This is a genomic window from Kitasatospora sp. NPDC096077 (assembly GCF_040303245.1).
Classification (GTDB): domain Bacteria; phylum Actinomycetota; class Actinomycetes; order Streptomycetales; family Streptomycetaceae; genus Kitasatospora.
The window spans coordinates 6,235-54,302 of record NZ_JBEOSV010000059.1 but is presented as its reverse complement, the minus strand read 5'-3'; the positions used below and the strand labels follow the sequence as shown (position 1 = coordinate 54,302).

Sequence of the window (48,068 nt, the reverse complement as noted above, 5' to 3'; positions counted from 1 at the left end):
CGACGAAGGGCCCTGACCGGTTCAACCGGTCGGGGCCCTTCGTCGTCTCCGGGCCGGCCCCATCGCGCCGCGGGCGGTCGCGAGGGCGCCGAGGGTCAGACCGCCGCCCGGCCCGCGGCAGGGCGGAGCCGGCGGCGGGCGGCCCACGCCACCGCCGCGAGGGCGAAGCCGTAGACGGAGACCAGCCCGTGGCCGTTGTCCTGGGCGAGCCACATCGCGAGGCCGAGCACCGGGACGCCGGCCGCCAGGGCGATCTCCTTGGGGAGGCGGGTGCGGGTGAGGAGGGCGAGGGCGAGGGTGGCGCCGAGGAAGTAGGTGGCGCCGGAGCTGCCGGCGAAGTTGCGGGGGTCGGTGCTGGGGCCGTCGCCGAACCCGAGCAGGTCGTCGATCCGGCCGGGCAGCACGATGCCGGCGAGGAAGAAGCCGAGCGTGAGCGGGCCGCCCCAGTACCACTGGGCGAGCGCGGCGACGGCGGCGAGGGTGACGAGGTTCCACAGGCCGCCGAAGAGGCCGCCGTTCTGCATGAACACCGAGGTGAACTCGCGCCACCAGCCCGACTTGGCCGGGTCCGCGTCCAGCGCGTCCATGGCACCCGACCACGCCAGCTGGAGCAGCACGCCGCCGACCGCGACGGCGGTCAGGGCGATCGCCGCCCACGGCAGCGGCCGCCCCCGCAGGGTGTCGCGACCGACGACGCCCAGTCCGCAGTTGACCATCATGACCATCAGCGCGGCTGTGGTCAGGTTGAAAACGATCGCCCCCATGACTGGACGCCTCCCCCGGACTCCGGCGTTTTCCAACACCGTTCGAAACTTGATGGGGCAAAGCTAGCACAGTTTTCGAACGGCGTTGGAAAACGCTGTACGGTGGACCGCATGAAGCTCACCAAGGACCGCATCGTCGACGCGGGCATGGCCGTCTTCGCCGAGGTCGGCTACCAGAACCTGTCCATGCGCCAGGTCGCCGACCGGCTCGACGCCCACGCGGGCAGCCTCTACTACCACGTACGCGGCAAGGACGAACTGCTCGCCCTGATGGCCGACCGGGTCTGCCGCCAGGCCTACGACGCCGGCACCGAAGCCCTGACCGCGCTCCCGGCCACCGCAACCTGGACGGACCGCATCGAGGCCCAGGCCACCGCCCTGCGCCTGAGCATCAAGCAGCACCCCGGCGGCGCCCAACTCCTCGCCGAGAGCCCCGGCCGACTCAGCACCGGCGCCCTCTCCCTGATGGAACGCCTGCTGCGCACCCTCCTCGACGCCGGACTGCCCGCCGAGCGCTGCGGAATCGCCGCCGACACCCTGCTCAGCCACGTCACCGGCTTCGTCCTCCAGGAGCAGAACCAGCCGTCCTCCCCACCACCCGTCACCGCCGAGCTCTACGCCGACCTGTGCGAGCGATTCCCTTTGGTCATGGGCGACCTGATCCCCCGCATCAGCCAGGACGACAAGTTCACGCGGAGCCTGCGCCTGCTCTGCACCGGCTTCGCGGCGCTCTCCTAGAGGTGGTCCCGCCCTCTGTGGGGTCGCTCGAACGAGGCGTAGCGTGTGGCGGCATGCCCTTTCCCGATGAGCGCGGCCAGGTGGCCGTGGTGGAGTACCGCCCGCAGTGGCCGGCGGAGTTCGAGCTGCTTGCAGGGGAGTTGCGGGACGCGCTGGGTGGCCTCGCGCTCGGGGTCGACCATGTGGGGTCCACATCGGTACCGGGCCTGCCGGCCGGTGTTGATGGCCACGGCCGAACGGTGGGCCGCCGGTACCGGTTGGAGTGGTCCCGAAGCGGCTTGAGCCAGGCAGATCATCTGATGTGCGTGCCGCCGTTGTGCAGCTGCACGGCATGTGGAAACTGAAAAGTTCCGTACGCAGCGCGGCGATCTCCGACAGAAAGCGATCACCCATATTCTCTCCGTAGTCAAAATGAGCCTACTGGGGGGCATCGATCGGCGGACGCATGACGGATCGCCTTCAGAAAGGCCTGCCATGTCGGAGAAGGAAAGCGGCGCCCTGTTCGAGCCGGCACGACTGAGCCGTCGGCGACTACTGCTCGCGGGATGCCTCGGTGCCACGTCCATCAGTGCCCTCGACGGGCTGTTCCACCCGCAACGGGCCGCGGCGTCGGTTCTGCAGCAGCAGACTCCGCTGCCGGGCGCGCAGATCCCCAAGTACCTGACGCCGCTGCCGACGTTCGGCGGACAGCGGGTCGGCGCGTCCTCGATGACGACCGCGTTCGTCGAGTTCCCCCAGCACGTGCTGCCGCCCTCGGTGTACCCGGACGCGTACCGCGACGGCACCTGGGTGTGGGGGTACCAGGTCGCGGACCGGCCGGCGAGTTGGCCGGGGTGCACCGTCGAGGCGTGGGAGGACCGCCCCACCACCGTCCGCTACGTCAACAACCTGCCGGGGGTCGACGGCGGATCACGGGTGGCGCCGCTGTTGACGGTCGACCAGACCCTGCACTGGGCCGATCCGCTGGACCGGATGGGCTCCTTCGACCCGTACCGCGGTCCGGTCCCGGCCGTCGCGCACCTGCACGGCGGCGAAGTGCCGTCCACGGTCGACGGTGGACCGCAGGGCTGGTTCACCTCGGCCGGCCAGCGCGGCTCCGGGTACGCCACGAGCGCCCCGGCGGCGCCGAACGAGGCCGTGTACGAGTACCCGAACGCCCAACCGGCGGGCACCCTCTGGTTCCACGACCACGCCCTCGGCGTGACCAGGCTCAACGTGTTCGCCGGGCTCGCCGCCTTCTACCTGGTGCGCGACCGGTACGACACCGGCCGCCCGGACAATCCGCTGGGGCTCCCGGCCGACCCGTACGAGATCGAACTCGCCATCCAGGACCGGCAGTTCGACACCAATGGACAGCTGCTCTTCCCCGACGGCTCGAATCCGGCAGCCGCGCTGGTCATCCCGCCGCAGAACCCGCAGGCGCACCCGTTCTGGATCTCCACGTACCTGGGTGACGCGATGGTGGTCAACGGCCGTACCTGGCCGGTGCTCACCGTCGAACCGCGGCGCTACCGCTTCCGCTTCCTCAACGGGTGCAACGCGCGGTACCTGTCGATGAGCCTCACCGAGGCGCCGAACGCGGACCGGGCCGACGCGCCCTCCGCGGTCGCGTTCTGGCAGATCGGCACCGACACCGCGCTGCTCGACGCCCCCGTGGAGCTCAACACCCCCGGCCGGCCGAATCCGCGCCGGCTCACCCTGGCACCGGCGGAACGTGCCGATGTGATCATCGACTTCTCCGGGCTCGCCGGCAGCTCACTGATCCTGACCAACACGGCGGCCCACTCGTTCCCGCTCGGCCCGCAGCCGGACCCGTCCGTGGACGGTCAGGTCCTGCGCATCGACGTGACCCTCCCGCTCTCCGGCCGGGACACCACGTACGACCCGGCGTCCGGTGTGCCGTTGCGCGGTGGTCCCGGGCGTCCGGAGCCGATCGTGCGGCTCGCCGACCCAGGAACCGGCCAGGTCGCCCCCGGGGTGCACGTGGACGCCAACCGCCAACTCGTGCTCAACGAGCAGGACACCGTCCCGTGCGCGGTACAGCCGCCCGACAACCTCTGCGGCACCATCATCGCGCTGGTCAACAACAGCATGTGGACCGGCCTGCGCGGCGGCACCAGCACACCGATCGAAGGCTCCCGGCTCGACCGGTACGGCCAGGGCCTGTGGCTGACCGAACAGCCGCGCGTCGGCGCCACCGAGATCTGGGAGATCCTCAACACCTCCGACTTCGCCCACCCCATGCACCTCCACCTGGTCAGCTTCCAGGTCCTCAACCGGCAGTGCATCAAGGTCGACGACTATCTCAACGCCTGGGCCGCGGAGTTCCCCGGGGGCACCTACGAAGGACAGCTCTGCGACGGCACCATCGGCAAGGTCGACTACCCGCCCGGCACGATCATCCCCGGCTACGGGCCGCCCCGCGACTACCTCGCCCCGAACGCCGACGGCGCGCTCGGCGGCAACCCCGCCTTCAGCCCCTTCCTGACCGGCCCGGTCCTGCCGCCGGACCCGAACGAGGCCGGCTGGAAGGACACCGTCAACACCAACCCGGGACAGGTGACCAGGCTGATCGCCCGCTGGGCGCCCAGTACGGCCCGGGTGGCGGACGTCGCCCCCGGGGAGAACCACTTCCCCTTCGACCCCACCGAAGGGCCCGGCTACGTCTGGCACTGCCACATCATCGATCACGAGGACAACGAGATGATGCGCCCGTACGCGCCGACGCCCTGACCCACCGGGGCCCTGGCACCCGAGGCCATGACGCACCGAGGACACGCCCAGGGCGGGGCGGACACGCCGCCCCGCCCATCGCGGCCGGTCAGGCCGGGGAGTCCCCGTTGGTGCAGGTCAGCCAGGACCGGGTGATCGTCTTCGCCTCGTCCGCCTGTTCCGGGGTGACGACGCCCTCGATGTCCGGGTTACGGCCCAGGAAGTCCCGGACGGATTCGCGCTCGTCGGCGCTGACCACCCAGACGGACGAGGTGGAGGACCCGTCGTCGTGCCAGTCGAGCACGCTCAGCGTATGCCTGTGGGTCATCGTGTCCTCCCAGCCGATCGGTGAACGGAACGGGATGCTCAGAGCGGCCTGACGTTCTCCGCCTGCAGGCCCTTCTGGCCCTGGGTGACGTCGTACTCCACCGGCTGGTTCTCCTCCAGGGAGCGGAACGAGCCCGGGCCCGCGTCGATCGCCGAGAAGTGGACGAAGACGTCGGCACCGCCGTCGTCCTGCTCGATGAAACCGAAGCCCTTCTCGGCGTTGAACCACTTGACCCTGCCTGTAGCCACGGCCCCTCCTGAGGGGGTGAGGGCGGCGCCCCACTGATCGACCAGCGGATACGTCGCCGAAAGGCGACTGCCGGTCCCACCGTAATGCCGACGTCCCCTCCGCGCGCGTCGCCGGGGCTCGCGGAGCCGGTCGAAGACCCCTCGAAACCGCCGCTTCCGGTCGGGGCCTGCTTCGGCTGGTCACCTCCGGCCCGCAGCCGTACGAGGTGGCCGTCCAGCAGCGGCTGTGGGCCGTCTCCGAAGACCTCACCGGGGTGAGGTTCCCCATCGCCGAGTCCGGGCAGAACCCGCTTCCCTCCGGATCGGCCGCCACCCCGTAGCGGCGGGCCCTCGGCGGCGGCTGACTGCCGACTGCCGATCGCACTGTCACAGCCTGCTGGCATGATCGTCCGAACAGCACGGACGAGGGGGCGGACATGGACCTGGCGGTGGAACAGGCGGCGCGGCAGATCACGGCGGAGATCGTCGCGCGGGCGCCGGAGGGCTGGGCGGAGTGCGTGCTGCGGGCGCACGGGGGCCGGAGGGGCACGGGCATGTACGGCAGCGGGTACGTGGTGCCGAGCCGTCCGGGCTCCCACTTCAGCGTGCCGGCCCCGCACGAGACCCTCGCCTCGCTGGCGTCCCGGTTCCGGGACAGCCACGGCTGGGAGTCCATCGCCCTGGAGTTGACCTGCCGCCCGTCCGGTGCCTTCGAGCTGGTGGTGTTCCGGGACGCGCTGGAGCCCGAGGGCCACCGCGAGGACGGCTGGACGCTGACCCTCGACCCCGACTTCCGGCCGTCCGAGCCGGGCGCCGTCGACAGCGCGGAACCGTCCGGTCCGCGCCCGGCCGGGGACCCGGCGGAAGCGGTCGAGCGGCTGCGGGCCGTACTCCGGCAGGACGCCGAACTCTCCAGCTCGGAACGGCAGTTGCCGGCGCCCATCACCGAGGAACAGCTCGCCGCCGCGGAGCGTCGCCTCGGGCGGGCACTCCCCCCGGACCTGCGCGCGCTGTACCTGGAGGCCGACGGGGACGGCGGCAGCGAGGCACTGGGCGGGTACTGCTGGCTGTCGCTCGACAGGGCGCTGGCCGCACACGACGAGTACATCGGCGTCCCGACCTGGTTCGGCTGGGGCCTCGGCTGGCGCCAGGTGGTCTTCGACGCCGACCCGCCCAACACGGTGCGCCGTAGCTCGGGGCATCCGGGCTGGCTCCCGTTCGCCACCTGGTTCGACGGCAACTACTTCGCCGTGGACCTCGCACCGGCCGCAGAAGGCCGCCCCGGCCAGGTGATCGAGGTCGGCCGGGACTTCACCACGGGCCCGCGCTACGTCGCCTCCTCCGTCACCGCCTGGCTCGGCCGGCTCCTGGGGCAGCCCGATCCGCACACCCCGCAGCAAGCCGGGGACAGGGCGCGCAAGTTGGTGGTCTCCGCGCTGGACGAGCAGCTCGCGCCGGGCCTCCAGGCGATCCACCTCAACGACGCCCCGTCACCCGTCGACCTCGCCCCGCTCTCCGCCACCACACGGCTGCGACGCCTGCACCTCAACCGCTGCGCCACCACCGACCTGTCCCCCGTGGCCGCGCTCCCCGTCGAGGACCTGACCGTCGGCCTCGCCGCCGAGGCCGACCTCACCCCGCTCACCGGCCACCCGCAGCTCGCCTCGCTCGCCGTCGCCTCCGAGACCCCGACCGGCCTCGCCCCGCTGCGCACCCTGCCCGCGCTGCAGTCCCTGGACCTGTCCCGCTGTACCACCCCGGACTTGGCGTTGCTGGCCGACCTCCCCGGCCTGCGCTACCTGGCCCTCTCCGCCACCCAGTGGGCAGCCCTGATCGCCGCCGACCGTCTCCCCGGCCGTCTCGCCGCCGCTCGCATCGCCGGAGCCCCGTCCCTCACCGCCGCCCTCGACCTGCTCACCGCCCTCGGCGTCGACACCTCCACCGCCTACCACCTCTCCGGATGAAGCAGAAAGCCGGCGGCACGGGTTCCGAAGGCGAAGTCCGGCGACCGATGCGGCAGGAGAAGCGGCTCGGCGAGATCGTGCTCGACGAGATCGTGCTCGACGAGGTCGGCGCCGGTCAGCCGCCGCCGAGCAGGCAGCCGCGTGGGGCCCCGGCCGGACGGAACCTCGGCGGGGGCCTGCGGCGGTCGGGTCAGAGGTTGAACATCCCGGTGAACGGCTCGGTGATGCGTTCCTGGCGCGACCCGAAGTCGACCAGTACCGCGGCTTCGCCTTCGACGCCGATGACCCGACCGAGGCCGTAGGCGTCGTGGGTGACGCGGTCGCCGAGGGCGAAGTGCTTGCGCGGCGCTTCGACCTTGGCCTTGAAGGGACTGGTGGGCAGGTGCCGGCGGACTGCTTCAGGTTTTCTCATCCACGCCAGTATGCGCCGTGGAACGCCGGGGACAACCATTTCGGACGGCCCGGGATCAGGGATGCCCGAAATGCCGGACGTGTCGGACGGCACTCCCCCGGACTCCCCCCAGACTCCCCCCGGGAGCGCGGGCCCGAAGGACCACCACGGGTCGGCGGCCGCGCCAGGGGGCGCACCGGGCGGCCGCGCGCCGCCGGACCAACTGCCCGGTGCGGAAAGATCATTGGCGTACCGGACCGCACCGGCCAGGACCGGCCCGACGGCGCGGGCGGCGACCTCCGCCGAAACCGGGGTGGAAATGTCCCACCACAGCGGGCTCGGAGCTGCTACAGTCGAGGCAGTTGCAGTAGTGGTTCCCATGAACTTTGTGTGCGCCTGCTGATTTCTGCGGGCGCATTTTTGTTTTCCGGATCCTTTCCGGGCGGGCACTCATCGCGGTGACTCGGTACTCGTAATCGTGCGAGTGTCGGAAGGTCCCTTGAAGGAGATTTTTTACATGGCTAATGGCACCGTGAAGTGGTTCAACGCGGAAAAGGGCTTCGGCTTCATCGAGCAGGAGGGTGGCGGCCCGGACGTCTTCGCCCACTACTCGAACATCAACGCCAGCGGTTTCCGCGAGCTGCTCGAGGGCCAGAAGGTCGAGTTCGACGTCACGCAGGGCCAGAAGGGCCCGCAGGCCGAGAACATTCGCCCGCTGTAGTTCCCATTGCCACGGCAACCACGTGGCAACGAGGGGGCCCGCACCGCGCACTTGATGCCCGGTGCGGGCCTCTTTGCGTCTTTGCGTCTATGCGTCACCACGCGCCGACAGGCTGTAACGCACGGCGCCACGCCCTGGCGGTCCACGGTTCAGGGTTCTCCGCTCCCGCTCTCCCGGTGAGCGCCGACGTACGTCACCTGCCGTCCCGAGGAGGGCCTCCGCATGAACCGTTCCAGCCGTCCTCCGCATCGGGAGTTCGCGGTGCCGACGTGCACCGTGCCGGGGCTGCCCCCCGTCGAGTCCTTCGACGAGCTGGACATGCCCGAGGAACTGCTGCGGGTCCTGACGCGGCGGGGCGTCACCGCCCCCTTCCCGATCCAGGCCGCGACGCTGCCGAACTCGCTGGCCGGCCGCGACGTGCTGGGACGGGGCCGCACCGGCTCCGGCAAGACGCTCGCGTTCGGCCTCGCCGTGCTGGCCGGCATCGCCGGGCAGGAGGCCGCGCCGCGGTCTCCGGTCGCGCTGATCCTGGTCCCCACCCGTGAGCTGGCGCAGCAGGTCACCGAAGCCCTCACCCCGTACGTCCACGCGATGCGGCTGCGGATGGCCACCGTGGTCGGAGGGGTGCCGGTCCGCCGCCAGGCGCAGGTGCTGAACCGTGGCGCGGAGATCGTGGTGGCCACGCCCGGCCGGCTGGGGGACCTGATCGAGCGCAGGCTCTGCCGACTGGACCGGGTCGCCGTCACCGTCCTCGACGAGGCCGACCAGATGACCGACCTGGGCTTCCTGCCGGAGGTCACCGCCCTCCTCGAACAGGTCGCCGAAGGCGGCCAGACGATGCTGTTCTCGGCCACCCTGGACCGCAACGTCGACAGCCTGGTGCGGCGCTTCCTGAAGGACCCGGTCACCCACTCGGTGGACCCCTCCGCGGGGGCGGTCAGCACCATGGAGCACCACGTGCTGCACGTGCAGAACTCCGACAAGAACGCCACGATCGCCCACATCGCCTCCCGCGACGGCCGGGTGATCATGTTCATCGACACCAAGCAGGGCGCGGACCGCCTGGTCGAGAACCTGCTCGCGAGCGGCGTGAAGGCCGCGGCCCTGCACGGGGGCAAGTCCCAACCGCAGCGCACCCGCACCCTGGAGCAGTTCCGCACCGGGCAGGTGGCCGCGCTCGTCGCGACCGACGTCGCCGCCCGGGGCATCCACGTCGACGGCCTCGACCTGGTCGTCAACCTGGACCCGCCGGCCGACCACAAGGACTACCTGCACCGCGGCGGACGCACCGCCCGGGCCGGCGAGTCCGGCACCGTCGTCACCCTGGTCCTCCCCGGCCAGCGCCGCGGGATGGACCGGATGATGACCGCGGCCGGCATCACCCCCGTCACCACCAGGGTCCGGGCCGGCGACGGGGAACTCACCCGGATCACCGGCGCCCGGGTCCCCACCGGCGTGCCCGTCACGATCCCCGACCCCGTCGTCGAGCGGCCCCGCCACAACCGGTCCACCGGTCGGAACCGTCCCGGCCGCCCCGCCCCCGCCGGCCGCGCCCGGCTGACCGCCGACGGCTCGCGCGGCAGCTCGCCCCGGTCGGGCAACGGACAGCCGTCGTAGGACCGGCGCACGACGTCGGGAACCGGCGACGCCCTGCACAGTTGACGGCCGCGCCACCGTGGTGCCCCACCACCTGCCGGACCGACGCGTTCTGCCACCTGAACTGCAAGGACCGCACCGGCCGTTGATGGGTCTACGCGCACGGGTGCGACGTCCTGCACCGGACCACCTGCTGCGGCGGAACGTGCTTCGACCTCAGCAGCGACCCCGACAACTGGGGCTCCTGCGGTACCGTCTGCCCGACCGGCCGGTGCTGTTGCTCCGGCCTGTGCACCGACCCGTTCAGTCAGGGCATCGGCGTCCATCTCGGCAGGCTGATAGGTGCCCACGGCAAGGGTGTGTGGCGAAGGCCGACCGCTCTTCAAGCGGTCGGATGCGGTTCCCGGCCTTGATCAGCTGATTGTGGAGCCAGTGCGGGTCACAGCCGTATACGATCGCGAGCCTCCGGACGCTGACACCGGACTTGTGCCGTTGCGCGATGGCCGGAAGCGCAGCGATGACGAGTGTCCTGAGCATGGCCTGCCAGTCCTGCTCGGTGGTGGCCCACATGGCGTGCTCCTGTAGGGGCTAGGACGAAGAGAGGGCCCGCCGCCGGGGAGGTCGAGGACGGCGGGGTGCGGGTGGGCAGGGGTGCCTCGGGATGGGTGCAGGCGGGGTTCTTCCGTCGGTCGGTGTCTGGCGGGGTTCGGCGGGTGTTCGGTGCGGGTGGTCCGGCCGTCGGCGTCCGTGATGACCAGGACGAGCGGGGTGTCGTCGGGGATGAACAGCTCGCGGCGGACCTCGTCGGCGATGACGCGGTCGAAGTGGGTGTCGATGTCGGCTGCCGGCACGTACGGGTGGGACAGTGCGTCCTCGATTTCGAGCTCGTAGCCGTCGGCCGGGACGATCCTCACTCTGACTTCGCGCGGGACCGGCGGTTCGGTCACGTGCACTCCGTGTGGGGGGCCCGTCCTCGCCGTTCTTCCCCAGGTCGGCCGGGACAGGGCGGGTCAGTCCCTTGTGGGGACGGGGTTGTCGGGGGTGTCTAGCCAGGCGGTGTGGCGCTCGGGGGTGACGGTGAGGCCGAAGCGGTCGAAGCCGGGGCGGCCGTGGTCGTCCCACCAGCGGTAGGCGGCCTCCACCTCGTCCCACAGGTTGCGGGGGCCGGACTGGTAGACCTCGTACTCGACTCGGTCGCGCTCGTAGTCGGCGGACGCCCACGACTTCTTGTCGCGGCTGTGGAGCCACAGCGTGTAGGCGTCGTTGTCATAGCGTTCCGCCCGCCAGAACGCGCCCGGCACGGCAAGCCCGATGACGAACTGCTGGAACCACTTCCCGGTGTCCCACGGGGACAGCGCGGTCATGGTCCTGACGCCGTCGGCCGGCCACGGCACCCCGTGCAGGTACTCGTCGAACACCGGCCGCTCGGTGCGCTGTTGGCGCAGCCGCATGAACGCGGAGCCGCCGGTGAAGCGGCCGCTCGCGCGGGTGCCGTCGTCGTTCACGGTGAGGCGGGCGATCTGCTCCCCGCCGTACTCGGTGCCGAACGGGGCGACGATCACCGCGCCGGGGGCCGACTGCTCCAGCCAGGCCGCGGGGATCTCCAGCAGGGAGCAGGTGGCGATGATGCGGTCGTAGGGGGCGCCCTGGGGCCAGCCCCTCTGGCCGTCGCCCTCGACCACGGTCGGGGCGAGTCCGGCCCGCTCCAGGTTCTCCCGGGCACCGCGGGCTACGTCCGGGTCGTATTCGACGGACACGACGTTCGGGTTCCCGAGGCGGTGGGCGAGCAGGCCCGCGTTCCATCCGGTGCCCGTGCCGATCTCCAGCACCCGGTCACCCGGACGGACATCCAGGTCGCGGAGCATGGAAAGGACCATCGTGGGCATGGAGTTGGACGAGCTGGGGGTCGTGCCGAGGCCGTCGCCCTCGTGGTCGCCGTCGTCCCACTGCGTGGTCAGCGGGATGTCCGAGTAGACGGCCCGCTGCCAGGCCCGGGGGTCCTTGGACCGGTAGACGGCGGGGTTCTGCCGGGTGCCGTCCGCGATGCCCGGCCAGATGCGGTCCGGGACGAACAGTTCGCGGGGCACGGCCTTGAAGGAGGGGAGCCAGTCCGAGGAGAGCGCGCCGCTGGCCACCAGCGCGGAGGCGAGCCCCTGGGGGCCCGCCTCCCTGTGCGTCTCGCCGGTCACCGACCGCCGCCCGCCGGGTTCTGGCCGTCGGAGGTGTTGCCGCCCTCGTCCGAGCCGCCCCCGCCGTGCCCGGAGCCCTTGTTGCTGTCGTCCTGCTGCTTGCCGCCCTTGCCGTCGCCGCTTCCGCTGCCGCGCTTGCCCATCTCCGTACCTCCGTGCTGGTATCGGCCGGCGGGTGGTCGCCCGTCGGAACAGCTGGTCCGGTGGAGTTCCGGACGGCACGCCGAACACCCTTACGGCGTACGGCGCGTGGCTCCCCGGGCGTGCTTGACCACGGTCCGGGGATGTCCCGCCCAGGCGCGGGACATGGTGTTCGGGATCAGTCGTCTGGGTCGCTCCGGACCGGGACGCAGACCGTGTGCGCCAGCCCCAGGGGCGCCTGCCGGTCCACGGTGTTCCGTTCCGGCTCGCGGGTGGCCTCGCGCAGCCGCCTCATCGTCGGCGACTCGGCGGGCCTGAGGGCCGGGACCGCAACGGCCTGGCTGTCGTCGGCCGGTTCCTGCGAGGTCGCGGGGAGCGGCTCACGCGGCATCGTTTCCGTCCTCCTGGTTCTGGTGCGGGGCGGTCAGCGCCGGGTGGTTGTGGAGCGCGGCCCGCAGCGCGGCAATGCGGCGGGGGGCCGCGGGCGCGGGTGATGCCGTCGTCACAGATCGGGTGGCAGGTGCCCTGCCGGTAGCCGTCGGGCCGGTCCGCGACCATTCCCTCGACCGTGAACGGGACGGGCAGCGGCGGGTTGCTCAATCCGCGACCTCCAACTCGGTCAGGAGCACCAGTTCCGGGTATGGGTCCCCGGAGCTGTCCCGGTTCACCCAGGCGTGGTTGGCGAGCCTGCTCGGGGTTTCGGCGACGACACCGGTCCAGCCGTCCGTGCGGTGGCGGACCGGGTCGCCCTCGATCACGTTGTTCACGCCGCCCTCCTCCGGGCCTCGCAGCCGACGCAGGAGCAGACGGAGCGCACAGCCGCGATCTGGAGGAGCATCCCCACACTCGGGGCCCGCTCGGCGGCCCGGGCCGCCCGGTAGTCGTCCAGCGGACTCCAGCCGGCCGGGAGCCGCTGTCGTTCGAACTTCGAGAGGCCGGTCACGGCCTCGCGGTACTCACGCTTGGGATTGCGTCTCGCCATCGGTCCGTCCTCCTTCGCCGTGGCGGCGGGGGTGCGTGATAGACCGTAGGGAGTCGGCTACAGCGCGCTCAACGAACTTGCGACTTCTTGCGGGACGTCACTCCAACGAGGCGATAGCAGCGGCAATCAGTGCCCTTGCCTTCGTCCCGTACACGGCCATGCCGGACAGACCCATGAAGGCCCGGGTGTAGTCCGTGATCTCCCGGGGCTGGAACACGTTGACCTTCGCCGTCAGGGTCTCCACCGCCACCCGCTGATCGTCGAAGAGGTAGAAGGCCTCAAGCGGCCAGATGGTCCGCGGGCGGCCGGCCGGGATGATCCCAACAGAGACGGACGGCAGCGACATCAGAGTCAGCAGGTGGCCGAGTTGAGCGGCCATGTCCTCTGCGCTGCCGATCCTGGTGCGCAGCACCCACTCCTCGATCAGGACGGCGAAGCGGCGTCCCCCCGTGTACATCAGCTGCGCCCGCGCGAGCCGAGCCGGTACCGCCGCCGCGACATCGTTCGGGGTGCCCTGGAAGTCAGTGATGGACTGCAAGAGCGCCGTCGCGTACTCAGCGGTCTGGAAGAAGCCGGGGAGCACGTTTGAGACGTAGATCCGGAAGTGCCTCGTGCGCTCGTAGTCGCTGATGACCTTCTCTTGGGCGAGCCTCATGCCGGAGCTGTTCCGGCGTCGCCACTCCTGGTACATCGAATCAGCAGCGCGGGAGGCCGCGATAAGGTCCGGGATCTGGTCGGCGGCCCCGCACGCGGTACACCAGGCCCGTATGTCGGCCTCGGACGGAGCCACCTTGCCGGACTGGATGCGAGATGTCTTGGCCGGATCCCAGCCGCACAGGGTGGACAGCTCACCCCCTTTGAGCCCGGCGTCCTTGCGAAGCTCGACCAGTTGGTCGGCGATGGCCTTCCGTGCTGCGACGACGCTGGACGATGGCGACGTTGACATCTGCTGTCTACCTGGTGGATCGGAGCGGGCTCAGACCTTGAAGTCCTCGTGCGGAACTGCCCGTTCCCACACCGCTTCGAAAGCGTTCGTGCACAGATCCGCTGTGGTCGGGTCCTCCGTCATCACGTTCCGGGGGTCGGCCCACTCGCCATCGCCGGTGAACAGGTTGAATCGCACAATCCTGCTGTCGAACAACCAGAAGTCGGCACCCGGCAGCGCGATGTCCAGCGCGCGGCTGCGGGGAAGCCATCGGATCTGCTCGCCGGCCGCGATGTTGGTGAATGTGTGGGAGTGCTCGTAGCGGATGTACTCGGTGACGGGCTCCGACACGATCCGCGCGCGTCGGATGGTCACCCCACGGGCGATGGTCTCCACCACGAAGTCGTGGAACGGGTGCCACCACTCAGCCCGGTTCTCCAGAGAGTAGCGGTGCCCGGCCTTCCACGCGGCGAACTGCTCGGTCTCGTCGGCGACGCTGTACTGGTCACGCATCTCCAGATGCACGGCCGACTTCTTCGCCCCCCGGAGCAGCGTCCTGAAGTCCGGCATGTTCGATTGCATCGCAAGCCTCCCTGATGAACGGGATCATCCGCGCGGGGATGGTGATCACGGACTCGTGGACCGGTACGCCGACCTCGTGGCCGGCGACCCATTCAGTCCCGTTGATCTCCGCGAGCTCGGTCCCGGTGACGGTGTCGCTCTGGATCACGAGCCGACCCTGAGTCACGTCCGCCCAGACAGTGGGCGAGCCTTCCTCGTTGGTCTCAGGGTCGATTCCGAAGAACTTTAGGCCCACGGCTACCTCCCGAGTCAGTGGCTTGCGCATACTTGCGTCCGGAGTTGACGTAACCACCAGCATCTAGCGTTCGGGGTCGCCTTGTCAGGCGTTTCGTTTTTTGACGAACCGCCAGCTTGGTAGACGCGATCCTCGCCTTCTGTAGCGGCACCGCACGGCGAGGTCGTTCCCGCGTTCGGGAAGCAGAGCTGCTGCGATCCGTCCGACCGGGCGGTGCTGGATTCCTGCGACGGTCGGATCAAGTGCAACATCCCGGACAAGCCACGGGATCCGCCGGGGCGGTCAGCGGGGGTCGGCGGGGTCGGTCGGGGCGCGGCCGGGCCAGAGGGTGGTGACGATCGGCCAGATCAGGCTGTAGATCAGGACCTTGGTGAGGGGGTTGAGCCAGACCAGCAGGGGGGCTCCCCGGTCGAGGCCGCCGACCAGGGCCACCAGGCCGAAGATCAGGCCGACGCTGATCCCGTAGGCCAGCAGGAAGCGCAGCCAGCCCAGCCACGCGTCCGCGACGGCGGCCCGGCCGTAGAGCTTCGGCGGCGGGGGCGGCGGGTTCTCGGCGTAGCGGCGGGCGAACTTGGCGTCGGCCCAGCGGATCGTCCGATGTCCGTAGACCACCGTGATGCCGAGGTAGGCCGCCGACAGACCGTGCCAGACCGTCGGTTCGGCGCCGTCGCGGATGCTCAGCACGGTGGTCGCCAGCAGCACCACGTCGATCAGCGGGACGCAGAACAGCAGCAGCCCGCCGAGCCGGGGCATACCCGCCGCGTAGCGGGCCGCCAGGCCGGCCACCAGCAGGACCCAGAAGAGCACGTCGCAGGCGAGGATGAGCGTGAGGATGGCACGGTCCTTTCGTGTGACGGTTCGAACACCCATTGTCCCCGGCGGGGGTGCGGCCCGGCACCCGACGACCGGCGGGGGCCGGTCAGTCCGGTTCGGGGGCCGGACCGATCAGCGTGGTCCGGACGGTGGCCAGCCGGGCGCCGGTCGGGTCGTCGATCGCGGTCAGGAACACCACGCGCTCCCGGCCGCCCTGACAGTCCATCAGTTCCGGGACGGCCTCGGCGGTCAGTTCGTCGCCGGCCCGCAGCGCCCGCTCGAAGCCGAACCACTGCGCCGCGTGGACCGCGCCCTCCGGGGGGAGGCCGAACTCCGGGTCCGCCAGCAGCTGCCAGTACGCCTCCCCCGCGACCAGCGCGGCGAAGGTCGGCGGCGCCGGCAGGTCCGGGTGGCCGGCGGCCCGGGCGGCGGCCGGGTCGCGGTAGAGCGGGTTCGGGTCGCCGATGGCCGCCGCGAAGGAACGGACCGCCGCGCGGGTCACCAGGAACGGCTCCGGGGCGGCGAACACCCGGTTCAGATAGGCCCGGTTGAGTGCCACGGCGGTCAGCGGCCGACCGCGTGGGCGCCGCCGTCCACGTGGACGATCTCGCCCGTGGTGGCCGACAGCCAGTCCGACAGCAGGACGGCACAGGCCCGCGCGGTCGGCGCGGCGTCCGCCGCGTCCCAGCCGAGCGGGGCGGCCTCGTCCCAGCCGTGCCCGTCGAAGCCCGGCACGCCGCGCGCGGCGGTGGTCGCCAGCGGCCCGGCCGCCACCAGGTTGACCCGGATCCCGCGCGGCCCCAACTCCTGGGCCAGGTACCGGGCGCAGGACTCCAGGCCGGCCTTGGCCACGCCCATCCAGTCGTAGCCGGACCAGGCCCGTGACGCGTCGAAGTCCAGCCCGACCACCGAGCCGCCCGGGCCCATCAACGGCAGGGCCGCCGTGGTCAGCGCCTTGAGCGAATAGGTCGAGACGTGGACGGCGGTCGCGACGTCGTCCCACGGCGTGCTCAGGAAGTTACCGCCCAGCGCCGACGGCGGCGCGTACCCGATCGAGTGCAGCACGCCGTCCAGGCCGTCCAGGTGCGTGCCGACCCGCTCGGCCAGCGAGTCGAGCTGTCCGGCGTCGGTGACGTCCAGTTCGACCACCGGCGGCGGTTCGGGCAGCCGCTGGGCGACCCGCCGGACCAGGCTCGGCCGGCCGTGCGCGGTGAGGACCACCCGGGCGCCCTGCTCTTGGGCGACGCGCGCGACGTGGAAGGCGATCGAGGCCGGGGTGAGGACGCCGGTGATCAGCAGGCGCCGGCCGTCGAGGATGCCCATCGGTTCTCCGCTCGGTGCATGGGGTGTACAAGGTTCTTGGGAGGTAGGGGGGTTGGCGTAGGGGAGGTTGGCGGGGTGCGGCCGTCAGTGACCCATCGAGGAGCCGCCGTCCACCGGGACGAGCGCGCCGGTGACGTAGCCGGCGTCCGGCGAGACCAGGAAGCGGACCACCCGGGCGACCTCGACCGGCGCCGCCGTCCGGCCGAGCGGGATCTGCCGGACGTACTGCTCCCGCAGCTCCTGCGACAGCCCGTGCGTCATGTCGGTGTCGACCAGTCCGGGCGCCACGATGTTCACGGTGACGTTCCGGGGCCCCAACTCCCGGGCCAGGCTGCGCCCGAACCCGATCAGGCCCGCCTTCGACGCGGCGTAGTTGGCCTGCCCGGTGGAGCCCTGCAGGGCGACCACCGAGGACATCAGCACGATCCGCCCCCGGCCCAGGCGCAGCATGCCCCGGGTGGCGCGCTTGACCACCCGGTAGGCGCCGGTGAGGTTGGTGTCCAGCACCTCGGCGAAGGAGCGTTCGGACATCGTGGCGAGCAGCCGGTCCTGGACGATGCCCGCGTTGACCACGAGCACCTCCACCGGGCCGTGCGCGGCCTCCACCGTCCGGAACGCGGCGTCGACCCCGGCGGAGTCGGTCACGTCGCAGTGCACGGCGAGGGCGCCCTCGGGGGCGTCTCCCGCGCGGTGGGTGACGGCGACCCGCTCGCCGTCCGCCAGCAGTTCCTCGGCGATGGCGCGGCCGATGCCCCGGTTGCCGCCGACGACCAGGCAGGAGCGGGCCGGGGGGCGGTCCATCAGGCGGCCCCGACCGTCGCCTGCCGTGCCCCGACCGTCGCCTGCCGCGCCTCGACGCGCTCGGCGACGTGCTCGGCGAGGCGCTCGGCGACGTGCCGGTTCAGCGCGTGGCGGCGCAGCGCCTCCGGGGCGGCGGCGCGGGCGCCGGCGATGGTGCCCAGGCAGTCGGCGGCCCCGCAGAGGCACTCGAAGGGGCCGACCATGTCCCACTCGGTCGACGGGTAGAAGAAGGCCAGCTCCTCCCCCACCGCGACCGGCCGCAGGGCCCGGGCCTCCAGCCGCTCCGCGTCCACGTACACGTTCGGCGCGCAGGAGTGGTTGAGGTAGCGGACCTGCGGCCCGTCGATGTGCCGGTCGCCGACGTCGATGGTGTAGATCGACGGGGTGTCGGCGGTCACGCAGTGCCGGAGGTCGGCGATGACCTCGCCCTCGGCGAGCGCGCGGGCGGCGACGACGCCGGCGCCGTAGGGACGGTCCTGGACCACGAGGAAGGCGTTCTCGGACAACGGTGGTTCCCTTCTGTGCTGGAAGACTCGGGTGGTGGTGCGGGGGGCTGCGGGACGCGGGGGGCGGCGGGACGCCGGGGCGGCGTGGCCGTCAGCCGTCGGTGGCGGTGGCGGTGGAGTCGCGGTGCCGCAGCACCGCGTCGGCCAGCTCGGCGACCGTCCGGTGGAGGCTGACGGCGGACGGTTTCAGGCCCGGGGCCAGCACCTTGAGGCGGCGCAGGACGGTCATGCTCATCAGCGAGTCCAGGCCGAAGGCGTGGTAGTCCGCGTCCGGGTCGAGGGCCTGCGGCGGGTCGATGGCCAACGCCCGGGCCACGGCGGCCTGGACGTGGCCGACGACGATCTCCCGGCGCCGCTGGGCCGTCGGGGCCGCTTCGAGCAGCGCGAGGACGTCCTGCTCTGCGGGGGCGGCCGGGTGGGGGTTCAGGTCCGGTCCGGAGTCCGGGTCCGGGGCGTGGTGGTCGGCCAGCAGCGGGACGGGCGTGCGCAGGCCGTAGGCGGCGGCCACCGCGGACCAGTCGGCGTCGGCGACGACCAGCTGGGTCCGGCCCCCGGCGAGCGCGCGGTCCAGGGCGGCGGCGGCCGTCGCACCCGTCATCAGCCGCATGCCGGTGGCGGTGATCGGCGGGTGGAGGGCGGCGTCCAGTCCGTCCCGCCACGGTCCCCAGGCGACCGCCAGGGCGGGCCGGCCGGCGCGGTGGCGTTCCTGGACCAGCGCGTCCAGCCAGCAGCTCGCGGCGGCGTAGTGGGCCAGCCCCTGGGAGCCCAGCAGGCCGGTGGTCGAGGAGAAACAGACGAAGTGCTCCACCGGGTGGTCGGCCGTCAGCCGGTGCAGGACGTCGGTGCCGTGGACCTTCGGCCGCAGCACCGCCGCGACCCGCTCCGGGGTGAGCTCGGCGATCGGGGCGACGTCCTCGGCGAAGGCGGCCTGGACCACGCCGCGCAGCGGCGGGAGTCCGGTGCCGAAGCGCGCGAACAGGGCGCGCATGGCGGCCTCGTCGGTGACGTCGGCGGCCACCTCGTGCACGGTGACGCCCGCGGCCCGCAGCCGTTCGAGGGTCGCCGCGACCGGGCCCGCCGCACCGGCGGCGCCCCGGCGGGAGACCAGCACCAGGTGCCGGGCGCCGAGCGCGGCGAGCCGGTCGAGTACGGCGGGCCCGGTCCGGCCGGTGGCGCCGACGACCAGGTGGCTGCCGTCCGGGTCGAGGCGCACGGCGGCGCCGCGCGCGGCGTCCGGGCGGGCGGCGAGCCGCGGGGCGTACCTGGTCCCGGCGCGGTGGGCGCTCTGGGTGCCCGTGCCGGGGGCGGCGGCCAGTTCGGCGGCGAGGGCGCGGGCGGCCCGCACCGCGTCCTCGGGGCCGGCGGGCGCGGCCAGGTCGACCAGGCCGCCCCAGGCGTCGGGGTGCTCCAGTGCGGCGCTGCGGCCGAGCCCCCAGAGCGCGGCGTGCGCCGGGTCCAGGGGGGTGTCGGAACCGGGCTGCTGGGCGTGGGTGGTGACGATCCACAGCCGGGCCCGGCCCGCCCCGGCCACCGCGCGGACCAGCCGGGCGGCGTCGGCGGTCAGCCGCACGGCCGCGTCCGGGGCCGGTCCGCCGGGCACGGGCAGGTGGACGACGTGCCGGACGTCGTCGGTCAGGGCGTCGGTGATCTGGCCGTCCGTGCTCTGTCCGTCGGCGATCCGTCCGTCGGTGGTCCGGCAGTCAGTGGTCCGGCAGTCGGTGCCCCGGTCGCGCAGCAGAGCGGCGAGGGCGTCGGCGACCGCGCCGCCGCCGACCAGCAGCACCGGCCCCTCGGGCGTGCCGTCCGCCCGGCCGGCCGGGGTGTCCGCCGTCAGCGGCGCCGGCCGCCACTCCACCGTGTGCAGCCACCCGGCGGGCACTCGTACCGGCCCGGTGTCCACCCGGCGCACCCGCACCCCGCGCGCCCTGGCGACCGCCGAACCGCCCCGGTACCAGTCGAGTTCGGCGAGCAGGGCCGGTCCGTCCGGGTCCCCGGTGACCCGCGCCCGGACGGTCAGCGGCCCGGTCACGCGGTCCGGGCGGACGGCCAGGCCGTCGAGGCCGACCACCGTCCACCCGCCGGTGCCGCCCGTGCCGCCGGGCGGGAGCGCGGCGGGCAGCGCCTGGAACGCGGCGTCGAGGGCGGCGACCCCGTCGGCCGGGAGCCCCGGCAGCGCGTCGGCCAGGACGGCACCCGGCCGGGAGCGCAGCGCGCCCAGCGCGCGGAGCGCGGGGCCGTGCACCAGCCCGGCGGCGGCCAGGGCGGTGTAGTGGGCGGCGGCGTCCAGCGGTTCGCCTCGGCCCACCGCGCTCGGGTCCGTCGCGTCCGGGTCCGTCACATCCAGGTCCAGGGCGTACGGGTCCTCGTGCACCCGGGCGGAGGCGTGGCGGTGCCAGTGCCCCTCGGCGTCCTGGGAGTGGACGTCGAAGGCGGCGGGCGCGGTGCCGTCCTCCGCCGGGCGGAGGGTGAGTTGGAGGGCGCGGACCGCGCCGTCGAGGACGAGCGGCTGGTGCACGGTGAGGTCGCGGACCTCGGGGGCCGCCAGCCCGGCTTCCCGGGCGGCGGTCAGCGCGAGCCAGGCGTAGCCGGCCAGTGGCACCAACTCGGCTCCGTACAGCAGGTGTTCGCGCAACGGCCGGAGTGCGGGCCGGTCCGGCGCGGGCTGCCAGAGCCGGGTGCCGGGCCAGGCTGCGGGGGTGGTGACCGGTCCGAGCGGGCCCTCGGGGACGCCCGCCGGGAGCTCCGCGACGGGAGCCGGAGCCGGGGCGGGGAGCGCGGCCCGGACGGTGGTCCAGTGCCGGGTCCGCCGCCAGGCCATGCCCGGCGGGTCGGTGGGCGGCCCGCCGGGGGTGAACCGCCGCCAGTCGGGGGCGAGTCCGTGGCAGTACAGCCGGCCGAGCGCGGCGAGGAAGCTGCGGTACGGGTCGCGGTCGCGCAGCAGCGTCCCGGTGACCAGCACCCCGCCCTCGCCGTCCAGCGTGGCGGCGGTGTCCCGGGTCAGCACCGGGTGCCCGCTGAGTTCGACGAACACGCCGTACCCGGCCTGCCGGGCCGCGCGGACGGCGGCGGCGAAGTGCACCGGCGCCCGCAGGTTGTCGCACCAGTACGCGGCGTCGCAGGCGGGTTCGGTGCCGAGCCGTCCGGCGACGGTGGAGAAGAACGGCAGCTCGGGCCGGCGGGGTGTCAGGCCGTCGAGTTCGGCGCGGAGCAGCGGCAGCAGGTCGTCCATCTGCGGTGAGTGGGAGGCGACGTCCACCTGGACCGGACGGGTGTCGATGCCGTCGGCGGCGTAGGCGTCCCGGAGGGCGTCGATCCCGGCCGGGTCGCCGGCCACGACGGTGGAGTGGTCGCCGGGGACGACGGCGACGGTCACCGAGCCGTCGGGGACGGTCCGGGCCAGCCGGGCCGCGACCTCCTCGGCGGGGCTCTCGACCACCGCCATGGCGCCCCGCCCTGCGACCTTCAGCAGCAGCCGCGAGCGCCGGCAGACGACCCGGGCGGCGTCCTCGACGCCGAGCGCACCGGCCACCACGGCGGCCGCGACTTCGCCCATCGAGTGGCCGACGACGGCGGCCGGGCGCACCCCGTGGGCGCGCCAGAGCGCGGCGAGGCCGAGTTGCACGGCGAAGATCAACGGCTGGACGACGGAGACCTCGGCGGGCACGGTGTCGGCCCGCAGCACCGCGTGCAGCGAGAACCCGGACTCGGCGGCGACCAGCGGTTCCAGCTCCTCGACGGCCCGGCGGAAGGCGGGCGCGGTGTCGTACAGGGCGCGGCCCATCCCGGCCCACTGGGAGCCCTGGCCGGAGAACAGCCAGACGGGCCCGGCGGGTGCGCCGGCCCGCCCCTGAGCGGGGCCGGGGGCGGCGGGGCCGGATACCGCGAGGCCCGGTACGGCGGCGCCGGCCAGGTGGTCGGCGAGGGCCCGCCGCAGTTCGCGGGCGTCGCGGGCGGGCACGGCGAGCCTCTGCGGCTCGTGCGGGCGGCGCACGGCGAGGGTGTGCGCGAGGTCCGGCAGCGGAACATCGGCGCCGGGGCCGGCCAGCCAGTCCGTCAGTCGGCGCAGCCGCTCGGCCAGCGCTTCCGGCGAGCCGGCCGAGACCGGCACCAGGTGGACGCCGGCGCCCTCGGGCGCCTCGGGTCCGGAGGGGGCGGACGGCGGGGCGGGGTCGGGCGACTCCTCGACGATGACGTGGGCGTTGGTGCCGCCGAAGCCGAAGCTGCTCACCCCGGCCCGGCGGGGCCGGTCGGTGCGCGGCCAGGGGGTGGCGGCGGTGACCACCCGCAGCGGCAGCCGGTCGAAGGGGATCAGCGGGTTGGGGCGGTCGAAGTGGAGGCTGGCGGGCAGGGTGTCCCGGCCGAGGGCGAGCACGACCTTGATCAGGCCGGCAACGCCGGCGGCCGCCTCCAGGTGCCCGAGGTTGGTCTTGACGGAGCCGATGAGCAGGTCGCGGTCGCGCCCGTCGAGCAGGACGGCGGCGAGCGCGGAGGCCTCGACCGGGTCGCCGAGGGCGGTGCCGGTGCCGTGGGCCTCGACGTAGTCGACGTCCGGCCCGGTGAGGCCGGCGGCGGCCAGGGCGGTGCGCAGCAGCTCCTGCTGGGCCTCCGGGTTGGGGGCGAGCAGTCCGTTGGAGGCGCCGTCCTGGTTGACGGCGCTGCCGCTCAGCACGGCGAGCACCCGGTCGCCGTCGCGGCGGGCGGCGGAGAGGGTCTTGAGGACGACGACACCGCAGCCCTCGGCCCGGCCGTACCCGTCGGCGTCGGCGGCGAAGGTCTTGCAGCGGCCGTCGGCGGCCATCACGCCGGCCTCTTCGAAGTTGACCGTGACGGACGGGGAGAGCAGCAGGTTGACGCCGCCGGCCAGGGCGAGTTCGCTCTCGCCGGAGCGCAGGCTCTGGACGGCCTGGTGGACGGCGACCAGCGAGGAGGAGCAGGCGGTGTCCACGACCAGGCTGGGGCCGCGCAGGCCGAGCGTGTAGGAGACCCGGTTGGCGATGACGGCGAGGGCCGAGCCGGCGCCGGTCCAGGCGTCGATGCCGGACAGCTCGGCCATCTGGGCGGCGCCGTAGTCGGAGACGGAGGCGCCGACGAACACGCCGGTGCGGGTGCGGGCGAGCGAGCGCGGCGGGATGCCGGCGTGTTCCAGGGCCTGCCAGGCCACTTCGAGCATGAGGCGCTGCTGCGGGTCGGTGGCGGCGGCCTCGCGGTCGGACATGCCGAAGAAGGCGGGGTCGAAGGCGGCCGGGTCGTCGGTGAGGTAGCCGCCGCGGGAGGGGGTGCGGTCCAGGACGGCGCGGGCGGCCGGGTCGAGGGCGCCGAGGAGTTCCCAACGGCCGGGCGGGGCCTCGCCGATGGCGTCGCGGCCGTGGGCGAGCAGGTCCCAGAAGCCGTCCGGGTCGGCGGCGCCGCCGGGCAGGCGCAGCCCGAGGCCGATCACGGCGACGGGTTCGGCGGCGGTGGGGGCCGGGGACGCCACGGAAGCCGGAGCCCCGGCGGCCGCCTGCCCGTCCGGCCGGGTGAGCCGGCGGGCGAGCGCCTCGACCGTCGGCGCCTCGTAGAGCAGGGCGGGCGAGAGCGCCCGGTCGAGCAGTTCCTCCAGGGCGCCGGAGAGTTCCACCACCCCGCGCGAGGTGAGGCCGAGTCCGGCCAGCGGCTGGTCGGTCGGGACGTCCGTCGCGGCGAGGCCGAGGCGGTCCGCGAGCCAGTCGACCAGCCAGTCGCGCACCGTCGCCTCGTCCGGTCCCGCGCCCGTACCCGTACCCGCACCCGCACCCGCACCCGTGCCCGTGGCGGCCTGTCCGTTCACCGTGTGCTCCTCGATCAAGACGTCCACCGGTCCGTCTCCAGGTGGTCCAGGGTTCCCAGCCGGTGGCCCTCCGCGCAGGCGTGCCGCCGGACCTTGCCGCTGCTGGTCCGGGGCATGGTCCCGGCCCGTAGGAAGACCACCTCCCGGGGCTCGACGCCGTGCTGCTCGCCGACGGCGCGGCGCACGGCGCGCACCGCCTGGTCGCGGGTGACCGCGACCGGGTGCTCCGGCGGGCGGCGCAGTTCGACGGCCACCGCGAGGTGTTCGCCGCCGCCGTCGATCACCGGGAAGGCGGCGACGGCGGAGACCACCGGGGCCGGGGCGGGCAGGGCGTCGAGCGCGGCCCTGGCGGTGGCCTCGATGTCGGCGGGGTAGTGGTTACGGCCGTCCACGATCACCAGGTCCTTGATCCGTCCGGTGACGTACAGTTCGCCGCCGTGCCGGAAGCCGAGGTCTCCGGTGCGCAGCCAGTGGGGTGCGCTGCGGCGGCCGTCGGGGCCGGTGAGGACGGCGCCGAAGGTGCGGCGGGTCTCCTCGGGGCGCTGCCAGTAGCCGTGGGCGACGTTGGGGCCGCTCACCCAGATCTCGCCGACCCGGTCGTCGGCCAGCTCCCGTCCGTCGGCGGGGTCGGCGATGCGGACGTCCACCCCGGGCAGCGGGGTGCCGCAGCCGACCAGCCACCAGGCGTCGGGGGCGTCCGGCGGGCAGGGCCGGGCCAGGCCGTCGACCAGTGCGGGCCGGTCGAACGGCAGGACGGTGGCGCCGCCGACGGCGGAGGTGACGCCGAGGGTGGCCTCGGCGAGTCCGTAGCCGGGGGCGTGGCCGGAGGCCGCGAAGCCGCTGGGGGCGAAGGCCTCGGCGAAGGCGCGGACGCTCTCGGAGTGGACCTGCTCGCTGCCGTTGCACAGGGTGTGGAGGCTGTCCAGACGCAGCCCGGCCCGCTGCTCGGGGGTGGTCCGGCGCACGCACAGGTCGAGGGCGAAGTTGGGGGCGGCGGTCCAGGTGCCCCGGTGGTCGCTGATCAACCGCAGCCAGCGCAGGGGCTGTTGGACGAAGGCCAGCGGGGTCAGGTGGACGGCGTGGGCGCCGGTGACGAGCGGCATCGCGACGCCGGTGATCAGGCCCATGTCGTGGAAGTAGGGCAGCCAGGAGACGACGACGTCCCGTTCGGTGAGCCCGGACTGTTCGGCGCTCTGCCGGGCGGCGGCGACCAGGTTGGCGTTGCTGACGAGCACCCCGCGCGGGGCCCGGGTGGAGCCGGAGGTGTACTGGAGGTAGGCCGTGTCGTCGGGCCCGGCCTGGTCGTCCGGGCCCGGAGCCGTCAACTCGCCTACTAAAAGAGGCAGTTCGTCGATGCCGAGGACGACCGTCCCGGCGCCCCGGACAGCCCGGGCCAGGGCGGTGACGGCAGGCGCGGCGTCCCGGGTGGTCAGCACACAGGCCGGGGCGCTGTCGCGCAGCACGGCCTCCAGCCGGTCGTTGCCGCGGTACGGCTCCGGGGCGTACAGCGGGACGGCGACGGCGCGGGCGTACAGGCAGCCCAGGAAGCCGACCAGGTAGTCGAGGCCGTGCGGCGCGCACAGCGCGACCCGGTCCCCGGGGCGGCAGTGCGCGGCCAGCGCGGCGGCGACGGCGACGGCCCGGCGGTCCAGCCCGGCGTAGTCGAGGGTGGTGGCGACGCCCCGGCGGTCGGTCCCGTGGTCGACGAAGGTCAGCGCCGGCGCCGTTCCCCGGGTGGCGGCCCAGTGCCGGACGGCGTTCGGCAGGTCGCGACGGGCGGCGGCGGTGGCCGCGGTCTCGGACATGGTGGTGGTGCCTCTTTCGTACGGGGCCGGGGTCCGCCCGGGCGCGGCGGTGACGCGCGGGCGGGCCGGCGCGCGGGCGGTGGCGGCCGGTCAGCGGCGCTCGTGGACGTCGCGCAGGTAGCCGGCGCCGGTGCGGTCCAGGTGTTCCAGGAAGAGCCGCCGGGCCTCGGCCTTCTCCCCGGCGGGCACGACGTCGGCGGCCAGGCCGAGTTCGGACGTGCGGGCGAGCGCGTAGAACTCGTCGCGCAGCAGCGAGCAGACCACCGCGTCCCAGTGCCGGCCGTCGAGGAAGAAGTAGTCGCGCAGCACCCCTTCGACGGTGAACCCGCCGTGGGTGATGATCTGCACCATCTGCCGGTTGTGCAGGCCCAGGGTGAGCTGGACCCGGTGCGCATTCTTGGCGTGGAACAGGTAGTTGAGCAGCAGCACGTTCGCCTCGACGCCGTACCCCTGGCTCCACAGCCCGGTCACGCCGATCGCCGAGCCGATGGTGTAGCTGCCCTCGTAGGCCAGCGGCCCCCAGTTGACGGCGCCGACCCGGGTGCCGTCGTGGGTGGCGACCATGAGGTAGTGCATGCCGCCCTGCCGGACGGCGTCGCGCAGCAGTTCGGCGGAGAGGAACTGCGGGGATCCGGAGGAGTAGGTGCCGACCCGGCTCCCGGTCCAGTCCACGATCAGCTGGAAGTCCTCGTCGGTGCAGGTCTCCAGGGCCACCAGGTCGCCGCGCATCACGGCTCCCAACGGCGGACCGCGAGGACCGCGTTGTGGCCGCCGAAGCCGAAGGAGTTGGTGAGCGCGGTGCGCACCTCGTGCCGCCGGGCCTCGTGGGGCACGAAGTCGAGCTCCGGGTCCTCCGGGTCCTCGCAGTTGAGCGTGGGCGGGACGATCCCGGTGGCCAGGGTCCGCAGGGTGGCGATGAGTTCGACCGCTCCGGCGGCGCCGATCAGGTGGCCGATCATCGACTTCTGCGAGCTGATCGGGATCCGGGGGGCGTGGTCGCCGAGGACGGCGCGCAGCGCGGCGATCTCGGTGGAGTCGTTGAGCGCGGTGCTGGTGCCGTGCGCATTGACGTAGTCGATGTCCCCGGGGGCGAGGGCGGCGTCGGCCAGCGCGAGCCGCAGGGCCCGCTGGGCGCCCCGGCCCTCCGGGTGCGGGGCGGAGGAGTGGTAGGCGTCGGTGGTGGCGCCGTAGCCGAGGATCTCGCCGAGGACGGGGGCACCGCGCCGGATCGCGTGCTCGGCGTCCTCGACGACCAGGACGCCGGCGCCCGCGCCGAGCACGAAGCCGTCCCGGCCCCGGTCGAACGGGCGGCTGGCGCGGGCCGGTTCGTCGTTGCGGCGGGACAGCGCGCGGACGTTGGACATGGCGGCGACGTCGAGCCGGGTGATCGGGTCGTCGGTGCCGCCGGCGACCACGGCGTCCACCCGGCCGGCCCGGATCAGGTCCACGGCCTCGCCGACGCAGGTGGTGCCGGTGGCGCAGGCGGTGATGATCGCCCCGCTCGGGCCCTCGAAGCCGTACCGCATGGCGATCTCGGCGGACGGGTTGTCCGGGGAGCCGCCGATCGCGTAGGAGGTGGGCACGCCGCGCGGACCGCGCACCCGCAGCCGTTCCAGGGCCTCGATGCCGGCGATGTTGGCGCCGTAGCCGGAGCCGACCAGGACGCCGATCCGCTCCCCGCCGCCGGCCTCGGCGGTGAGCCCGGACTGCGCGACGGCCTCGGCCGCCGCGACGACGGCGAACTGGGCGAAGCGGTCCATCCGGCGCGCCTCGATGCCGGTCATGAAGCGGGTCGGCTCGAAGCCGGTGACCTCGGCGGCGATCCGGGTGGGCAGGTCGGAGGCGTCGAAGGCGGTGATCGGGCCGACGCCGCTGCGCCCGTCGACCAGGGCGGACCAGTACGCGTCCACCGTGGCGCCGGTCGCCGTGAGGGCGCCGGCGCCGGTGATGACGACGCGTCGGCGCGGCGGGTGTTCAGCGGTGCTGGACATGGGGCCTTCCATTTCGTTCGTACGATCCGGTGCGGTGCGGTGCGCTCCGGACGGCGGGGTCCGAAGAGCGACGGCGGGGTCCGAAGGGCGACGGCGGCCCGGCGGCTACGGCCGGTGGGCGAGGGTGCGCACGACCCGGGCGGTGAGCGCGGGGACGTCGGTCTTGCCCCGGCGGGTGACCGGGAAGCGGTCCACCACCAGGACGTGGTTGGGCTGTTCGAAGGGGGCGAGGTGGGCGCAGATCCGCTCCCGCCAGTGCCGGGCCTCCCCGCCGCCCGGGTCGGCGACCACGAAGACCAGCTCGTGGCCGCGCCGGGCGTCCGCCAGCGGGATGATCTTGACCGGCCGGCCGCAGGCGGCGGCCCGGTGCTCCAGCACCTCCGGGTAGAGGGTGTGGCCGAGCCGGTGGACGGCGAAGCGCCGGCCCAGCACGGTCAGGTTGCCGGCCGCGTCCAGCCGGCCCAGGTCGCCCGTCCGGTACGGTCCGGCGGCGGGCGGCACGAGGGTGTCCGGACCGGTCAGGTAGCCCGCCATCAGATCGGGGGTCAGCAGCCGCAGTTCGCCGGTTTCGCCGGGCGGCAGCGGGGCTCCCGTCTCGTCCGTGACCAGCACCTGGACGCCGTCCAGCACCCGGCCGCAGGCGACCGGGTTGTCCGGGGTGGCGAACGCGACGTTGCCGGCCTCGGTGCTGCCGTAGCCGTCCAGCAGCGGCGCCCCGGTGGCGGCCTTGAAGCGCCGGCCGAGGCCGCCGTCCATCGGCGCGCCGCCGGTGCACCAGAGCCGGACCCGGTCCAGGGCGGCGAGCAGGCCGGGCCGGCGCTCGTCCAGGTTGAGCATGCTCAGGTAGGTGGCCGGGGTGGCGTCCACGACGGTGGCCCCGTGGGCGGCGGCCAGCGGCAGCGCGCGGTCGAGCCGGGTGTAGGGGACGGTCAGCAGCGTGGCGCCGGCCATCCGGGCGAGCAGCAGCAGCGACATGCCGTACTGGTGGGAGAAGGGCAGCAGCGGGAGGAGGACGTCCCCGGGGCCGTAGCCCATCATCCGCCGGGTGCGCTCCAGGTTCTCCAGGACGGCCCGGCCGGACTTGACGATGCCCTTCGGCTCGCCGGTGGAGCCGGAGGACCACAGGACGAGCGCGTCGCGACGCTGCCGCCACGCCCGGTCGGACAGCTCGACCGGCCCGGACAGCTCCGCCGGCCCGGACAGCTCGACCGCGGACAGCTCCGCCGGCCCGGACAGCTCGACCGCGGACAGCTCCGCCGTGGACAGCGCGGTGACGCCGGGCGGGGCCTCGTCCGGGCGGTCCAGGACCGCCCAGCGGATCCCGGCGAGTTCGGCGATCCGGGCGGTGGCCGCCCCGGTGTGCTCGGCGTCGAGCAGGACGACCGAGGCGTCCAGGTGGATCAGGGCGAACAGCAGCGCCGGGTAGAGCGCGGAGTTGCCGGCCTTGACCAGGACGCGGTCGCCGGCGCGGACGCCGTGTCCGCGCAGTGCGCGGGCCACGGCCGCGGCGCGGGCCTCGGCGTCGACGGCCTCGGCGGACCCGAGGGGGTCGGCGATCCTCATCGGCATGGGGCGGTCGCTCTCCTGGTGGGTGGGCCGGTACGGGGCGACGGCGGGCGGGTCCCGGCGGCAGGAACGGTCCCGTCGGGGGACGGTCCGGACGGGAACGGCCCGGACGGGGACGCCCGTGCGCGGTAGCGTGGACGGGTATGGCGTGAGCCGAATTGCAGTCGGCTCACGCCATACCGCTGTTTCCTCACCGGACGGCGTCTCAGCAGTTCCAGCTGGACGCGCTGGCCGCCATCAGGGCGGTCTCCTCCTCGGAGGTCTCCAGCTCCTGGAGGTCCAGAACGGACTCGGTCATGTCGTACACCTCCTTCCCGGTACTCGGGGGTCGCCGGCCCGGCCTGCGGCCGGACGGTTTCAGCAGCTCCAGCTGGAGACGCTGGCCGCCATCAGGGCGGTCTCCTCCTCGGAGGTCTCCAGCTCCTGGAGGTCCAGAACCGATTCGGTCATGTCGCACCTCCCTCCGGGATGTCGGGGGCCTTCGACCGCGCCGCGGTGCGCGGCGGCCGGTGTCAGCAGTTCCAGCTGGAAGCGCTGGCCGCCATCAGGGCGGTCTCCTCCTCGGAGGTCTCCAGCTCCTGGAGGTCGAGAACGGACTCGGTCATGTCGCACCTCCTCTCGTGGTGTCGCGCGGGGGCCGGGCCCGGTCGGGCACGGCCACGTCCAGGGGGGTGGGCGCGGCGCGGGTCAGCTGCGGCGCGCGGCCACCGGGCGGGGCGTGAAGAAGGGCAGGAACGGCCCGGTGCCGTCGACGGCGGCGCGGATCCCGAGCAGCACCCCGGCGTTGCCGGTGGCCAGGTCCATGGAGAGCCGGTACGACTGGTCGCCGGGGAAGGCCAGCCGGCCCCGGTAGGACAGCTTGTGCCAGGTGAGGCGGCGCAGGTGGCGCTCGACCGCCTCGCGGGCCTCCGTCCCGGGGTCGCGGTGGGCGAGCCGGGCGGCGGTGGCCATCAGGCCGCTGCGGCCGTTCAGCAGGTGCGGTTCGGTGACGTACTCGGTCTGGCAGGCCCGCCGGATGGCCGGCAGCACCTCCTCGACGGCGGGGTCGGGGCGCGCGTCCAGCAGTTCGTCCGCGACCAGGGCGATCCCGCCGCTGCCCACCTCCAGGTAGGCGAGGGTGCGCACGCCCCGGTCGGCCACCTGCACGCTGCCGTTGGAGCGGGTGACCAGCACGGACAGGTCCCGGTGCAGCGCCTCGAAGGCCAGCTCCAGGTGGCGGGGGTCGCCGCCCGCCTGGTGCATCCGCAGCAGGAACAGCGCGCAGCCGGACCAGCCGTGCATCAGGCCCGCGCGGGCGGCCGTCGGGGCGGCCGGGTGGTCCGGTTGGCGCAGCAGCCGTTCGATCCGGTCGGCGCGCGCGGCGGCCTGCCGCAGGTGGCCGTCGTCGCCGTGCCGGCGGGCGAGGTGCAGGTGGGTCAGGCCCTCGCCGGCGGTGCCGGCGTAGAGGCCGGCCGCGGCGGTGTCCGGCGCGTCCCCGGCGTCGGCGAGCAGCTTGGCCGCCTCGTCGTGGTGGCCGAGGCCGTCCAGGACGTACGCGATGCCGTACCGGCCGGTGTAGAGGCCGCGCCGTAGCGGCGGGGCCTCGGCGAGGCGGTCGAGCAGCCACTGCTCGTGCTCGGGGAAGCGTCCGGCGCCGGCGGCGTCCAGCGCCCACAGCACGCCGGCCGCGCCGTGGGCCAGGTTGAGCCCGTCGTGCAGGAACTGCTGGACGTCCCCGGGGAAGAGCCGGTCGGTGCGTTCGGGGGTGGCGCTGAGCAGGACGGCCTGGGCCAGCGAGGTGCTGACGGCGTCCCAGTCCGGTTCCGCCGCGTCGAGGTCCACGTCCAGCGGCGGGTCGAGCAGTTCGGCCCGGCGTCGGACCAGCGCCGCGGGCAGCGGTGACGGCATCGGGGCCGTCCCCGGGGTGGCGGGCGGCGCGGTGTCGGCGCGCAGCCGGGCGATGAAGCCCTCCGGCAGGTCGGCGAAGCGCCGTTCCACCGCGTCGACGGTCTCCGCGAGCTTGGTCCGGGAGAGCGGCAGCAGCCGGTTGACCGGCAGGAACAGCCAGAGCCGGAGCAGGGCGAGGGCGTGGTCGTCGACGGCGGTGCCGGTCACGCCGGGGGGCGCGGTGAAGCCCTGGGCGCCGAGCGCGGGCCGGGCGTCGGGCTCGTCGGCGGCGTAGGCGGCCTCGAAGTCGATCAGTGAGAGCCGGCCGTCCGGGGTGACCAGGATGTTGCCGGGGTGGAGGTCGCCGAAGACCAGGCCGCGTCGGTGCACGGCGTCCAGCAGTTTCCCGAGCCGGTCGGCCAGGTCCACGGCCTTGGCGGTGTACTCGGCCTCCTCGGCCCGGCCGGTGCCGAAGTGCACCATGGGGTGGAAGGTGGCCAGCCAGAGCCAGAGGATGTCGCCGGGCATCTTCTCCATGGCGAGGAACTCGTGGCCGCCGGCCTCGACGTAGTCGTACAGCTCGGGCACCCCGGGCACGCCGGCCAGTTGCTCCAGGGCCCGGCGCTCGCGGCGCAGCCGGGTGACGGCGTCCTGGCCGGCCAGGTCGAGGCCGGCGCCGGGGCGGGCCTCCTTGAGCACCACCGGCCGGCCGTCGGCGAGCCGCTCGGCGAGGTAGACGCCGCCGCCGTTGGAGAAGTGCAGGGCGCGCAGCACCCGGTATGGCAGGCCCGCCCCGCCGCGTCGGCGCTCCAGCTGCGGCCGGAGGAAGTCGGGGAGGTCGACCCAGGACGGGGCGTGGCGCCCGGGGCCGCGCCGGTCCGGGACGAGGACGCCGTCCGGGTCCTCGACCGCGAGCACCCGGTCGCCCTGGGCGTCGGTGCAGAAGCGGCGGCGGAAGCCGCCGTAGCGCACGTGCAGTGGGCCGGACTCCCAGCGCAGGTCGCTGAGGACGTACGGCCCCTCGCAGTCCGCGAGCAGGGCGTCGAGCTGTTCCAGGGTGTTCCGGAGCTGTTCGTCCCCGACCGGGTAGAGGGTGATCAGCTTTCCGCTGGCCTGCCGGGGCATGTACTTGGAGTTGTAGAGCCGGAACAGCTGGCGGTCGCGCAGGAATTTGAACGGTATTCGGTTTTCGGTGCAGTAGCGCCACACCACGTCGAGGATCCGGTCGGCGTGGCCGGCCAACGCGGAGACGTGGATCTTCCAGCCCTGGCCGGGAAGTTCGGAACCGTCCGGCTTGAGCGAGACCCAGACGTCCTGCCCGGACCGGCTCCAACCCGCCGGCGCCGGACGGTCCGTCACCGCGAAGCCCTCCTCGGCGCTGGACCAGGCGCCGGGAGTCTCGTAGAACACCAGGTCCGCCCAGCCGTACAGCTGGCGCTGCTCGATCACTTGACCTCCCCGACGGTGCACGACCTGGGTCCTGACGGCCCGCCGACGGCTATCTGTCGGCGGGGCGGTCCCAAGCATGCTGGTCACCACCGGCATGCGCATCATTCCAGCCAGTGAACTCGGCTAGTTCTTTCGTTTACATTCCGGGTCGCCCGAAAGGAGGATCACTTTGCCAGAAGATGATGTTGGGATGACTCGCAGATGGGTGCCAGAAGTCTGCTCATGCGGACGCCGGGCATCCGAATCGGGGGTTCAGCGAATGAAAATTCAACTGCTGGTGGCACACACGGAAGGACTCGCCCGGGCCGGCATCGTACAGATCCTGCACGGAACCGACGACATGTCCGTCGTCGCGGAGGCCGCTTCCGGCTGCCAGGCCGTCCAACTCACCCGGCTGCTCCGCCCGGACGTCGCCGTGGTCTGCGGCGGCAGCACGGAGTTCGGCAATCCGGAGGTGACCAGGGACATCGCCGAACACGGCTCCACCGACGTGCTGTGGCTCACCCCCAGCACGGTGGACGCGACGGCCCTGCGCATCATGAACGCCGGCGCCGTCGGCCTGCTGCCGATGAACACCGACGCCGGCCAACTGCTCCACGCCATCCGGCTGATCGCCGACGGTCTGGGCTTCATGGACCCGAGCGTGATCAGGCCCCTGGTGCGCGCCGCGGCGCTGCACGCACCCGAGGACCCGGACGAACCCGAGGACCGCTTCGACGAACTGCTCACACCACGCGAGCACCAGGTCCTGGTGTACGTCGGCCAGGGCCTGTCCAACCTGGAGATCGCCCGCATCCTCACCGTCTCCGAGAACACGGTGAAAACCCATGTCAGCCGCGTCCTGGCCAAGTTGGGCCTGCGCAGCCGCGTGGAGGCGGCGCTCCGCGCCCGTAGCGTCCGGCCTGGGCAGCGGGCCGGACACCGCGGTCGCAGCACCGATCCGATCCGTCACACACAGATGGGAATCGCACCATGACCGTCCAGCCCACCGACACCGCCCGGCCCGCCGACGCCTTCGACCGGGACCTCTTCGACGCGGTCGCCGCCCTGCTCGTGGAGATCGCCGAGGTCCCGGCCGAGGCCATCACGCCGGAGGCCCGGTTCCGGGACGACCTCGACGTGGACTCGCTGCTCATGGTCGAGTTCGGCGTCTCGCTGGAGGACCACTTCGAGGTGGCGATCCCCGACGACGACTTCATCAAGCTGCTCACGGTCGGCGAACTGGTCGCCTTCGTCCAGAAGCAGCGCGCGGCCTCGGCCTGAGGCCGGGGCGCGACCTCGGCCTCGGCCCGGGGTCGGGGCAGGACCTCGACCCGAGGCCGGCCGGGGTGCTCGGGCGGGCGGGTCGGTTCCGCGGTTGCGGAGCCGGCCCGCCCTCGGGCGTGCTTGCCCGTCCCCACGTGCAGGTCGTTCGGTGGCCGGTTCGCCGCCCGTCGTCAGCGGCCGGCCGGCGGTCACCGGGCGTTGGCCTCGGCGATCCGGCGGGCGATCTCCCGGGGCGCCACCGACTCGGCCCGGGCCCCGGCCAGCACCTGACCGCACAACTCCCGCATGGTGCGCCCGATCCGCCCGAACGCGCTCGCCGGGGTCGGCTCGACGTCCCCGAAGAGGGTCCACCACCACCAGCTGTTCGCCGCGCAGTTGGCCAGGAAGTCCGGCAGTACCAGGACGCCGCGCGCCAGCAGCCGCCGCTCCGCCGCCGCCGTCACGGAGGCGTTCGCCGCCTCGACCAGGTACCGGGCGCGCACCGCGTCGGCGTTGCCCTCGTCCACCGCGTACGAGACGGCGGCGGTGACCAGCACGTCGCAGTCCACCGCCAGCCAGTGCGCCCCCGACAGGACGACGTCGCCGGGGCGCAGCGCGCTCCGGTCGATCCGGCCGTCCGCCGTCCGGGTCGCCAACAACCGCTCCACGTCCAGTCCGTCCGCACTGGCCACCACGCCCTCCGCGTCGCAGACGCCCACCACCCGGATCCCGGCCCGGGCCAGGTAGCGGGCCGTCGCGCCGCCCATCGAGCCGAAGCCCTGCACGAAGGCCGTCCGCCCGGCGGCCGGCTCGCCCCGGTCGGCGAGCACCGCCAGCACCGCCTGGGCCACCCCGAACCCGCCGACCAGGTCGCCGAGTCCGATGCCGTCCACCTCGGCGGCGAAGGCCTCCGCCAGCCGCCGCAGACCCGTGCCGGCGCCGTCCGGCACGAACGGCAGGGCGGCCTGCACCGAGGAGCGCAGGCCGGCCGCCGTGACCGCCGCGTCGATGTCCGACTGGTGCAGCCCCAGGTCCTCGCCCAGCGCCCACCGGGTGGCGATCAGGGGTCGCATCGCCGCGATGTACCGGTTCAGGACATCTTGGGCGGCCGGGTCCCGGGGATCGAAGTCGATGCCGCCCTTCGCGCCACCGAAGGGCTGGTAGCGGTCGTCGGGCGAGCGGACCAGCGCCTCCTTGAGCGTCATCAGGGCGGCCAGGTCGGTCACTTCGGCCAGGGTGCAGCCGGCCCGCATCCGCAGTCCGCCGCTGGCCACCCCGCGGCGCAGCCGGTCGACCACCAGGTAGCCGCGCGCGCCGGTGGGCTCGTCGCGCCACACGACGCTCAGGTGGGGGCCGTCGGGGGTGACGTCAACTGTCTTGTCGGACACGGTGGTTGGTGGGGCACTGGGGGCGCTGTGAGTGACGGTCGGCGGGGCGGCGGGGTGGGCGAGGCGGTTCGGCATGAGGACTCCCTTGGACGGACGTACGGGCTGGCGGTCCTGCGATCGTGCGGAGGGGGTGTCGCGGCTCACGCGGCCCGACAGTCGGACTCCCGGCAGGCGGACTCCCGGCAGGCGGACTCCCGGCAGCCGGGCTCCCGACAGTCGGACTCCCGGATGGCGACGACGGTCGGTCCGTCGGCCCGCAGTGCGGCCGCCACCGCCCGGGCGGCCTCGGCCGGGGACGCCGCGTGCACCCCGGCGGCGCCGAAGGCGCGGGCCAGCGCGACCGGGTCGGGCCCGGGCACGTCCACGGCCAGCGGGCGGAAGCCGCGCCCGCTCATCTGCGCGCGGATCTCGCCGTAGCCGCCGTTGTCCACCACCACGACCGGCAGCGGCAGCCGCAGTTCGACGGCGGTGGCCAGCTCGTTCAGCGTGAACTGCAGCCCGCCGTCCCCGCAGAGCGCCACCACCGGTGTGTCCGGGCGGGCCGTGCACGCGCCGATCGCGGCGGGCAGCGCGTAGCCGAGCGTGCCGAAGCCGGTGGGGTAGAGGAAGCGTCGCGGCCCGGCCACCCGGAAGGCCGTGGTGGCGCCGTAGTAGCAGACCTGGGCGCTGTCGTTGACCAGCACGGCCCCGGCGGGCAGCGCGGCCCGCAGCCGCCCGACCAGCCCGGCCCACGGCGCGGCCAGCCGATCGCCCTCGGCCCGGACGGCGGCCCGCCAACGGGCCAGCTGCGGGCCCGGCGGCCGGTGCCCGGCGGGCAGCGCGGCCCGCACGGCCCCCACGAGTGCCGCCAGCACCGGGCCGGCCGGCCCGCACAACGGGTGGGTGGCCTCGGCGTTGCGGTGCAGCTGCCCCGGGTCGAGGTCCACCCGGACCAGCGGGCCGGGCACGGCGAGCGGCCGGTCCCAGGTGTCGGCGGGCGACAGCTCGGTGCCGACCGCCAGGGCGGCGTCGGCCTCGGCGAGCGCGGCGTGCACCGCCGCCAGGTGCAGTCCGGCGCCCAACGACGACGGGTGGTCCTCCGGGAACACCCCCTTGCCGTTGACGGTGGTCACCACGGCGGCGCCCACCAGGGCGGCCAGCTCCGCCAGTTCGGGCCCGGCGGTGACGGCTCCCCCGCCCGCGACGAACAACGGGCGGCGCGCGGCGGCCAGCACCGCGGCGGCAGCGGCGAGCCCGGCGGGCGACGGTTCGTACCGTGGCGGCTCGGCGGGCGGCGGGTCGGCGGGCGACGGCCCGTCGGCCGGTGCGTCGAGGAGGTCCACCGGGACTTCGACGTGCACCGGCCGGGCCCTGGCGGCGCCGAACCCCGCGTACGCCTCGTCCAGCGCGTCCAGCAGTTCCGCCGCCGAGCCGACCCGGCGGCTCCAGCCGCACAGTGCCGCCATCACCCCGCGCTGGTCCTTGACCTCGTGCAGCGCGCCCGTGCCCGGCCGGTGCCCGCGCGGCATGCCCGGTGAGACCACCAGCAGCGGCACCGAGTCGGAGTACGCCTGCCCGACGGCGGCGGCGGCGTTCAGCAGGCCGGGCCCGCTCGTGGTGAACACCACGCCCGGGCGGCCGGTGACCCGCGCGTACCCGTCCGCGGCGTACCCCGCGCCCTGCTCGTGGCGGGTCGTCACATGACGCAGCGGGGAGTCGGCGAGGGCCTCGTACAGGCCCAGGCTGTGCGTCCCGGGGATGCCGAACACCGTGTCGGCGCCGTGCGCCACCAGCCGGTCCACCAGCAGCCGCGCACAGCTCGGGGCCGCCCGGCGGACGGCCCGGCGGGCGACGGCCGGGTCCGCCGTCATGCCCGCGCGGCGCCGACCAGGGCACCGGTCGGGGCACCGGCCGGGGCGCTCCGGTCGGCCCCGGCCTCCTGCGGCGCGGCGTCCGGCCGGAGCACCGAGGCGGCGAACCGCAGCGTGGTCTGGATGTCCGGCATCCCCGACGCCACCCCGACCTTCGCCTTGTGGGCCGACAGCCCCGGCTGCATGGGCGTCACGTGGAAGCCGTCCTCCGCCAGCGTCCGCAGGTTGCGCCGGACGGCGGGCCGCTCCAGCGCCCCGGCCGGGATGCTGGGGGCGAGCACCACGGGCGCCCGGGTGGCCAGCACCGTGCTCAGCGCCAGGCTGTCCGGCATGCCGAGGGCGCACTTGGCGACGAAGTTCGCGGTGGCCGGGGCGACGATCACCAGGTCCGGCCACTCCGCCAGCTCCTGGTGCGGCACGATCCCGCGGGCGGTGTCCCAGTCCGGCCCCTCCACGGGCGCCTGGGTGGCCGCCGCGAGCGCCTGCGGGGCGACCAACTGAGCGGCCGCGTACGTCAGACAGGCCCGGACGTCCCAGCCGTACCACATCCGCATCAGCACCGCCCAACTCGGCAGCGCCGTCACGCCGAAGGCGCCCGAGCCCACCAACAGGAGCCGGGAGCGGGGCAGTTCGATGGCGGGCGGCCCGGCCTTGGCCGCGGGCCGGCCGGTCCCCTCGGTCCCGCCGACCCCCTCGGTCCTACCGCTTTCCTCGGGCGCTGCGGACATCTCGGGCACTGCGGACATCGCTCTCCTCGGGAACGCCGGAATCCTGCCGTCCCATTCGACCCGCAGACCATCGATCACGGATCCGCCGCACGAAGGACCCGGCCGTCACCTTTCGAACTACGCCCCGCCAACCTTCCAACGATTTCGTCCCGGCGGAGCGCCGGAGGTTTGCCCGCCCCGGCCGGCGCTGCCTATCGTTCGACGGAACCGGCCCGGTGAATCGATCGCAACGCCACCCGAGTGAGACGAGTCGACCGATGAACTCCCCTGCCCCGCCCACGGATTCCGACGTCCTCCGGACCCTGGAGGAGGTCGTCGAGAAGGAACTCGACCGGCACCTCGCCGCCGCCCGGGAGTGGTTCCCGCACGAGTACGTCCCGTGGAGCCGCGGCCGTGACTTCGCCGGGGAGCTCGGCGGCGAGCCCTGGGCGCGCGAGCAGTCACCGGTCGGCGAACTGGCGGCGATCGCCCTGAAGGTGAACCTGCTGACCGAGGACAACCTGCCGTCCTACCACCACCAGTTCGCCACCCTCTTCGGCGCGGACGGCGCCTGGGGCACCTGGGTGCGCCAGTGGACCGCCGAGGAGGCGCGGCACTCGGTGGTGATCCGGGACTACCTGCTGGCATCCCGCGCGATCGACCCCGTGGACCTCGAACGGGCCCGGATGGCCCACATGACCGCCGCCCCGCCGCCCAACGACGTCGGCGTGCTGGAGAACATCGCCTACGTCGCCTTCCAGGAGCTCGCCACCCGGATCTCGCACCGCAACACCGGCCGGGTGTCCGGCGATCCGGTCTGCGAACGCCTGCTCACCCGGGTCGCCATGGACGAGAACCTGCACATGGTGTTCTACCGCAACGTCCTGGCGGCGGCCCTGGAGGCCGAGCCCGACCGCACCATGCGGGCGATCAGCCGGGTGGTCTCCTCCTTCGCCATGCCCGGCGCAGGCATCCCCGGGTTCACCCGCGCCGCGGCCCGGATGGCCGTCGGCGACATCTACAACCTCCGGATCCACCACGACGAGGTGCTGCAGCCCGTACTGCGCCACTTCGACGCCCTGCACCGCTCCGACCTCGGCCCCGAGGGCCGCCGCCACCAGGACCACCTGGGCCGCCACCTCGACGACCTGGCCGTCCAGGCGGCCCGCTTCGACGAACACCGCGCCGTCGTCCTCTCCCGCACCGCCGCCCGCGACCGAGCCCACGCCGACGGCTGAACCCGGGCCCGTCCACGGCAACAACAGGACGGTACGGACACGGGATCCGGCCACGGATGAACGCATCGACCCGGAGCCGGCCCTCCCCACACCCGTGGCTCATCGTGCTCAGCGGTGCGCCGCCACAGGACGCGGCGAAGCCGGCGGGTACAGATCTCCGTCACGGCTGGCAGACCAGGATGCCGCCAAGACATGTGATCTTGAATGAGCCCTCGGTTTCGATGGTGACGGCAGCCATCTCTGCCGCCCGACCGACAGTCTCGTGGAACGGGACACCGCATTGATCGGCCCACGCCTCGTAGGAGGCCAGGTGGGCAACGATTGGCGCTGGGTCGGTGATCTCGATGGTGCCGGGCAGTCTCCGGACCCGGACGTCCTTGAACGCCGTCCCCAGGTAGCTGCGGGCCTTCTCCAGGGAGAAGCGGGAGCTCAGGGAGACCCGTGCCGGCCCCTCGGGAATCCCGAGAACGTCTCCTGCGGCCCTGGCCCAGAGCTGATCGAGTTCCTGCTTGTCGGTGTCGCTGTTGGTCGAGGCGATGAGCACGCCGCCGGGCCGGAGGATGCGGGCCAGTTCCTTGATCGTGGCCTCGATGTCGCTGACGTGGTACAGCATGTGCAGGGCCAGTACCGCGTCGGCGCTGTCGTCGGCGAAGGGCAGGGCCTGGGCATCGGCCACCAGGACCGGCTTCTCGACGTCGGCGAGGATGCCCGCCGAGATGTCCATCCCGACGACCTGGAGGTCCGGCCGGTCCTTGTGCAGGCGGTTGACGAACTTGCCGTTGCCGCAGCCGATGTCGAGGACAGTCCCCTCGGTGTCGACCAGCTCTTCGACGACGATCCCGGGCAGGTCGTACTGCGGCTGCTGCCACCGGTAGATGGACTGGCGGGCGGCCAGGTGGCGTCCGTCGGCGTACGCGCTGTTCGCGAGGATGGACTTGTCGGCGACTGCGGCGTCCTGCTGTGCGGTGTTGCTCGTCACTGGGGCAGCTCCGGAGGGTTCGTGAGTGCGGGGCGAGAGCAGGCTTCTCTGACATCTTCACGGAGGCTCAGGACGAGCGGGGAGCCCGCGTAGGCGGGTTCAGCGAGACGAGTGCTCAGTGCACGGAGGCGACTGGAGATGCTCGCTGTTCGCCGGTCCGGTGCGGCGTCCAACACCACCGATAGCTTCTCCTGCACGCCGTCGAGGTCACCGTGGGCGAGGTGGGCGTTGGCAAGGTCGAGGCGGGCGGCCAGCAGGTCGCCGGAGGACTGTTCCTGTTGCGGTGCGGACTCGTACAGGCTGATGGCCCTTGAGGACGCCTCGATGGCGCGGTTCACGTGACGGTGGGTGTCGATTGCAAGGAGGGCAGTGCCTGCGTAGGCCCACTGCTTGGCCTCGGGGAACGTGAACACGCCCGGGAGATCAACGTCGGCCACTGCGCTCCTTGCGGTCCTGGCGGCCTCGACGGCCCGTAGCGCGCTCGCGCTGTCGCCGAGCGCGGCGGTGGCCCGTGCTTCGAGGCTGAACAGACGAGCTGCGATCGTCCCGCTGTCCGCGTACGGCAGTCCGGCTCTGGCCAGCTCGGCGGCCTGGCGGTGGTCCTGCTGCCAGTAGGCGATCAGGGACTGGACGGATCGGATCCAGGCCCGGAGACCGTTGTGGCCGGCCGACTCCGCGCAGCGCCAGGCCGTTCGCGAATGGGTGGCCGCAGCTGTGTATTGGCCGAGGTCGAGGGCGACATGGGTGGCCAGCCCGCAGAGGCGTCCGGCCTGCAGGTAGAGATGGCTTGTCTGGTAGGGGTGTTGGCGGCCTCGGAGTAAGTCGAACACTCCTCGCCGGAGGGTTCCGATGTCGTGGAAGAGCTCGGACACCGGCTTGCTCACGTAGTCCCCTGCCAGCCTCGCGATGTCCGCGTCGATTTGTTCGAGCAGAGTGTCGTCCACGTTGGACGCGCTGGCGAAGCGGAGGAAGAGCGCGGACTCCGCCGAGTCGGCTGCCACAGCCACGACGAGATGGCGGCCTGCGCGCCGGACAGGCACAAGAGCCGAGGCGTCACCGACGCTGCTGGACAGTGGAACTGCTTCGGCGGCTGCAGGGGGTACTGCCAGCAGGTCGGCCAACTGGTCGGCCGAGAGGCCCAGGGCGCGGGCGAGCATCGGCCGCATCCAGGGCTGCGGAGCGCCTCTACCGCTCTCCCACCGCCCCACGGTCGTGCGGTCCACGGCAAGGGCTTCGGCCAGGGATTCCTGGGTGTGGCCGACAGCCTCCCTGCGCTGGATCAGCCGGGACCTCCTGGATGCCATCCCGCGTCCTCCAGAGGTACGTCAGTTCGTCCGTAGCCATAACAGGCCAGCTCATGGCCGGGTTTGCAGCACGGATGCCTCATTGGCGCCTCAATTCTGCTCTGGTTCACCGGCGTTGGAGGCGGTTCCGTAGATACCTGCCGGGTGAATCCCGGCGTGAATCGGCCCGCTGCCGACCTCGTCCCGGTGAAAGGTCCGCGCTCATGTCCGTCACCACCCGCCGAGCCACTGCCCCCGCCCCGTTCGGCTTTCGGGTGCTGCCCAGTACTGAGGCCGTGCCGGACGCCCGGCGGCGGGTGATACGGGCCGTGCGCGGTTGGGGCTTGCCGCTGGCGGAGGACGCGCTCCGCGATGTCGAGTTGCTGTCCAGCGAGCTGATCACCAACGCCGTGTGCCACACGGACGCCCCGTGCATCGTGTGCGTGTCCTGGGGCGGTGAGCGGCTGCGTGTGGAGGTGACGGATGTCGGCCACGAGCTGCCGGCTGCGGGCGGGATCGATCTCGGCGCCACAGGCGGGCGAGGGCTGTTCCTGGTGGCAGCGCTCGCGACGGACTGGGGCGTCGAGCCGGACCCCGCCGGCAAACGGATCTGGTTCGAGGTCGGCACCACCGCTGCCATTTCGGGCGACGAGCGGCTCACCGCGCTGGTGAGGGCCGCTGCCCCGACGGCACGGGACGTCGTGCCGACCAGCATCTGACAAGACTTCCTCCGACCCCGACGCGGGCCGGGGGGATGCAGGTGCCCGCGCTGGTCAACAGCCACGCGGCGTAAGCACCTGAGGTTCCTTGCCGACGGCGACCTGCCCCGGCAACGGATCCATCGCTGCACCCACGACGGGGCCGGGAGGTCTGCCCGCCCCACGACTCCGAAGGAGTGCTCCATGCCCGAGAACCTGACGAACACCACCGAGCTGGAGGGCGACGGCCTCCTGGTCGCCCATGCGAAGGTCGCCGCGGCCCGCTCGCGCGGCGAGCAGCCGTCGGACGGCGGCTCCACCGGCCGAACCGACACCAACGACTGACAGCTGCATCACGATGGCCGCCGAGCGCTTCTCGGTGGTCGAGCGTCTGGGCGGGGATGACTTCCTCGCCCGGACGCTCGGCCGCAGCTTCAAGGTCGCACGCGGCGAAGCCGCGTCACTCGCCGGACTCATGAGCTGGGATGACCTCAACGCCATCCTGACCCACCACCGGTTCGAGCCCCCTCGCTTCCGACTCGCCACCAACGGGGAGCAGCTGCCCGCGCACACGTACTCCCGGCCGATCGTCACTCGGCGGAGCACCGTCTGGCACCAGCTCCAGCCCTCCGAGTTGCACCGGCGTCTGGCTGAGGGCGCCACGCTGGTGCTGGACGCCGTTGACGAGCTGCACCCCGGAATCGGTGCTCTGGCCGGCCAGTTGGAGCGGTGGCTGCGAACCGGCGTGCAGGTCAACCTGTACGGTTCCTGGACCGGTGTCGAAGGCTTCGGTGTCCACTGGGACGATCACGACGTGGTCGTCGTCCAGCTCGACGGCGCGAAGCGCTGGCGCATCTACGGCCCCACCCGCACGGTGCCCATGCACCGCGACGTCGAGACGCCCGAACCGCCGCCCGAGGAGCCCGTCGCCGATCTGGTCCTCACCGCCGGAGATGTGCTCTATCTGCCCCGCGGCTGGTGGCACGCCGTCGCCGCGTCCGAGGGCCAGCACTCGCTGCATGTCACGTGCGGGCTGCAGAGCACGACGGGTGCCGATCTGATCACCTGGCTGTCGGAGACGTTGCGCGCCCACGAGGCGGTCCGGGCGGACCTCCCGCGCTTCGGGACCGCCGAGGAGCAGCGCTCCTTCCTCAACACGATCGGCAAGCTCCTCGCGGCCGAGTTGGAGAGTGACGACCTGATCGCCCGCTTCTCCTCCGCGCGTGACGCCACCGAGCGAGCCCGGCTCGTGCCGTCGCTGCCGCACATCACGGCGGCTCCGCCGGACGCCGACCTCCAGGTGCGTCTGGTCACCACACGACCCGTGCTGGCGACTGGGGCCGACGGCACCGTCCGGCTGACCGCCGGCGGTGAGGAGTGGACGTTCGCCGCCAAGGCCGAGCCGATGCTCGCGCTCCTCGCCGGCGGGGAACCTCACCGGCTGGCCGATCTCGCGCAGGCCGCAGGCATCACGCTCGGGCAGGCGGCCGGTGTCGTGACGGGGCTGGTCGACGGCCAGGCCGCCGCGATCGGAGGTGCGCGATGACGGCCCGGCTGGGCCTCGGCACCTACCGCTGCCCCGATGTGGCCGAGGCCGCGCTGATGGCCGCGTCCCGGGGTGCCGACTGGGTGGACACCGCGCCCAACTACGCAGGCGGCCGGGCGGAGACCTCGCTCGCCGTGGTTCTGGCTGCCTACCCGGATCTGCGCGTCTCCACCAAGGTGGGCTTCGTCCCGGCCGACGCCAGGCACATCGGTGTGCGAGCCGGTGCCCTGTCCGCTGCCGACGCCGACCGCGGGCACTGCCTCACCCCGGACTACATCGCCTGGCAACTCGCGCGCAGCAGGCGCATGCTCGGCCGGGCACCCGACCTGGTGTTCGTGCACAACCCCGAACACGGCTGCCCCGACGACGAGATCACCGACCGGCTCTACAACGCCTTCCTGGCCCTGGAGGAGGCGTGCAGCCAACAGGTCACCAGTGCCTACGGAGTGGCGACCTGGCGCGGTTTCAGCAGCGGCCTCTTCGACGTACCCACGCTGATCGAACTCGCGGCCAAGGCCGGCGGCCCCGACCACCACCTGCGGGCCATCCAGCTCCCGGTCTCCCTCGTCCACCTTGCGCCCGTCGCCCAGGCTCTCGACGGACACGGCCCGCTGACCGCTGCCCTGGCTTCGGGACTGGAGGTCTTCGCCTCCGCCCCACTCCACGGCGGCGAGATCCCCGACATGGTGACCCCCGAACTGTTGGAGCTGATCGCCCCTGGCAAGACCCCTGCCGAAGCCGCCCTCGCCGTCGTCGCTTCAGCCCCCGGAGTGAAGCGCGTGCTCCTGTCGACGGGGAACCCGGAACACTGGGTGCGGGCCGCCGAAGCCGTCGGCCGACCGCCCTTGTCTCCGGACGTACTCCGAAGGGTCGTTGATGTACTCGGAACCTGAGCCGGACACCGCCAGGCGGATGCGCGGGATGCACGCCGCAGCAGCAGCGGCGCTCGACGCGACGCCTACCGGCTCCCGCGAAGCCTGGGGCTGGCGCGGACGAACCCTCAGCCGTCCGGTCGCCACCTCATCCGGAGACGGCTGGCTCCGCCTGGTGTCAGCCCCGGCCGACAAAGCCGGCGGAAAACTCTGGGAGGGACCGCAGGAGGCAGAACGACTCATGCCCCCTGCGGTACCCAGGCCGCGCCTGCGGGAGCGGCACACCTGGACCGAGGGCGAGCACGGCTACCTGGCGGAGCTGTACGACAAGATCACCGCCCTCACCATCACCACCCACGCGCCGATCCTCCGGAAAGCGCCCGACCTGGACGACGCCTGGTGGGACGAACTCAGCACCGCCCTCGACACCATTGCCACCGTTCCCAGCGACCGGGTGGCGGTCCGGCAGGAATACCTGGACCGCGCCATGCCCCAGTACCTGGGCATCCCGATCGACACCAAGGCGCCCGCCTGGACGACCGCTCACGGCGACCTGCACTGGGCCAACCTCACCGGTCCGACCCTCACCGTCCTAGACTGGGAAGGCTGGGGCATCGCACCAGCCGGCTACGACGCCGCGCTGCTTTACTCCTACAGCCTCCTGGTCCCCGACACCGCTGCCGAAATCCGGCGGCGCCTCGGGCACATCCTCGACACGCCCGCAGGAAGGTTCGCCGAACTTGCGGTCATCACCGAACTCCTGCAGACCACCACCCGAGGCGACAACCTCGACCTGGAGGAACCCCTGCGGAGGCGGCTCTCCGAGCTCACCAACGCCGCCCGGCCCTCCGGTCGGGGGAACCGCGCCGATTAGCCCTTGGGGTATCCAACACGGCAACTCGCCCCGCCCTGAGCACAGCAACGGCCACGTTCGTCGTACGCCAGACCCTGTCGGCGGCTCGACGCATCCACCCGGGTCGGACGCCGCGGAAAACTCCTGGCAGTCTGCCCGTCCGGCCCGGAGAATCCGGACGTATGGGAGCCGACATACACGGGTTCGTCGAGTGCCGGGCCACTTACGGAACGCTCGACGAAGGCAAGGCGCGCTGGCATGCGGCGATGGACCTGGACCTGCTGTACGGCGGTCGAAGCTACGACGCCTTCGGCTGCCTGTTCGGCGTCCGGAACCATGCCGGCTTCCGCCCGCTGGCCGGAGATCGAGGCATTCCCGCCGACGTGTCGTCCCGGACCCGACAGGCGTGTCAGGAATGGGACCCCGATGGGCACAGCCCGTCCTGGATCAGCTGGGCCGAACTGGCCACGGTGGACTGGGACGAACCCGCCGAGGCCGTGGACGAGCGCGTACACGAGTACACACGCACGCCGGACCGGGATTGGGTGCGGACGGGCAAGTCGTTCCGTGGCCACCAAGGCAGGCCGGAAGGGGCTGAGTGGATCGAGGACGGGATCCTGCTCCGCGTCGTACGAATGGTGCGCCGGGACGCCGTGCCGGAAGACGGCGAGTGGGCACCGGTGTGGAAGGCCATGAGCGCCCTCGCCGATGTCCATGGTGGAGAAAACGTCCGACTCGTCGTTTGGTTCGACAACTGACAGTGACCTGCAGCAAGAACCGGGCGAAGGCCCGGAAGACGGTCGCGCGGCAGCACGCCCGCGTGGCCGACCGCCGCCGGGACCGGTACCAGAAGGAATCCACACGACTCGTGCGCGACAGCCAAGCGCTGTACGCGGATGGCCTCGCGGTGAAGGGGGCCTCGCCCGGACCGGCCTCGCCAAGTCCGTGCACGAGGCAGGATGGTCGCAGTACCTGGAAGGAGGCAGAAGAGCGCGGGCGGCCTGCGGGGGCTACATCTGTTTCGAGGACGAGGCAGGCTTCACCCGCAGACCGCCGAAGGGACGCACCTGGGGCCGGCGTGGCCGCACCCCGATCGTGACGCCGAGCGGACGCCGCTCGGCCATCAAGGCGGCGCCCGGAGGGGCCGCTTCACAGCTCTAATGTGGGCATCACACTGGGGTGGTTGCGAAGACCGAAGAACGCTCCACGAGGGAAGGCTTCCTCGATGGCCGCCAATTGAGCGTCATCGAGCTCGATCTCGGCAGCTCCCGCGTTCTCCTCCAGGTAAGTGGCCTTCTTGGTGCCGGGAATGACGATCAGCCCGGGATCCTGGGCGAGCAACCAGGCAAGGGCAAGCTGTGCAGGAGTGCATCCCACGTCCACGGCCACCTCGGCCAACCGGGATGCCAACCGGACATTCGCTGCGAGGTTCTTTCCCACGAACCGCGGGTTGTAGCAACGGAGATCATCCTCACCGAAGACGTCGGCCTCACGGACCCGACCGGTGAGGAGGCTGCGACCGAGCGGGGAGTACGCCACGACGGACACTCCCAGCTCGCTGGCCACCGGAAGGATCTGCTCCTCGATGTCCCGCGAAGCGAGCGAGTACTCGCTTTGAAGTGCTGCGACCGGATGTACCGCATGCGCTCGCCGCAGGGTTTCGGCGCCGACTTCCGACAGACCGATGGCGCGGATCTTGCCGGCCTGAACAAGCTCTGCCAGTGCTCCGATCGGTTCTTCGATTGGTACCTGCGGATCGCGCCGATGAATATAGTAAAGATCGATGTGGTCGACACCGAGCCGCTTCAGTGAGGAATCCACTGCACTCCGCACATAGGCGGGAGAGTTGTCGATTCGCCGCTTCCCGCCATCCTCACCCTCACGGACGATGCCGCATTTGCTGGCGAGTACCAACTCCTCGCGGCGGCCGGCGATCGCCTTGCCGACGAGTGACTCGTTATGGCCGACGCCATAAGAGCTGGCGGTATCGAGCATGGTCACACCGAGATCCAGGGCCCGATGGATCACCGTGATCGACTCGGCACTATCGATGGGGCCGTAGAATTCCGACATTCCCATGCAGCCGAGACCGATCGATGACACCTTGAGCTCGGATCGACCGATCCTGCGGTATTGCATTTTCGCTCCCATGCCCTACAGTCGCGCTCGGATCACTCGGACGTCGAATATGACCTGCTGGGACGACACCCACCCAGGGGCTCCTTCAAGGCTGCCTGAGGTGCAACGTCAACCGAGACGGCGGACGCATTAAACGCGGCCTTCCCGGCTCCTCAACTCCCGTCCGTTCGCGCAGGCCTGCGACGGGCGGTCGAAACCCCGATCTCGGAGAAGTGCCCGGCCTGCAACTCCGTGAACTCCTGCTCCGGGCGCTCTTCCGCCCCGCCCTGGCCCTGCCGGCTCGCACGCCCAGTCCGACGGGGAGACTAACAACCTGCTGTGGAGACTGCAAGAAAAACCTTGGCATAGAAGCTTTCTGACTATCCGTCAGATCACGGAGGTACCGCCCGCTTCGGAGGTCGGGCGACCCTGGCCCCCCTCTCGGCGTGACACCGCCGGCCGACCTTGGCCATGATCCGCTGCGATGTCCGCCGGCTCCCCCGACCGGCGCGATGCCCGGACGGAGGCCAGTGCTCCGGCTACATCTTTACTGGCGACAGAAGTTGCCCCCCTCCGGCAGGCTGCCAAATCGAGTTGCAACAGTCTCTCCAGTTAACGGACTTCGCAATTCCCTTTGGTTGCGCCCCTTGCGGACCGTCAAGCAGCCTGCAATGCTCAGGTCGCCCCAAGTGACGGGGGAAACTTCTACTGCGGAGGTGCATCGACATGGAGAACACCACCTGGGACCTGGACGAGCTGGACGACGAGACCGCGGAGTTCACGGTGCTCGTCACCTGTGGCTACTGATATCTAGTCTTCGGACAGATATCTCGCAGGCGGGTGTGCCGGGGCCGCTCGAGCGGCCCCGGC

The 48,068-nt window shown here is 72.9% G+C and carries 47 protein-coding genes and 1 pseudogene; 16 read left to right on the top strand and 32 right to left on the bottom strand.

What is annotated here, in order from left to right:
• Positions 1-95: 95 nt before the first annotated feature.
• Positions 96-764 (bottom strand): hypothetical protein, encoded by a 669-nt coding sequence (locus ABTZ03_RS33975; RefSeq protein WP_350517004.1) that lies wholly within the window; start codon positions 762-764, stop codon positions 96-98.
• Positions 765-875: 111 nt separating this feature from the next.
• Here ABTZ03_RS33975 and ABTZ03_RS33970 point away from each other — a divergent pair, with 111 nt between their 5' ends.
• Positions 876-1,502: a TetR/AcrR family transcriptional regulator gene (locus ABTZ03_RS33970; protein WP_350517003.1), complete on the top strand. Its 627-nt coding sequence runs from the start codon at positions 876-878 to the stop codon at positions 1,500-1,502.
• Here ABTZ03_RS33970 and ABTZ03_RS33965 read toward each other — a convergent pair.
• Positions 1,499-1,732, bottom strand: coding sequence for a hypothetical protein (locus ABTZ03_RS33965; RefSeq protein WP_350517006.1), 234 nt, complete (start codon positions 1,730-1,732; stop codon positions 1,499-1,501). The genes ABTZ03_RS33970 and ABTZ03_RS33965 overlap by 4 nt on opposite strands.
• Between ABTZ03_RS33965 and ABTZ03_RS33960 the strand changes: the two genes are divergently transcribed.
• The gene (locus ABTZ03_RS33960; RefSeq protein WP_350517005.1) at positions 1,628-1,846 is read left to right on the top strand and encodes a hypothetical protein; all 219 of its coding nucleotides are present in this window, start codon (positions 1,628-1,630) and stop codon (positions 1,844-1,846) included. The two genes, ABTZ03_RS33965 and ABTZ03_RS33960, sit on opposite strands and share 105 nt — an antisense overlap.
• A gap of 130 nt (positions 1,847-1,976) precedes the next feature.
• The gene (locus tag ABTZ03_RS33955; RefSeq protein WP_350517002.1) at positions 1,977-4,235 is read left to right on the top strand and encodes a multicopper oxidase family protein; all 2,259 of its coding nucleotides are present in this window, start codon (positions 1,977-1,979) and stop codon (positions 4,233-4,235) included.
• 88 nt (positions 4,236-4,323) lie between these two features.
• Here ABTZ03_RS33955 and ABTZ03_RS33950 read toward each other — a convergent pair whose 3' ends face one another.
• Together ABTZ03_RS33950 and ABTZ03_RS33945 are read right to left on the bottom strand one after the other, a co-directional pair.
• Positions 4,324-4,542 carry a hypothetical protein gene (locus ABTZ03_RS33950; RefSeq protein ID WP_350517001.1) on the bottom strand — a complete coding sequence of 73 codons (219 nt, stop codon included), beginning with the start codon at positions 4,540-4,542 and terminating at the stop codon, positions 4,324-4,326.
• Between the two features lie 38 nt (positions 4,543-4,580).
• Positions 4,581-4,790 carry a cold-shock protein gene (locus ABTZ03_RS33945; RefSeq protein WP_350517000.1) on the bottom strand — a complete coding sequence of 70 codons (210 nt, stop codon included), beginning with the start codon at positions 4,788-4,790 and terminating at the stop codon, positions 4,581-4,583.
• A gap of 416 nt (positions 4,791-5,206) precedes the next feature.
• Between ABTZ03_RS33945 and ABTZ03_RS33940 the strand changes: the two genes are divergently transcribed.
• A complete protein-coding gene (locus ABTZ03_RS33940) occupies positions 5,207-6,733 on the top strand; it encodes an SMI1/KNR4 family protein (RefSeq protein WP_350516999.1) in 1,527 nt (508 codons plus the stop codon).
• Positions 6,734-6,923: 190 nt separating this feature from the next.
• Here the strand turns inward: ABTZ03_RS33940 and ABTZ03_RS33935 are convergent, their stop codons facing one another.
• Positions 6,924-7,145 (bottom strand): hypothetical protein, encoded by a 222-nt coding sequence (locus ABTZ03_RS33935; protein ID WP_350516998.1) that lies wholly within the window; start codon positions 7,143-7,145, stop codon positions 6,924-6,926.
• A 496-nt stretch (positions 7,146-7,641) separates the two neighbouring features.
• Here ABTZ03_RS33935 and ABTZ03_RS33930 point away from each other — a divergent pair, with 496 nt between their 5' ends.
• Both ABTZ03_RS33930 and ABTZ03_RS33925 read left to right on the top strand, forming a co-directional pair.
• The gene (locus tag ABTZ03_RS33930; RefSeq protein WP_030916923.1) at positions 7,642-7,845 is read left to right on the top strand and encodes a cold-shock protein; all 204 of its coding nucleotides are present in this window, start codon (positions 7,642-7,644) and stop codon (positions 7,843-7,845) included.
• 222 nt (positions 7,846-8,067) lie between these two features.
• Entirely contained in the window at positions 8,068-9,462 is a 1,395-nt protein-coding gene (locus ABTZ03_RS33925; protein ID WP_350516997.1) for a DEAD/DEAH box helicase, read from the top strand.
• Between the two features lie 989 nt (positions 9,463-10,451).
• Here ABTZ03_RS33925 and ABTZ03_RS33920 read toward each other — a convergent pair.
• The 21 genes from ABTZ03_RS33920 to lanKC all read right to left on the bottom strand — a co-directional run bounded on the left by ABTZ03_RS33920 (position 10,452) and on the right by lanKC (position 32,421).
• Entirely contained in the window at positions 10,452-11,630 is a 1,179-nt protein-coding gene (locus ABTZ03_RS33920; RefSeq protein ID WP_350516996.1) for a methyltransferase domain-containing protein, read from the bottom strand.
• A complete protein-coding gene (locus ABTZ03_RS33915; RefSeq protein ID WP_350516995.1) occupies positions 11,627-11,773 on the bottom strand; it encodes a hypothetical protein in 147 nt (48 codons plus the stop codon). Before ABTZ03_RS33915 ends, ABTZ03_RS33920 begins: the two co-directional genes overlap by 4 nt.
• 176 nt (positions 11,774-11,949) lie before the next feature.
• Positions 11,950-12,162, bottom strand: a complete 213-nt coding sequence (locus ABTZ03_RS33910; protein ID WP_350516994.1) for a hypothetical protein — start codon at positions 12,160-12,162, stop codon at positions 11,950-11,952.
• Between the two features lie 205 nt (positions 12,163-12,367).
• Positions 12,368-12,538 (bottom strand): hypothetical protein, encoded by a 171-nt coding sequence (locus ABTZ03_RS33905; RefSeq protein WP_350516993.1) that lies wholly within the window; start codon positions 12,536-12,538, stop codon positions 12,368-12,370.
• Entirely contained in the window at positions 12,535-12,753 is a 219-nt protein-coding gene (locus ABTZ03_RS33900; RefSeq protein WP_350516992.1) for a hypothetical protein, read from the bottom strand. The genes ABTZ03_RS33905 and ABTZ03_RS33900 overlap by 4 nt, the downstream gene beginning before the upstream one ends.
• 97 nt (positions 12,754-12,850) lie before the next feature.
• Positions 12,851-13,699 (bottom strand): helix-turn-helix domain-containing protein, encoded by an 849-nt coding sequence (locus ABTZ03_RS33895; protein WP_350516991.1) that lies wholly within the window; start codon positions 13,697-13,699, stop codon positions 12,851-12,853.
• A 30-nt stretch (positions 13,700-13,729) separates the two neighbouring features.
• Positions 13,730-14,260 carry a DUF6879 family protein gene (locus ABTZ03_RS33890; protein ID WP_350516990.1) on the bottom strand — a complete coding sequence of 177 codons (531 nt, stop codon included), beginning with the start codon at positions 14,258-14,260 and terminating at the stop codon, positions 13,730-13,732.
• Positions 14,184-14,525: a hypothetical protein gene (locus tag ABTZ03_RS33885; RefSeq protein ID WP_350516989.1), complete on the bottom strand. Its 342-nt coding sequence runs from the start codon at positions 14,523-14,525 to the stop codon at positions 14,184-14,186. Before ABTZ03_RS33885 ends, ABTZ03_RS33890 begins: the two co-directional genes overlap by 77 nt.
• A 252-nt stretch (positions 14,526-14,777) precedes the next feature.
• Positions 14,778-15,302: a hypothetical protein gene (locus ABTZ03_RS33880; RefSeq protein WP_350516988.1), complete on the bottom strand. Its 525-nt coding sequence runs from the start codon at positions 15,300-15,302 to the stop codon at positions 14,778-14,780.
• A 112-nt stretch (positions 15,303-15,414) separates the two neighbouring features.
• A complete protein-coding gene (locus ABTZ03_RS33875) occupies positions 15,415-15,867 on the bottom strand; it encodes an FAS1-like dehydratase domain-containing protein (RefSeq protein ID WP_350516987.1) in 453 nt (150 codons plus the stop codon).
• 5 nt (positions 15,868-15,872) lie between these two features.
• Positions 15,873-16,631, bottom strand: a complete 759-nt coding sequence (fabI, locus tag ABTZ03_RS33870) for an enoyl-ACP reductase FabI (protein WP_350516986.1) — start codon at positions 16,629-16,631, stop codon at positions 15,873-15,875.
• Positions 16,632-16,715: 84 nt separating this feature from the next.
• On the bottom strand, positions 16,716-17,432 hold the full coding sequence (fabG, locus tag ABTZ03_RS33865) for a 3-oxoacyl-ACP reductase FabG (RefSeq protein WP_350516985.1): 717 nt from the start codon (positions 17,430-17,432) through the stop codon (positions 16,716-16,718).
• A complete protein-coding gene (locus tag ABTZ03_RS33860) occupies positions 17,432-17,938 on the bottom strand; it encodes an SET domain-containing protein-lysine N-methyltransferase (RefSeq protein ID WP_350516984.1) in 507 nt (168 codons plus the stop codon). The genes fabG and ABTZ03_RS33860 overlap by 1 nt, the downstream gene beginning before the upstream one ends.
• Before the next feature lie 91 nt (positions 17,939-18,029).
• Positions 18,030-23,771, bottom strand: a complete 5,742-nt coding sequence (locus tag ABTZ03_RS33855; RefSeq protein ID WP_350516983.1) for an SDR family NAD(P)-dependent oxidoreductase — start codon at positions 23,769-23,771, stop codon at positions 18,030-18,032.
• Positions 23,759-25,549 carry a fatty acyl-AMP ligase gene (locus tag ABTZ03_RS33850; RefSeq protein WP_350516982.1) on the bottom strand — a complete coding sequence of 597 codons (1,791 nt, stop codon included), beginning with the start codon at positions 25,547-25,549 and terminating at the stop codon, positions 23,759-23,761. Before ABTZ03_RS33850 ends, ABTZ03_RS33855 begins: the two co-directional genes overlap by 13 nt.
• A gap of 90 nt (positions 25,550-25,639) precedes the next feature.
• The gene (locus ABTZ03_RS33845) at positions 25,640-26,278 is read right to left on the bottom strand and encodes a GNAT family N-acetyltransferase (RefSeq protein WP_350516981.1); all 639 of its coding nucleotides are present in this window, start codon (positions 26,276-26,278) and stop codon (positions 25,640-25,642) included.
• Entirely contained in the window at positions 26,278-27,540 is a 1,263-nt protein-coding gene (gene fabF, locus ABTZ03_RS33840) for a beta-ketoacyl-ACP synthase II (RefSeq protein ID WP_350516980.1), read from the bottom strand. The genes ABTZ03_RS33845 and fabF overlap by 1 nt, the downstream gene beginning before the upstream one ends.
• Before the next feature lie 105 nt (positions 27,541-27,645).
• The gene (locus ABTZ03_RS33835) at positions 27,646-29,109 is read right to left on the bottom strand and encodes a class I adenylate-forming enzyme family protein (RefSeq protein WP_350516979.1); all 1,464 of its coding nucleotides are present in this window, start codon (positions 29,107-29,109) and stop codon (positions 27,646-27,648) included.
• Positions 29,110-29,311: 202 nt separating this feature from the next.
• Positions 29,312-29,404, bottom strand: coding sequence for a class III lanthipeptide (locus ABTZ03_RS33830; RefSeq protein ID WP_197972667.1), 93 nt, complete (start codon positions 29,402-29,404; stop codon positions 29,312-29,314).
• 214 nt (positions 29,405-29,618) lie between these two features.
• Positions 29,619-29,711, bottom strand: coding sequence for a class III lanthipeptide (locus ABTZ03_RS33825; RefSeq protein ID WP_197972667.1), 93 nt, complete (start codon positions 29,709-29,711; stop codon positions 29,619-29,621).
• Between the two features lie 82 nt (positions 29,712-29,793).
• Positions 29,794-32,421, bottom strand: coding sequence for a class III lanthionine synthetase LanKC (lanKC, locus tag ABTZ03_RS33820; protein WP_350516978.1), 2,628 nt, complete (start codon positions 32,419-32,421; stop codon positions 29,794-29,796).
• Between the two features lie 277 nt (positions 32,422-32,698).
• Between lanKC and ABTZ03_RS33815 the strand changes: the two genes are divergently transcribed.
• Positions 32,699-33,397 carry a LuxR C-terminal-related transcriptional regulator gene (locus tag ABTZ03_RS33815; protein ID WP_350516977.1) on the top strand — a complete coding sequence of 233 codons (699 nt, stop codon included), beginning with the start codon at positions 32,699-32,701 and terminating at the stop codon, positions 33,395-33,397.
• Positions 33,394-33,684 carry an acyl carrier protein gene (locus tag ABTZ03_RS33810; RefSeq protein WP_350516976.1) on the top strand — a complete coding sequence of 97 codons (291 nt, stop codon included), beginning with the start codon at positions 33,394-33,396 and terminating at the stop codon, positions 33,682-33,684. The genes ABTZ03_RS33815 and ABTZ03_RS33810 overlap by 4 nt, the downstream gene beginning before the upstream one ends.
• A gap of 191 nt (positions 33,685-33,875) precedes the next feature.
• On the opposite strand, the gene ABTZ03_RS33805 is transcribed toward ABTZ03_RS33810, so the two are convergent.
• The 3 genes from ABTZ03_RS33805 to ABTZ03_RS33795 form a co-directional block, all read right to left on the bottom strand.
• A complete protein-coding gene (locus ABTZ03_RS33805; RefSeq protein ID WP_350516975.1) occupies positions 33,876-35,129 on the bottom strand; it encodes a Glu/Leu/Phe/Val dehydrogenase dimerization domain-containing protein in 1,254 nt (417 codons plus the stop codon).
• A gap of 65 nt (positions 35,130-35,194) precedes the next feature.
• Positions 35,195-36,904: a 5-guanidino-2-oxopentanoate decarboxylase gene (locus tag ABTZ03_RS33800; RefSeq protein ID WP_350516974.1), complete on the bottom strand. Its 1,710-nt coding sequence runs from the start codon at positions 36,902-36,904 to the stop codon at positions 35,195-35,197.
• Complete coding sequence (locus ABTZ03_RS33795; RefSeq protein WP_350516973.1) at positions 36,901-37,650, bottom strand: flavoprotein; 750 nt, start codon at positions 37,648-37,650, stop codon at positions 36,901-36,903. The genes ABTZ03_RS33800 and ABTZ03_RS33795 overlap by 4 nt, the downstream gene beginning before the upstream one ends.
• A 239-nt stretch (positions 37,651-37,889) precedes the next feature.
• Between ABTZ03_RS33795 and ABTZ03_RS33790 the strand changes: the two genes are divergently transcribed.
• Positions 37,890-38,849, top strand: a complete 960-nt coding sequence (locus ABTZ03_RS33790) for an acyl-ACP desaturase (RefSeq protein ID WP_350516972.1) — start codon at positions 37,890-37,892, stop codon at positions 38,847-38,849.
• Between the two features lie 160 nt (positions 38,850-39,009).
• Here the strand turns inward: ABTZ03_RS33790 and ABTZ03_RS33785 are convergent, their stop codons facing one another.
• Together ABTZ03_RS33785 and ABTZ03_RS33780 are read right to left on the bottom strand one after the other, a co-directional pair.
• Positions 39,010-39,828 (bottom strand): class I SAM-dependent methyltransferase, encoded by an 819-nt coding sequence (locus tag ABTZ03_RS33785; protein ID WP_350516971.1) that lies wholly within the window; start codon positions 39,826-39,828, stop codon positions 39,010-39,012.
• Positions 39,825-41,132 (bottom strand): helix-turn-helix transcriptional regulator, encoded by a 1,308-nt coding sequence (locus ABTZ03_RS33780; RefSeq protein ID WP_350516970.1) that lies wholly within the window; start codon positions 41,130-41,132, stop codon positions 39,825-39,827. The genes ABTZ03_RS33785 and ABTZ03_RS33780 overlap by 4 nt, the downstream gene beginning before the upstream one ends.
• A gap of 203 nt (positions 41,133-41,335) precedes the next feature.
• Between ABTZ03_RS33780 and ABTZ03_RS33775 the strand changes: the two genes are divergently transcribed.
• From ABTZ03_RS33775 to ABTZ03_RS44320, 7 genes and pseudogenes are all read left to right on the top strand, one after another.
• Entirely contained in the window at positions 41,336-41,830 is a 495-nt protein-coding gene (locus ABTZ03_RS33775; RefSeq protein ID WP_350516969.1) for an ATP-binding protein, read from the top strand.
• Positions 41,831-42,013: 183 nt separating this feature from the next.
• A complete protein-coding gene (locus ABTZ03_RS33770) occupies positions 42,014-42,154 on the top strand; it encodes a hypothetical protein (RefSeq protein ID WP_350516968.1) in 141 nt (46 codons plus the stop codon).
• Between the two features lie 13 nt (positions 42,155-42,167).
• The gene (locus ABTZ03_RS33765; protein ID WP_350516967.1) at positions 42,168-43,355 is read left to right on the top strand and encodes a cupin domain-containing protein; all 1,188 of its coding nucleotides are present in this window, start codon (positions 42,168-42,170) and stop codon (positions 43,353-43,355) included.
• Entirely contained in the window at positions 43,352-44,248 is an 897-nt protein-coding gene (locus tag ABTZ03_RS33760) for an aldo/keto reductase (protein ID WP_350516966.1), read from the top strand. Before ABTZ03_RS33765 ends, ABTZ03_RS33760 begins: the two co-directional genes overlap by 4 nt.
• 220 nt (positions 44,249-44,468) lie before the next feature.
• The gene (locus ABTZ03_RS33755; RefSeq protein WP_350516965.1) at positions 44,469-45,101 is read left to right on the top strand and encodes a hypothetical protein; all 633 of its coding nucleotides are present in this window, start codon (positions 44,469-44,471) and stop codon (positions 45,099-45,101) included.
• A gap of 161 nt (positions 45,102-45,262) precedes the next feature.
• On the top strand, positions 45,263-45,838 hold the full coding sequence (locus ABTZ03_RS33750; RefSeq protein WP_350516964.1) for a hypothetical protein: 576 nt from the start codon (positions 45,263-45,265) through the stop codon (positions 45,836-45,838).
• 212 nt (positions 45,839-46,050) lie between these two features.
• Positions 46,051-46,193: pseudogene (locus tag ABTZ03_RS44320) on the top strand (IS630 family transposase); the annotation flags it as partial.
• 36 nt (positions 46,194-46,229) lie between these two features.
• Here the strand turns inward: ABTZ03_RS44320 and ABTZ03_RS33745 are convergent.
• A complete protein-coding gene (locus ABTZ03_RS33745) occupies positions 46,230-47,219 on the bottom strand; it encodes an aldo/keto reductase (protein ID WP_350516963.1) in 990 nt (329 codons plus the stop codon).
• Positions 47,220-48,068 lie beyond the last annotated feature (849 nt).

Coding starts and splice junctions, on each gene's coding strand:
- ABTZ03_RS33835 (WP_350516979.1), bottom strand. CDS start 29,109: ATGCCGATGAGGATCGCCGACCCCCTCGGGTCCGCCGAGGCCGTCGAC.
- ABTZ03_RS33765 (WP_350516967.1), top strand. CDS start 42,168: ATGGCCGCCGAGCGCTTCTCGGTGGTCGAGCGTCTGGGCGGGGATGAC.
- ABTZ03_RS33895 (WP_350516991.1), bottom strand. CDS start 13,699: ATGTCAACGTCGCCATCGTCCAGCGTCGTCGCAGCACGGAAGGCCATC.
- fabF (WP_350516980.1), bottom strand. CDS start 27,540: ATGTCCAGCACCGCTGAACACCCGCCGCGCCGACGCGTCGTCATCACC.
- ABTZ03_RS33850 (WP_350516982.1), bottom strand. CDS start 25,549: ATGTCCGAGACCGCGGCCACCGCCGCCGCCCGTCGCGACCTGCCGAAC.
- ABTZ03_RS33910 (WP_350516994.1), bottom strand. CDS start 12,162: ATGCCGCGTGAGCCGCTCCCCGCGACCTCGCAGGAACCGGCCGACGAC.
- ABTZ03_RS33830 (WP_197972667.1), bottom strand. CDS start 29,404: ATGACCGAGTCCGTTCTGGACCTCCAGGAGCTGGAGACCTCCGAGGAG.
- ABTZ03_RS33925 (WP_350516997.1), top strand. CDS start 8,068: ATGAACCGTTCCAGCCGTCCTCCGCATCGGGAGTTCGCGGTGCCGACG.
- ABTZ03_RS33795 (WP_350516973.1), bottom strand. CDS start 37,650: ATGTCCGCAGTGCCCGAGATGTCCGCAGCGCCCGAGGAAAGCGGTAGG.
- ABTZ03_RS33760 (WP_350516966.1), top strand. CDS start 43,352: ATGACGGCCCGGCTGGGCCTCGGCACCTACCGCTGCCCCGATGTGGCC.
- ABTZ03_RS33805 (WP_350516975.1), bottom strand. CDS start 35,129: ATGCCGAACCGCCTCGCCCACCCCGCCGCCCCGCCGACCGTCACTCAC.
- ABTZ03_RS33810 (WP_350516976.1), top strand. CDS start 33,394: ATGACCGTCCAGCCCACCGACACCGCCCGGCCCGCCGACGCCTTCGAC.
- fabG (WP_350516985.1), bottom strand. CDS start 17,432: ATGGACCGCCCCCCGGCCCGCTCCTGCCTGGTCGTCGGCGGCAACCGG.
- ABTZ03_RS33970 (WP_350517003.1), top strand. CDS start 876: ATGAAGCTCACCAAGGACCGCATCGTCGACGCGGGCATGGCCGTCTTC.
- ABTZ03_RS33885 (WP_350516989.1), bottom strand. CDS start 14,525: ATGCGCAAGCCACTGACTCGGGAGGTAGCCGTGGGCCTAAAGTTCTTC.
- ABTZ03_RS33900 (WP_350516992.1), bottom strand. CDS start 12,753: ATGGCGAGACGCAATCCCAAGCGTGAGTACCGCGAGGCCGTGACCGGC.
- ABTZ03_RS33955 (WP_350517002.1), top strand. CDS start 1,977: ATGTCGGAGAAGGAAAGCGGCGCCCTGTTCGAGCCGGCACGACTGAGC.
- ABTZ03_RS33755 (WP_350516965.1), top strand. CDS start 44,469: ATGCCCCCTGCGGTACCCAGGCCGCGCCTGCGGGAGCGGCACACCTGG.
- ABTZ03_RS33915 (WP_350516995.1), bottom strand. CDS start 11,773: ATGGGCAAGCGCGGCAGCGGAAGCGGCGACGGCAAGGGCGGCAAGCAG.
- ABTZ03_RS33775 (WP_350516969.1), top strand. CDS start 41,336: ATGTCCGTCACCACCCGCCGAGCCACTGCCCCCGCCCCGTTCGGCTTT.
- ABTZ03_RS33950 (WP_350517001.1), bottom strand. CDS start 4,542: ATGACCCACAGGCATACGCTGAGCGTGCTCGACTGGCACGACGACGGG.
- ABTZ03_RS33935 (WP_350516998.1), bottom strand. CDS start 7,145: ATGAGAAAACCTGAAGCAGTCCGCCGGCACCTGCCCACCAGTCCCTTC.
- ABTZ03_RS33780 (WP_350516970.1), bottom strand. CDS start 41,132: ATGGCATCCAGGAGGTCCCGGCTGATCCAGCGCAGGGAGGCTGTCGGC.
- ABTZ03_RS33790 (WP_350516972.1), top strand. CDS start 37,890: ATGAACTCCCCTGCCCCGCCCACGGATTCCGACGTCCTCCGGACCCTG.
- fabI (WP_350516986.1), bottom strand. CDS start 16,631: ATGGGCATCCTCGACGGCCGGCGCCTGCTGATCACCGGCGTCCTCACC.
- ABTZ03_RS33930 (WP_030916923.1), top strand. CDS start 7,642: ATGGCTAATGGCACCGTGAAGTGGTTCAACGCGGAAAAGGGCTTCGGC.
- ABTZ03_RS33975 (WP_350517004.1), bottom strand. CDS start 764: ATGGGGGCGATCGTTTTCAACCTGACCACAGCCGCGCTGATGGTCATG.
- ABTZ03_RS33770 (WP_350516968.1), top strand. CDS start 42,014: ATGCCCGAGAACCTGACGAACACCACCGAGCTGGAGGGCGACGGCCTC.
- ABTZ03_RS33845 (WP_350516981.1), bottom strand. CDS start 26,278: ATGCGCGGCGACCTGGTGGCCCTGGAGACCTGCACCGACGAGGACTTC.
- ABTZ03_RS33940 (WP_350516999.1), top strand. CDS start 5,207: ATGGACCTGGCGGTGGAACAGGCGGCGCGGCAGATCACGGCGGAGATC.
- ABTZ03_RS33890 (WP_350516990.1), bottom strand. CDS start 14,260: ATGCAATCGAACATGCCGGACTTCAGGACGCTGCTCCGGGGGGCGAAG.
- ABTZ03_RS33745 (WP_350516963.1), bottom strand. CDS start 47,219: ATGCAATACCGCAGGATCGGTCGATCCGAGCTCAAGGTGTCATCGATC.
- ABTZ03_RS33800 (WP_350516974.1), bottom strand. CDS start 36,904: ATGACGGCGGACCCGGCCGTCGCCCGCCGGGCCGTCCGCCGGGCGGCC.
- ABTZ03_RS33750 (WP_350516964.1), top strand. CDS start 45,263: ATGGGAGCCGACATACACGGGTTCGTCGAGTGCCGGGCCACTTACGGA.
- ABTZ03_RS33825 (WP_197972667.1), bottom strand. CDS start 29,711: ATGACCGAGTCCGTTCTCGACCTCCAGGAGCTGGAGACCTCCGAGGAG.